This window comes from Bacillus sp. FSL E2-8868, from assembly GCF_038005505.1.
Classification (GTDB): Bacteria; Bacillota; Bacilli; order Bacillales; family Bacillaceae_G; genus Bacillus_A; species Bacillus_A mycoides.
On sequence record NZ_JBBOTI010000004.1, the window covers coordinates 288,358 to 346,028 of the forward strand.

Below are 57,671 nucleotides of genomic sequence, written 5' to 3' on the forward strand. Positions count from 1 at the left end.
TCTAGTATAAATATAGAAGAAAATTATGAGGTGGAAATAGCAGCTAGAGATAAAAAGTTTCCGTAATTCGAGTGGGGGGAAGAATTTGAAAGTGCAAAAGGATTTTATTTTCTTTTGTGGAATGTTATTCATATTTATCTTATTAAAATTTAGAAAGGAGAATATTTATGAAACATTCCTTATTGGAGACAAATACAGATCCAGGAAAGAAAGAATCATTGCTTACACGGTGTGCAAATGTATTTTCGAGATGGTCTCAGAAATATGTCCCGGATGCTTTTGTTATAGCTGTGCTGCTCACTTTATTTACTTTCATTATAGCTTTGCTGATGAATCCCTCAAATCCGTACAAAATCGTAAAATCCTGGGGGGATGGGTTTTGGACTTATTTAACTTTTACAATGCAAATGGTATTGCTAATGGTTACAGGGATGACGTTAGCTTCCGTCCCATTTGTTAATAGAGGCTTGCAGTCAGTTGCTAAGTTAGCCGATACACCTCAAAAGGCTTATACGATGACATTTTTTATCAGTGCAATTGCATACTATATCAATTGGGGACTAGCGGTAGTTGTGGGAGCGATTATTGCGAAGGAAGTAGCGAAAAAGAATCCGAATGCACATTTTCCATTACTTGTCGCAGCTGCTTATGCTCCGACTGCCTTATATAGCGCAGGTCTCTCCAGTTCTATTGGCTTGACAATTGCCACAAAGGATCATTTTCTTGTAGATATGATTGGAATTATTCCTACCTCACAAACAATCTTTAGTTACTCTACTCTAATTATTTTTTTCACTCTATTCATCACGATGCCAATTATTATTGTACTTATGGCTCCAAAAAGCGGGATTATTAGGTATAAAGCACTCGAAACAGATACAAATTCTTTTGTAAAACCTCCTCAAAAGGATTTAACTGCTGCGGAAAAACTGGAATGGACACCGGTTCTAGGAATAGTATTAGGTGCAATCGGCACGTTGTATTGTGTGTATGAATTCATGAACGGTCATAGTTTGGATTTAAATATCATTAATTTGTTTTTCTTGTCACTTGGCTTGCTCCTGCATGGTTCTCTTGGAAACTTTGCACAAGGATTCAAAGAATCTGCGCAATCCATTTCTCCAATTATCCTACAGTTTCCGTTTTATGCGGGGATTATTGCTGTTTTAGGTGGTTCAGGATTGGGAAGCTCAATCATTGAATGGATGGCATCCATTGCGTCAAAGGATACATTTGATATATTTACATATTGGTCAGCGGGATTGGTGAACTTATTGGCGCCATCTGGTGGGGGGCAATGGGCTTTACAAGGGCCACTGCAGGTCCCGGCAGGATTGAAGTTAGGTGTAGATCCGGCTACTATCGCTATGGCGGTAGGCTGGGGGGACGCATGGACAAATTTGATTCAGCCGTTCTGGGCACTACCTCTTTTAGGAGTGCTGGGATTGAAAATTAAAGATATCATGGGTTATTGTTTCATTCTCTGCATTTGGGTCGGGATTGTTACCAGTTTATTAATGTTATTTGTATATTAAATTTCATAGGAATACGCATCACTATCAAGTCAAGAGCTTGAAATACCCTCCTTAAAATGAAAGTAAAACGGATCTAGAAGTACAGACGGAGCATTTATGAACACCCTAGATTTCAGTATCAACTTTCCAGATATCTATGGAATTCCATGTAGGAAAGGCGATTTTTAATTTCAAGGAGGTTATTTAGATGGAATCTAGTAAAGCCATAGTGTGGATTAATGTATTTAATGCCAAACCAGGTAAATTAGATGAATTAGTTGCTATCCAAGCTGAAGAACTACTTAACTTTAAGAGAAAAGGTGCAGCTTCAGAACAGAAGAAATCGTTTATTTGGTAAATAAATTAAAGGCACGTGATTTAATTGAACAATGTAAAATAAAGAGTATCATTCATCCATTATTAGCAGCCCATGTTTTTCGTGAAGCTGATAGATTTCTTGAAATAATTGATATGTTTGATGCTCATCTTACAAATATTAAATCACAATCTAGATAGTAGAAGATAAGGAAAGATACTAGTTTGCCTTAAGTTGAGAAGTTAACAATTTATTGTTAGCTTCTTTTCCTTGTGATGGATTCATACGTTATTTTATTAAATATTCCCAAGGGGATTTTTAACCCCTTTGTTTATAGTCTTTTGAATGTATAATTTCTTTTTATTAATTCTGGATATTAGGAGGATTGACGGGAAGGCAATGGTTTCGGTAATTTGAAAGTAAACTAATAATAAAAACTTTACTCTCATGGATGATAAAGAAGTTTAATTATTTAAGGTTAATTTAAGGGGGATTTTATAGATGTTTCCATAATATATAATATAATCATTATATTAAGTTATATATAATGATTGTGACTTTTGGGATGGATTTAAAGATGGAGTCAGTTCTAAAACTGAAAAAGTAGAAAATCAGAAGAAAAAATAAAACTTTTATTTATGTTTTGAAGAACAAAAGACGACCTATTTATTGTCGTCTTGTTAAGTAATAAAAAAATTGTTTAGTTTACAATAAAGTTGTTTAAAAAATAATAAAGTTGTTAAAAAATGCGGGCCATTTAATGGAGTAAGTTTGTGGAACTAAAGAAACATCATAAAGAAAATTGTGGGATTTTCAAAGGCAATAGGTACATAAAAAGAGAACATATTTATTAATGCTATTTGAATTACTGAAAGGAGAGGGTAGAATGAAAGATAAATTATTGAGGGTTGGACCTATTTATATTCCTGTTACCAATGTAGAACTTTCTTCAAAATGGATTCTTTTTCATTATCGTAAAATATGGGTTTGTGAGGTGTTTTTAATCAAACTTTATTTCAAAGCTACAGAAGTAATCAGAAAAAAGTTAATATCATGCAGGTGAATGAAATGAATAATATATATAACGAAAAGACACACACATCGATTAAACAATTGTTTAACAAGTTTTCACCCAAAGTTCCTGGCTGTGCATATATTGCTAGTTTTGATAGCAGGGTAACTTATAAAGGCGCAGTTGGCTTAGCTTCTATAGAAGAAAGTCTACCCATAACCACAAAAACAATTTTTAATATTGCTTCAGTTTCTAAACAGTTCACTGCATTTTCTATTTTACTCTTAGAGCAAGAGGAAAAATTGAGTTTAGATGATTCAATTGTAAAGTTTGTCCCTTCTATAGGAGCATATGCTGAACCTGTAACATTGAGACACCTAATTCACCACACTGGTGGACTAGTTGATTATATAGAATTGGCTGAAGCAGCAAATATTAAATTTACTGATACATTAACTGTGGAAGAATCGCTAGAACACCTTAGTGGTCATCAAATTGCAAGGTTCCCAGTTGGAACAAAATTTGAGTATAGCAATACAGGATATTTTTTATTATCGCAAGTGATAGAGAAGGTAAGTGGCAAGTGTCAACGTGAGTTTACGAAGGAGCGTATTTTTGAACTTTTAAATATGAGAGACACAACAATTGTGGATTACTATCCAACAACTATATCAATTGCTAGTGGATATTTGAAGAATGAACAAGGAATATATGAAATCTATGAAAGCCCTTGGGAACATACAGGGGATGGGGCAGTTCATACAACTGTTGAAGATCTGGTAAGATGGGGAGAAAATTTAACTACAGGTACCATTGGTGGAAAAGACCTTGTTAAAAGAATGAGCGAAATAGGTCCGAAAATTTCTCCAACTGGAGAGACGATTATTAACAATGAAGATTATGCTTTTGGGCTAAGGGTTGCAGAGGGTTTTAATTGTCGATATTTGGAACATTCAGGAGGCTGGGCAGGTTTTAATTCACACTTCATGCGGTTCCCAGAAGAGCGTTTGTCTGTTGCGGTATTAAGTAACCATGACGAATTTGACTCTAAAAAATATGCTAATGAAATATCGGAAATTGTTTTAGAAAAAGTACAAAACAAGAGAGCGTAGATTTGAATGACACTCTTACATTAGTTGTAAATGCAGTTAATGGCATTGAAGATAGACTACTTCTAGCCACAGTCCAAAACAGAGCTCCATCGGTTGGTATTACTTGTTGGACCCCTTCATGGTAAAAATAAGTCTAAAGTATAGGAAGTGAACATAATGACAAATGTATCAAGTCGAGTAGCAAGTATGCCTTTGTTTTCACAAACGATTGTGGATTTGAAATAAAGTCACGATGTTTGTAAGAAAGACGCGAAGTTTTGAATAAAGTTGCGACGTTTCTAAAAAAGATGCGATGCTTTATCTTTTCAATCAAAGAATTTTAAATGCGTTTTGATCAAACTTTTTTATAAAACTAAATGTTCATTCAAAAAGAAACGAATCCATTTTGATCAATCCCTTTTCAAAATAGATTCGTTTTATTTATCGTACAATATAAGTTTGCAAAGTATTTTTAATCGAACTTTTTTATAAAGCTTCACAACGATTAAATATGATGATAAAAAAATATATTGGAAGACCCTATACATACAGGATATAGAATCTTTTCATTATAAGAATACCTTTAAATTTGTGTATATAGTTTAGGTTGAAGAAAATGAAATTTATGAAATCGGAAAATAGTTCATTTTCCCTAAAATTTGTTCATATTGTATATATTCCTGAGTGGTATTGATTTCTGGACTATTTTTAAAAGTTGTTAAAGCGCTCTCGATTAAAAATTTTCTTGAATCTGCTTTATTATACATAATCTCTTCTTGAATAAAGTACAACAGGTTTAAACATGTTGTCATTTTCTGCTTTTCGAAACCATTTTTTTTCTCAATCACTTTTTTTAAGTGTAGCGTAGCAATTGAAAATTCATTGTTAAAAAAATCATTATAATCTGATTGAGGTAAAAATTCATTTATATATGCGGGTGTAAATAATTGAATGCTCTTTTCACTAATATCTTCCAAAATGATAATTGTCCGATCCATACAATAAGTAACAATTTGCTTTATGGTAATTGTTTGATTCCATGCATTACTGGTATGAAGAATATTCTGCATCATACCTATGAAAATAACCGCACAATCCACTAAATAATTTGATTTATCCTCGGGGAAAATATTTGTAAAGCGTTTATACACCCAACTTAAAAATAAGTATTTAGACTGCTTAATAAATTGTATGAGATCTGGATCGTTTGATACAAGCACATCTTCAATTAATTGCATTAACTTGTTTTTTTTATTAAGTTCCATCATGAGGCTGACTTGTTCTATATAGATAGCAATATCTTTACAATCTTCTCCAATAAGTAATTTGTCTCTTTCCACTTGCATCTCTTCTTGGATAAGTTTAAATACAGCTTTGAATAGTTCGCCTTTGGAAGAAAAATAATTATAAAAAGAACCTTTGGAAATATTGCTATGATTTAAAATATCTTGAATAGATGTCGCGTGATATCCCTTTTCTATAAATAGCTCATGTGCTTTATCTAAAACGTCTCTTTTCTTCTTATTCATATTCTAAGCTCCTTTAGAGGTAATGCTCTTATATTAATAAATATATTGTAACAAAGAAAATACAACTAGTACAATTTTGGACAATCGGTACATTTTTGTTGATAATTAATTGCTAATGAGATATCATTAACCTTGTTGGACTTGAGGTATAAAAATAAACCGATAGTACAGAAGGGGGCATATACATGAAAGAAAAACAAACAAAAGCTTCTTTTAGCTTATTAGCGATTTTAATGATAGGAGCATTTGTAGCGTTATTAAGTAATACATTGCTTAATATAGCTTTACCATCTATCATGAAGGATTTTGATGTGAGTGCTTCAACCGTACAATGGTTATCGACAGGATATATGCTAGTAAATGGAATTTTAATTCCCACTACTGCATTTTTAATAAAAAAATATACGGCTAGACGATTATTTTTAACCTCTATGGGGTTGTTTACAATTGGTACATTAATAGGTGGATTTGCACCAAGTTTTTCAGTCTTACTTTCGGCTCGTATGATTCAAGCTTCAGGAGCGGCTTTAATTATGCCACTACTAATGAATGTTTTATATACAACATTTCCACCTGAAAAACGTGGCTCAGCAATGGGGATTTTTGGTTTAGTAATGATTTTTGCACCTGCTATTGGACCAACATTATCGGGGTGGGTTATCCAACATTATGATTGGCCGGTACTTTTCTTAATGATGGCTCCTATAATGGCTTTAGTCTGGATTTTGGGATACTTTAAATTACATGATCACAAAGAAAAAAGCAATGACAATATTGATGGATTATCTGTTGTCTTATCAGCCTTGGCTTTTGGTGGTATTTTATATGGATTCAGCTCTGCTGGTAACAGTGGATGGAGTGCACCTAATGTTTATTTAACCATTATTATTGGACTAGCATCGTTGGTAGGGTTAATTGTTCGTCAATTTAATCTTGATGAGCCTATGCTCGACTTTAGAGTATATAAATACCCAATGTTTGCTTTATCGTCAATTATTTCAGTGGCTTTAAACATGGCGATGTTCTCTGCCATGCTGTTATTACCGATTTATTTACAAAATATCCGTGGTATTTCCGCAATGGATTCTGGTTTACTAATGTTACCTGGCGCATTAATCATGGGGATTATGATGCCTATTACAGGAAAATTATTCGATAAATATGGTCCGAAATTGTTGGCGTTTATTGGCTTAGCTATTGTAATCGTTACAACATTTTTATTTAGTCAACTAACGGGATCCACTGAGTATACACATTTAGTTGTGTTATATGCAACTCGTATGCTTGGTATCTCAATGGTTATGATGCCGATTATGACGAATGGTTTAAATCAATTACCACCAGAATTCACACCACACGGAACAGCAATGAATAGTACGATTCAACAGGTTTCAGGAGCAATCGGTGGTAGCCTACTCGTTACAATTATGTCTAATCGAACAGCAATACATGTAGAAGAAATGATGTCTAATGCTATAAATAAGCTAGCAAATGCACCTACTGGTGAAGCCTTAGCAAAAATACAGCAGCATATCTCCATGGAAGCAACTATTTCAGGAATCAATGATGCATTTTTAGTATCAGCTGTTATTGCTGGTGTAGCATTTATTCTATCGTTCTTTCTTAAAAGAACAACAGTTCCAATTTCAAATCAAGTAGATGATCGACTTGAGAACATAAATTAGTTGTTTAGAAAATGAAGAATTTCTAGAGTTAAGGCATCTTCTTTCTGTCTATCTGATGAACGTTTTTAATGTGATTGATTCAATTGAACAATACATGTGAAAAGTTGAAATAAGAGGGGGATTAACATGGAAGATGTAAGAAAATGGGGTCAATTTTTACTACCATATAAGTTTGCTTTAGATGAAATGACAACCAAAATTAATATTATAGCTGAAGAAGCAAAGTATTTAAAAAACCATAATCAAATTGAGCATATTAAGACGAGACTTAAATCATTCGAAAGTATTCAACTAAAACTTGATAGAAAAGGAATTTCTCCTACATTGTCAAATTCAAGAGAACAGTTGTATGATATTGCAGGTATGAGAATCATTTGTTCTTTTGTAAATGACATTTATGATATCTATTCACAGCTATCCAAGCGAAATGATATTAAAATTATACAGGTGAAAGACTATATTGAAAATCCAAAATCAAATGGATATCAGAGTTTACATGTAATAGTACAAATCCCTGTAACACTATCCCAAAAAGTAGAGAATGTTTATGTCGAAATACAGCTTCGAACCTTAGCTATGGATTTTTGGGCTAGCTTAGAGCATAAAATTTATTATAAGTATGACAAAAAAATCCCTTTCCATCTTGAGCAAGAACTTATTGAAGCGGCCAAAACTGCAAAATCTTTGGATGAAAAGATGAGGGACATTCATGTAAGAGTGGAAGGTTTGAAAGGTTAAAGAGGCATGTTGAGAATAAATAGGATCGCATGAAACAATTTTTTATAAAAAAGGACGAAAATACTTGATTGAAGCTGAAGAGATAAAGATTCAACACCAATGATTATCAATAATTGAAATGCTAATGATTATAATAAAAAAGAACCTTCAATAGGTTCTTTTTTATAGTTGGTAAATATGTTATCAACAATAGATGGTAATAAAGATAGTAATTTAGACATTTTTTATTAATTGGCTAAGTTTTCTTAGGAAGAAATCTTTTTCTCATGACTGATCGCTAGATATAATAGGATATATCATGTATTGATTTGGGTGGGTGATTTAGCTTTTTGGGTTTACCACGCTAAAATGTAAATTTTGCTTAGGGACAAAATGTTAAAGTTCTACATTCTGAATTAACAGAAAATTCAGGTGGTAAAAATCCCGTTGAATATTTTATCAGGTAGTTCATATTTCTTTGACCATAATTTCATGTTGTTACCGAACGTTTATATGTGTCAAATGGAAAGAAATATTTTCGTGTTACCATCTATTGTTTGATTAAGATGGTAACACGAAAATAAAACGTTTACAACAAAAAGATAAAGAAAAAATATGAAAATTCGACTTTTTTCGACAAAATGATTGAGAGAGAAAAAATCTAAATTAAGTAAATCTTATATGTAGAGAGATTCTTTATCTCATAAATAACAGTTATAACATATGTAAATGTTCTATAAGTAATTAAAACGTCGAAGATAAAATTATATTGTGACAATTATAAACAAAACATACTTAATAATTCATACTTAGACTAACAAATCAATTCATAATAAGTTAAATACGCTATATTTAATAGAGTATAATATGGAATATATAACTATAATATTCCATATTATATATAATTATAAATCATTTAACATATTAGTTGCGGGAAATTTTGACATAAGATATTTTAAATATTAAGCACAGAAACATTTTAAAGAAAAAGAGCTATTTTAAAATGTACCCTAAAAACGTTTTTCCTAAAAAGTAGTAAGAATTTTTAAATTGTTTCTGTGCCTAATTAGATGAAAATAATTTAATAAATTGTTTAAAAAAGATAAAAGCAAGTTACTTTTACGGAGAAATATACATTCCATACCATTAGAATTATGTCAGATCGTAGCATACAAATTACATTCTTCTATCTTACAAACTGCACAACTACCATTATAGGTAACTTGTCTTAGTTTTAACATCACATTCATCATTTTTTTGTCCAATAAGATTAATATGGTTAGAAAAACGTGCCGCCATCTACTATGAAAATATTAGCAATTAGGAAGAATTATTTATAAAGTAATATAGAAATAAAATTATCCGGTTGTTTATAAGTGAATTTTTAATATTTTTGGCGTTTTTCAAAGGGCTTTCACTTATATTTCATATCATGAGGACAATTGTTGTGTTGTTTGAAGGGAAGGGTATAGGTGTTAACAGTTCATTTGTATATAAAAAATAAACAACCTGTTGAGTGTATAATAAAAGATTTTTTAAAATAATTTATGAATACACACAAGTGATGTTGAGTTATTTATTCAAAGTAGAACCTTTAATAATCTATAAATTGTTATATAAAGAAATAAGAATAGAGGTATTCATTATGAAATTCATAAAAGGAATATTCGTTTCTACGATTGCACTTACAGCCTTTACAGGATTAGAGTTAATTAAATTTAATGAAAATCCCAATGTAGTGTATGCAGATTCGAAAGATTCTTCAAAAAATACAAGTCAATTCCAGGGGGATATTAAAGAAGGAGGTAAAATTATTTTAAAGTTTAAAAGTGAAGTGAATTTCCCGTATAAGGATGGACTCGAAATACAAATAAAAGATGAGGGTAGCGATCCGGAATTAGTAAAAATCTTCTCTGAATTTCCGCAGCTAACATTAAAGCGTTTATTTACATCTGTAAATCCGAAAGAAATTGAAAACATTGATAAACATACGAGGGAAACTGAAAATAATGCACCTTCTAAATTACTAGATTATTATATTGTCGAAGTGCCTAATAAAGTAACAGCTGAAGCGTTGATGGACAAGTTTAAGAAATCTTATCTTGTTGAAGAAGTATATATGCAAGAAAAGCCAGCTCTTTTACCAGAAATACAATTACCTACTGTATCGCTTAATCCTTACGACGATCCAAGATTTTCAAACCAGGGATATATTAAGGAAGCACCATATGGGATTAATTCATCTTATGCATGGAGCATTAAAGGTGGAGATGGAAAAGGAACTACTTTTGTAGATATGGAGTATGGATGGTTATTAGACCATGAAGATTTAGTAAATCAAAAAGTTGAGCTAATATCTGGTAGAAATATAGATCAACACGTTGGCCATGGAACCTCTGTTCTTGGGATTGTTTCTGCTGAAGATAATAAGGTTGGTAACATAGGGATTGCACCAAAGGCTAAGGTAAAAGTAGTATCCCAAATAAGAGATGATGGGTCTTATAATACGGCGGATGCTATAATAAATGCTGTACATAATTTACAAGCTGGGGATATTTTATTATTAGAGGCACAAGCTTCTTATGATGGATATGGAGATAAATATTTACCTGTTGAAGTACAGCCAGCTATCTTTGATGCAATACGAGCTGGAACGGATAAAGGAATTATTGTGATAGAAGCCGGGGCAAATGGTTCTAATGACCTTGATCAATTTAGAGATCGTAATGGAAAACAGGTATTAAATCGCAATAGTCCAGATTTTAAAGATTCAGGAGCTATAATGATTGGAGCCGCATCGTCAACTGTTCCTCATAAACGTTTATGGTTTTCAAATTATGGTAGTAGAATTGATGTTTATGGTTGGGGAGAAAATGTAGATACAACTCATGCTGAACCTAATAGAATCACTAAAAATCTCTATACAACTGGCTTTAGTGGTACATCTAGTGCTTCTCCAATTATTGCTGGAGCAGCGACTTCAATACAAGGTGTTGCTAAAGAACATTTAGGACGTCCATATAAACCAGCTGAATTAAGAAATATACTAAGTAATCCAAATACAGGTACCAAATCTCAAAATCCGTTAACAGATAAAATTGGTGTTTTGCCAGATTTAAAGTCAATCTTATCAAATTTGGGATATAGCCCAGATATATCGAACGATGTTAATGTTTTAGAGGGAAATCAATTTGTATGGTCAATGAAAGGAATAGGAGATTTTGAGTTTGCTAAATTAGATTTCAATAAGACAAAAGAAGAAATGCAAATTCAATTAAAAGCAGGTGTGCCACATCATTACTTTGATAGTACATATGCGAGTATAAAAGTCCAAAACCTATCTGGAAAAGTGATATATAATAAAGACATTTATGGAAACAGGCAACAGAATGCGGAAACACAAAAAGTTTCGGTGAAAGTCGGAGACTATATAGAATTTACACATTTAGAGGGTGGAAACCGTGCGACTCTTATAAATGTGGATAAAAATATACAGGAGATTTTTGGTAAGAAGATAGCGTATCAAGTTACAGTAAATGGTCTCAAGAAAGTGGATCAAATTACTATTCCTAATCCTATTCCAGACATAGAAGCTCCTACACAGCCTCAAGGGTTACAAGCAACCAACATCACTGCAGATAGCGTGGAGTTAAAATGGAATCCATCAACAGACAATGTAGGTGTGAAAGAATATCAAGTACTACGTGACGGGAAATTCATTCAAACGGTACAAGGAACCACATTTACTGATGGTAAACTGACTGCTAACATAGAATACAAATATACTGTGAAGGCTATAGATGCGGCTGGAAATCAGTCTATTCAAAGTAGTGTTCTTAGTATAAAAACAAAAGAGCAAAATACCACTTATGAAAAATGGAATCCAAGGAAAGCATATACAAAAGGGGATAGAGTAGAGTATCAAGGGAAAATCTATGAAGCTGTTCAAAGTTATCAAGGAAATGGAGATTCGAATTGGATATTCTCGTTATCCTTATGGAAAACAATTTCAATAAGTTGATGATATCGCCTGATGTAAATATAGTCTATTTGAGAGAATAGTCACTTCATAACTAGTTAAATAATTTTTATGAGCTACATTACACCTCCATAACGAAAATTTTATATCATTGCAGATATTGTTGATTTGAAATAAAGTCGTACCGTTTGTAAAAAAGTTTGATCAAAAATCCTGCTTGAAATGCAGGATTTTTCTTGTTCAATAAACGGGTCATTATATGGAATAAGCAGAATGATCAACCAGAAATAAATGGGCTGAATTTATAATAAGATTAGGTAAGATAGCAGAAATTAAATGTCTTTTTTAAAATATAAAATTGGAGAACTTTTTAAAATACTTTTTTAGAAATGGACTTATTTTGGTTTGAAAGGAAGACGTAAATTTCGATCAAACCAAGTCATCATTCAAAATGGATTCCTATTAAAACACTTATAGTAATTTGAATCTCCAATAATAAATTAGAGCAAAATTATGAAAGACTATAAACTTCGGTTGCTACTTTTAAAAAGGATTGAACTGCCGGGGGTGTGTCCTGTTTTGACATACAAGCTAATGCTATTTTCCTTAAACTTGCTAATTGTAACCTTTTTGTGTAAATATTTGGCTGAGTTTTAAGAAATAGCTCTGAACCAACTGTAACCCCAAGACCTTCATTAACCATGTTTGCAATCGTATTACAATCCTGCACTTCAAAGCGTACATTAGGCTGTACCTTCGCTTTCTTAAAAATTGCCTCTATATATAATTGATACATTCCTTTTGGCATAATCAACGGTTCGTTATTCAAATCCTCAATTTGAATAAAGTCTTTCCCTAAGAATCTTCCGTTATCCGGGAATGCTACAGCTATTGTATCTTCAATAAGTGGAACGGTATCAAATTCACAATCTAAATCTTGTTCAATTATAAATCCGACATCAATTACCCCCGTTTTAAGCCATTCAATAATTTCTTCATAGGATCCTTCAAATAATTTCAATTCAATTTTGGGATATTTCCTATGAAACTTTGAAATAATTTTCGGTAAAAGACATGCTGATGCACTTGTAAAACTTCCAATGCGAATCGTTCCTATTTCTAAATTCGCTTGTAAGGCTATTTCCTGATTAATATGTTCCATTCTGTTTAAAATTTCACGGACCTGAATTAAAATTTTAGTTCCAATTTCAGTAAGAGCTAAATCTTTTCCTTTTTCTCTGATTAAAAGATTAACTGCCCATTCACTTTCAAGACTAGCGATGGCATGGCTGACAGCCGACTGTGTTATGTGCAGGGCTTTGGCTGCTTTCGTAAAACTGCTAAGCTCGACAACTTTAGAAAAAACTTCGAAACGCGCAATTGTCATGAGTTTTTACTCATCTCCTATATTAAAAATATCAATTTTACTCATGATAACATGTGTTTTAAACTAGGGAAAGAAAAAGAAATTAGTGGGAGATGAATTTATGAATAAATTAATGATATATCTTTTAGCGTTAGGGGCATTCTTAACTGGAACCGCAGAATTTGTTGTTTCTGGTATTCTAGAAATTATTGCTAAAGATTTAGATGTTTCAATATCAGCGGCAGGACAATTAATTTCAATATATTCCATTTTCTATGCATTAGGAGCGTTCTTTTTAGTGTTATTAACAGCTAAATGGGATAGAAAAAAGGTCCTTTCAATTTCTTTGTTCATCTTTTTCATTGGAAATCTAATTGCATTTTTAAGTTCCAACTTTATTCTGGCGATGCTATCACGGATTATATTGGCGATGAGTGGCGGATTGTTCACAGTTGTCGCAACAAACTATGCTGCTCACCTAGCATCTCCTGACAAAAAAGGTAAAGCGATGGCCACAGTTACTACAGGTTTTACTATATCACTAGCATTTGGGGTACCTATTGGGACTCTAACTGCTGCGTATATAGACTGGCATTGTATTTATCTCATTATTGGAGGATTAACGCTTATAAATTTGCTCTTGTTAAACAGATTAGTTCCCAAATTAGAAGCAGAAAACTCAATTCCACTGAAAAAACAATTATTGGTAATAAAAGACAAGAAGGTTATAGCAGGACTTTTAACAACTGTATTTTGGATATTGGGATATACCTTGGTCTTTGCATATATTTCGCCAATCTTGAGTCAGGGGGCAAATTTTACAATTGAGTTGATTAGTATATCATTATTTTCATTGGGTATTTTTGCTTTTATAGGTACTCAAGTTGGTGGAGTAATGGCAGACAATTGGGGATCGGTTAAAGTCATTACCTGTAGTTTAATCGTTAATGCCATATCTTTATTTTTAATGAGGCCATTTTTAAACTCAACAATTGCTATTTTGCTTATCATTATAATTTGGGCGTTAGCTACTTGGACAACAACACCTGCAATGCATGTTTATATGATTTCATTGAAACCACAGACCTCAGAAATTTTGTTGAGCTTCAATATAACGGTGATGAATATTGGTATGTCCATAGCAGCTGGTATAGGAGGAATGGTAATTAAATACACATCAACTTTAAATCTAAGCTGGATTGGTGGAGTGATGGTTATAATAGCATTGGCATTATCTTATTATTCGTTTGCAATAGATAAAAAACATCATAAAGAGAAAGAACAAATTTGTATCAATAGTTGACTTGTGAACTACTCGCCACTTAGCAAAGCTTGAAGTGGGAGCTTCTCAGTTCCACGACGAAAGTACCCTTTCGTCTCCCTGAGCGTTACTTCGGGGTGTTCCACCCCTAGATGTCCAACGCTTGGACGCTCTTTTGGTACGGTTGATATTTTACGCAGGAACCGAATGGCTTGGTTTTCGCACTCTATTTTCTTCCTGCAACCTCATATATCAAGTTATCAAAGAACTTCATATAGCTAGTTTATCAAAATTTTTTGGCTATGCCAAACCGAAATTCATCTCCCACCTACCGTTGGGCTACGCCCTTCACACGCTTGAGGAAGGAGAATTCTTTCGGGGAATTAGTTAAATTAAAATCATATTGGCTAACGTAAAGAATACCAATCATTTACTTCTCCTATCAGCACAAGTAAATGATTGGTATTTCTCATTAGTATTGCTAAAACTGAACTACGAGCAGAATACTTTATTTCATTCTTTTTTCCCTTACAGTTTGATCTTGTAATCGCTGTTGTTCTTTTATCAGTCATTCCTACATAAGCGTTGGATATTTTGCAGGTTTGTCCAGACTGAAAAGAGCTTATTAAACCATCCATTATTCACGTTCTTCTTCATATATTTGTACCGCAATTTTTTTTGTATGTGGTTAAAACTAGTTTTTAAGAAGCATATGTTTTAGCAACTGCAGAAATTCTTTATCACTTTTATCATCTTTTATGTAATCCTGTTCGTAGTTAAAAATCATTCGTACTAACATAAAAGCTGTAAGTGGTAATGGTACCTTATGCAAAGCTCCTTGCTGATAACCTTTTTCGAGCAAATTACTTATCATTTTAATTGCTTCTTCTTCAGACTTTTTAAAACAAGCTGTAATTTCAGGTGAATGGTACTCTTTATATTCTTGAAAGAGTGTAGAAACAAACGGATCTTGATGATATTCTAGGCTGATATAATGAAGGATTTTTTGTATTCGAAGTAAAACATCTTTTTCCTCTTTATATAAATCAAATAATTGTGAACGTATAAGCTGAATATGACGCATATAGCAGTCACATAATATTTCAGTTTTATCTGTATAGTAATAATAAATAGTACCTTTACCAACTTTAGCTTTCTTTGCAATTTCATCGACCGTTGTGTTACGGACACCACCCGTAGAGAACAGTATTGTGGCAGATTGAATGATTTTCATTTTTTTATTTTCTTTTTCTAATTTGATCATTGTCTACACCCTATCCTTGAAATATTTAGCGAAGTTTTCTTTCATTACATTCTGTATCAGTCCATTTGTAATTTTTTAACTCCTAATAGAAAGTCCTCTATTTGCTTCTTATAGAATAACATACACCATTCTCATTTCTAGTATATAACTATAATAGAATGCAACTTTATAACTTAGGATAAAAATGAAAGTTTAAGGTAATAACTTTTTAATCGGACGATGAGAATTCAAGTGAAAGGGGACAGTGATTTCTTTCTTGATTGAATTATTTGATTTTTTATTCAATTCGTTTTATTATATAAACATGACTAAAAGATGTTTTTAGTCGGATTTTTTTACGGAAAACCGACTGATATTTAATTTTAGTCGGTTTCTATACTATTTGAGAGAAGGTAGACACTATGTGTGGAATTGCAGGGTGGATAGACTGGTCTAAAGACCTGTCTCATGAACAAGAAACGTTAAAAAAAATGACAGATGCTATCACTCACCGAGGGCCTGATGCAGAGGGGCATTGGCTTTCAAAACGAGCAGCATTAGGTCATCGACGTCTCATCGTCATTGATCCTGAAGGTGGCCTTCAACCTATGCTGTATAAAGATGGAAATGATACGATTGGCCTTACGTTCAATGGAGAAATTTATAACTATCAAGAACTACGTAAAGAACTTGAGGTGAAAGGTCATGAATTTCAGACAAAGTCTGATACAGAGGTATTACTACATGCTTATTTAGAATGGCAAGAAGATTGTGTTCAACACTTAAATGGGATTTTTGCTTTTGGTATTTGGGATGAAAGATTTGGGAAATTGATGCTTGGTCGTGATCATCTAGGTGTGAAGCCTTTATTTTTCGCTCAAAGAGGAAGCGCAATTCTCTTTGGTTCAGAGTTAAAAGTTTTGCTTTCGCATCCGCTTGTAAATGCAGAAGTAGATAAAGAAGGACTTTCTGAGGTATTTTGTCTTGGACCAACACGTACTCCTGGTCATGCGATTTTTAAGGATATACATGAAGTACGTGCGGGTCATTATATGACGTTTACCTCTAATGGTTCAAATACGACACAGTATTGGAAACTTGAAAGTAAAAAACATATAGATGATATTGATATGACAGTGGAGACAATCCGCTCCATTTTACAAGATACGGTTAAACGTCAGTTAATTGCTGATAGACCAGTGGTATCTATGCTTTCCGGAGGTTTAGATTCAAGTGGTCTAACAGGTTTAGCAGGAAACGAATTTGGGAATAAAGGGGAACACCTTCATACATATTCCCTGAATTTCATCAATGATGAAAAAGACTTTGAGCAAGACTTCCTTCGTTTTGATCGTGATGAACCTTGGGTGAAACGTGTGGCTGAATATGTAGGAACAAAGCATCACTCTATAGAGTTGGGATCAGATAGTTTAATAGAGCATTTATTAATTCCGATGCGAGCGCGTGATCTACCTGGAGTTGGAGAACTAGAAACATCACTTTATTTGCTATTTAAGGAAATGAAAAAAGACGCAACAGTTGCACTTTCAGGCGAATCCGCAGATGAAGTGTTCTCAGGATATCCATGGTTCCATCAAGAGAAGTTTTTAGATGCTGAGATATTCCCTTGGAGTGTTAATTTATGGTATAGTACAGAAATTTTATCAGAGGATTTTAAAGAAAAGATTAGCCCTGAAAAATATCAAAAACAAAAATTTGAAGATGCGATTGCTGAGGTTCCTTTTTTAGAAGGTGAAAGTGATCTGCAAATGAAGCAACGTCAAATGTCTTACATGTTTATTACACGTTTCTTGCCATTTATGCTAGAACGAAAAGATCGTACAAGTATGATGAATGGCTTTGAAGTACGAGTTCCATTTTGCGATTACCGGCTTGTAGAATACTTATGGAATGTTCCATTCGAAATGAAAAGCATAGACAATATTGAAAAAGGTATTTTACGTCGAGCTTTTGAAAATGTACTTCCAGAGGATGTACTTTATCGCAAAAAAAGTGCATATCCAAGCACAAAGGATGCCTCTTATCTACAAGGTATTAGTGATTGGATGTTACATGTGTTGAACAATCCTGAATCACCTATTTTGCCATTAATTAATGTAGAAAGAGTTCGTGCGATAGCAGAAGGAAAAGACGAAGTAATTTCAGGTAATGATGCACGAGGTATAATAGATTATTTACTTCAAGTTAATAGTTGGCTTCAGGAATATAATATTAAATTAGTATGGTAGATGTAATTTTCAAATCAAGAGAATAGCTGAAACATCAATGACCTAAGTGAACCGCATTTCCAATGGATTAGATAGTTATCTAATAATTGGAGATGCGGTTTTATTATCTTGATTTGCCATAACGTTAATCAGTTAGTAAATTAGAATCAAATAAAAAACATAGAAAGAAGTAGGGGAATAGTATGAATTGGAGATACCCCGTAAAGGAGAATACGATGAACCTTTTAATTAGAGAGTTAGAAGTAAATGATTTAGACGACTTACCGGAGATTGATGATAGTTTTATAGTAAACTCTCGGTTAATTCTTTCTCTTTCAAAAGTAAATAAGCAAATAGAATATACAGTAGAAGACGTTCCAAGTTATGAGAAAAGTTATTTACAAGATCAATATGATGATGAACTAGCATACACTGAATATATAAATAAGCCTGATCAAGTAATTTACATAGCAATTTTACATGACCAAATTATAGGAGTAATGGTATTGAAAAAGAATTGGAATCACTATGCTTACATAGAAGATATAAAGGTGGATAAAAAATATCGTTCACTTGGAGTAGGTAGGAGGTTAATTGAGCAAGCAAAGCAGTGGGCAAAAGAAAGCAATATGCCAGGTATAATGCTTGAAACAGAAAATAATAATGTAGCAGCATGTAGGTTCTATGAAAAATGTGGGTTTGTAATAGGTGGGTTGGATTTTTTAGTATATAAAGGGATACATGAAGAAAGCGATGAAGTTGCAATGTATTGGTATTTGCATTTCAAATGAAAGTACACCAAAACTCGGATACATAAATCCCTTGCTGTTACATTCGGGACATGCAAATAACTAAAAGAAAAAGGAGGTTCCTTTCTGAGAGTAGGGAGTTTCTTTGCTCTTGCTATAGAGAATGAGACGTTATGTTAACCGAACATGTATGTAGTATACAATTTGTTTTAGTTATTTAATTCAACTTCCTGTATAATGCAAAGTATTTAATAAATAAGGTAGAGAAAATAAATCAAATTAGATACAAAGTATATTGTGTGGGGGTGCTGTTGAAATTACAAATTAACGAGAATTATATAATTTATTCTAAGTTCTTTAATGGTAATACCCAAATCGTTAAATTCCATTTTTTCACCTACTATTTAGCACTGTATTAGTATAAGAGTTTTTTCTAACTTTTAATGTAATGTAAAATTAATATAGTTGCAATTATTATTTGTTTTAAAGGACTTACCGTTTCCATAGGATGGTGAGGCTTTTATTATGTACAAAAAAAAGACACCCTAAGGGGCCTTCTTCCGACTTGAACCACGTTCATTTAATTTAAACTTATCCGTATTATCCCTTTGTTATACGTGTAAATCTATGTTTAAAACGTATAGTATACAATTAAAAGAACTTTTTAAAATTTGAGGAGTTTATCGTGAATGGTAAAGCTCTTCATAAATATATGGGTGAGAAAACTGATGACGATTTCCCTTTTAAAATACATCGTAAAATATATTTTACGATGTATTTTGTTGTATGTTGGAGAGTATAGGAATATTAAATAATTGTTCAGCTTTTGAGATGCCTTGAGGGAATTTAGCACCTTACGCTAGCTTTGCTGCTTTCCTGGCCTCTTTAGCCTCCAGAAGACCTAATCCAGTTATGTATTGGGGAAACGGTGAAGAAATAGAATCTTTAGTTGATAGTGAATTTTTATCTTAATGTGGAAGAAAAACAGTTTTGGAAGGTGCTCAATTATATACAATATTCATTAGCAAGAGAGAGAAAAGAAGTAAAGAATCATGAATGAAAAGGGGGGAATATACTATATTACGACAAATGAAGCCTTTGTATATGTGAAGTAGAAAAAGTAAAAGATCACCTGTAAAGGGCGGTTGAAAATTGGTGTTACTATTTATTTTTTAAAGCTCTTTTTAAGAGTTCAACTATTTGTACTAGCTATTCTATAGGAGTGAGGTTTAAAGCAGGAAAATAAATTTCGGTATTATATGTAATGAATTCTTCTTTTTCATGAACAGATAAACCACTTTGTAGGATAGCTGTAATAATAAAACTACTATTTTATTAAATCTATTTTGACTGGTATTTATGAAACAGGTAGTAATAATAAAGAACAATTAAACGAAAAAATGAGTAATACCTTTATTTTTTGTTTTGTCGCAATAGGTGCTACTACATACAAATATTACTTCCCTGAAGATTTGGTTGGATGGTTAGCAGTAATAGCAAAATTCATTATACTTTTCGTTTTCCTATTTGGTATTCAATATCTTATTACAGTATTTGCATGGAAGAGATCCAATAAAATTTAATAAATATAGACAAAAAGCTTATCCTTTAGCACTTAATGATAAGCTTTTTTATTATTTTTTGTTTTTGTGGTACTTGCTTCTCCTAGGTTGATAACGATGTGGCGGCATCCCATCACTATTGATTTAAAAGAATGACGTCCACTTTTTATACAGAGATTAATTTATTTTGATTGAAAATAGATTAAAAAATTAATATTTAAATATAAATAATTTGAATATTACTATGTTATCATTTAGATGATTCAGATATGTGGTACAAAGTTAATATTTGTAGCTGAGGTCGTTTATACAGATGAAAGAATTAAATTATGAAAAGGCGGTATTTATTATGAAAGCAATTAAATTAGCAGGTTTAACAATTGCAGCAGGTTTATTATTGGCAGCGTGTAGTACTGAAGAAGCGAAAATAGAGCAAGATGTGAAGAAAGAGGAACAAAAAGAAAAAGTTAAAGCATTTCAGGCAGAAAAGCAGCAAGAAGATAGGAAAGTAACTGTGCAACAATCGACGGATAAGTCAAAACAGCATGAAAATGTAGCAAAAGAAACAGTTAAAGAAGAACAAAAAGCGGAGTCAACGCCTGTTGAACAACCGAAAGTCAGCGGGTTAAATGAGGCACAAGCACAAGAAAAAGTGGAACAATCGATGACAGCACAAGGCCAGGGAGCGCGTAATAAAGATGTGAAATTAAGCCAATTAGGCATCCAAACAGCAAAGGATGGAATAAAGGTGGCTGCACAGGCGCAAAACGTCCATATTGAAGCAAAAGACAGTCTAACTCGAATTGTTGTTATCGTTCCAGCTGGAACAACGAAAGAAAGAGCACAACAAGTAGGCGATATAGCAGCGCGCCAAGTGGCAAGTTTTGGGGCTATGGGATTAAATGTAGATTTGAAAGCACCATCAAAAGACTATTTAGGGGAATATTGGGGAAATTTCTCTGGTGATATCGGTATCTATGACAGTAATGAAAAACAATTAGTACGTGGATCTATTTCCAAGTTAAATCCAACAAAAATTAAATGGTAAGAAAAACAAGGTCCCTACACAATGTGTGTGGATTTTTCCATAAAGAAAAAAACCTTAAGGGGTATTCGGACGACTCGAATTATTGTGTAGTAATGCATATTAATCATTAAAATTAACTATACAAATAATTTATTATAATTCCGTGTACTCTAGCTGATATAATGTGTAAGGTAATTATTGGCTAATTAGTAAGGCATATATGTTATATTAGGGGGGATACATAAGTAATGTTAGATGCTATTTTTGCAGTTGTAGAAATACTCTTCGGTTTTTTTGCATTTATAATAGCTTTATTTGCTTATCTCTTTTCAACAGGAGAAGAAAAGCAACAAGCAAAAGAGGAGCTAAAGGAACTTTCTAAAACTGCTCTCATCCCATTTGTGGTGTTTGTAATCGTAATATTATTTTTTGTTATTAAGGTGATTGATCATGATAATAAAGTTGAACAAGAACAACAAAGGCAACATGAAGAGAACTACCAACGGTACCATAATGATAGTAATTCTAATCTTGATAAAAGCCTGGAACAAGATATTAAATAATATAGATAAGAACCTCGCCATTTCCATAAGATGGCGAGGTTCTTACGCATAAAGAAAAGACACTCTAAGGTGCCTTTTCTAATAGTTTTTTAGCAGAAGCAACTGCATCCGATAATGATTAATAGTATAAAGAGTACAACAAGTAAGGCAAAGCCTCCAGCAAAACCGCAGCCTTCGCCGCAACTACCACCATATCCCATAATAATAGTTCCTACTTTAGATAAGAGAATAAAACTAGGGTTCATTCTAAGGATGTTAATGGGTTTACTTTACCTTATGTTTTTACGTATGAATTGAGCAGGTCCTTTTGAAAATAAGGGAAAGATAAATTAATGTGTTTCCCTTAAACGTTGATAAATTACACATTTTCTAAAAACAAACTATTTAATTATATTAATAATATGATTAATTAATATAATGTATTAATCCTAACAGAAGGGAGGATTAGCCATGCAATTAGTTTGTTTTAAAGTAGTAAATGGACAATACTCTTTAGTTGTAGAAGGTATCGAGATTCCTGCGCCAATTCCAGCGTTTGCTGCAGCTTTATTAATTGGTTTAGGAGTAATCCCGCTTTGTTCTTAATTTAAGGAATTCCAAACAGCTCTATCTTTCAATCGATAAACCCTTAAGTATATAAATGCTTGAGGGTTTTTTTATAATAAAAAAAGAAAAGACGCCATAAGGCGTCCCCACAATTAGGTAGATAAGACTTTAGTTTTCCAATCTAAAGAAATTTTGTATCAGTTCTTTGAAAATATATCATAATATCCAGTTGATTTATTATGCATTATTACATATTTCTCTCAAACCTTCTAGTTTTTATTTGATAAAATAGAATCCTAATTTTACTAAAAATCAAATAAATATTTCTAAAAACCCTAAATATTTATAAGGGTAATAAAAGTGATACATTTAAGGTGCAAATTATAAAAAATATTAAAGGGGGATAAAGAAGTATTAAAAAAACTTTTATAAGCGGTGGGCATTTATACAGGTTATATGAACCTGAATTTTGTTAAAAAGATACTCATTTAAGTGTAATTTTTCTGACTTAGACTAACGTAATTTTAATAATATGAATGTTGGAGGCAGATCCCAATAGGGGCATAATGAAACGAAATACCAATAGCGCTTTAGGTATCCTATCATGCAGTAAAATCTTATTATTTAAATTAATTGTTTTACTGGATTCAAAGGATTGAAAAACGTATTTAAAATTGTAATACCTTTGCAGAGATAATAAAGGTATTTAATTAAAGCACCTGTTGGTTAAAGTGAGTTTTTCAACAGATTACTATTTTAGGGTGAACTCTGTAATGTAATGATACCGGGGCATTTGTCTATTGGGTTTTCAGAAGGATTTAAAATCGTATATCTAAAAAATATAAACATATATATTTTAAGAGAACTGAGCTTGAAAGTATAACGATAAATGTGCTGGATTTACTGATACATTTATAACCGGAAAAACAAAATATTTAAGACCGGTGCTATCAGATACTACAATTCTACTGATCACGTTAATTATTTCTCACTTGTAATAGGGGGGAATGTAGTGTTTTGAAATGTATCTGTTTTTGTTTCCTTATATGAACTATTGTATCATCGGGCTCCTTACTGAAATAATGAAGAATCATCATTTGTTTATTCTGATTTCTGGAAAAGTTTTAATAGATTCATGCTGAACAAATATACTTTTTAGGAAGAGGAGAGATTATTGATGGATAATCAATTACTATATCAACAGCAAAAAAGAGAAAAGGCACTCGTGATTGGAGCTGGTATTGCAGGTTTGCTTACTGCACGCGTGCTTTCCAGTTATTTTGAGACAGTGATAGTTGTTGAAAAAGATGAGTTACCTCAAAAACCATCTGAACGTCCAGGTACACCCCAAGACTTTCATCCTCATCGTGTATTACCACGCGGAGAAATAATTATGAACCGTTTCTTTCCTGGATATGTTGATGATTTATTAAATCTAGGGGCCCATAATGTCAAGAATGATAAAATGATTCGATTTTCTCCTTATGGGGCACTTGAACTAGTTATAGAACGAAAAGGTGCAGCGAGCAGTCGAGCGTTGTTAGAATGGACAATCCGCCAACGTGTACAAGAAATTCCTAATGTACATTTTCATTCAAAGCAAGCGGTGACAGGTCTTCTAACTTCGTCTGATCACAAGCGCGTTATTGGGATCAATATTCAAGAACGAGATGAATTAAAAACAAAGCGAACTGTGTTAACTGATTTGGTAATTGACACATGTGGTCGTCAATCTAAACTCAATAAATGGCTTACATCTATGGGATATGATGTTCCAGAACCAGAACGTTTAAAGGTGAATTTTGGATATAGCACGAGATATTATAAAGTACCTCCACATATCAAAGAGAAATTGAGTGCAATTTCTGAAGGAGATCCTGCTAAAAACGTTGGAGCTGTAGGGCTATTATATATTGAAGATAACATAGCTCAAGCGCTACTATTTGTTGCTGGAGGTACGCACTATCCGCCAACCAATTCAAAAGAATATGAAAAAGAACTGGATTCATTAGTTACCCCTATGATGAGGGAGTTAATCAAAGAGTTAGATCCAATTAGTGTCCCAAGAGGATTTAGAGCGCATGAATCAACTCGTCAACATTTTGAACAAATGGAAAATTGGCCATCTGGATTATTAGTGTTAGGTGATGCTTTTTGTAACTTTGATCCCATTTATGGACAAGGGATGACCGTAGCCGCCATTGAAGCTGAAATGTTAGATACTTGTTTAAAAGAACATTCTACTCATAAATCCGGATTCGAACGCAAAGTGCTGCAACGTATGCAACAGGCTATTGAGCCGGCATGGTGGCTGAGTTCAATTGCGGATTTACGTTGGGAAGGTGTTGAACATGTAGGAGCAGTTCCACTAAAAGGTGTGAAATTTACACAGAAATATTTTGATTTATATCTTAAACAAGCTTTAAAGCAAGCAAGGGATGGTAATTCTACCATGCTCCAAAAATATATAATGATGAATGGGCTAGTTTATTCGCCTCATGAAATCATTAACTCAGATATGTTAAGCATGTTAATCACTGATGATGAGACTTTGGAAGGGAATGAACTTTTGAACGAACTTGGAGAAGTAGATAAGAGATCACTGCAAGAAAGAATACATGAACTAATCCCTTCCTTTACATTAGCTTTTGAGAATAGCATTCCAAATCTATTCTCTTCCATTTCAATTTCTAATGCCAAATGAGGAAAAGGTAGTACAAATCAATGAATATTTGTATTAGATATACTCTAATTTTTTATATCTTACACACTATATCAAAGAAGAAACATAACCTCTTATTTTCTGCAGGTATATGTTTCTTTTTATCATTTTAGCCAAGAAGACTCCTTCCTCAAGGAGCGTGAAGGGTCACAGCCCAGTGAGTAGGTGGGAAAGGAGGAATCATCTAATATATATTGGATGATACTTTTTTGTTTTGTGAACAAAAAGGATATTGAAAGGGTCCTGATATGAATATCAAACCCTTTTCAATATGTATAATTATTTCACTGCCTCTTTTAATTCTTTTCCAGCTTTAAAAGCAGGTGCTTTTGAAGCCGCGATTTGCATTTCTTGACCTGTTTGTGGGTTACGTCCTGTACGTGCAGATCTTTCACGTACTTCAAATGTACCAAAACCAAGAATCTGTACTTTATCTCCATTTGCTAACGCATTTGTTATTGTATCTAATAACGCTTGTGTTGCTGCAGCAGCATCTTTTTGTGTAAGTTCAGCTTTTTCTGCTACTACTTTTGTTAATTCTGTTTTATTCATTTTCTGCACCTCTTCATATGTAATTAGGTGACTATTATAACGTGTGATTACTCATGATGCAATTATACATAGGAAAAGCCATAGCAAGAGATAGAAGAAAATTTCTGTGTAAAAGGCATAAGAAGGATATGAATTATCGTACTAAACTCTGTTCATATTTCTTTACATCTTCCATGGTTTTAAATATTAACACATCAAAAATTCCTTTTTCATTCCCACATACGACAACAAAACCATCTGTTGCTTCCAAAACTCTACCGACGCCACCATCTGTAAGTGTAATACTGGTGAGATGTTTTACGTTCAGTTTTTCTTCTTTTCGAATGTAAGTAGTTATGGGTGTTCCTACAGGAAATGTGTCTGTGAGCTCTTTTGTTGTATATGTGCCATCATCTACTGATTGAGTTTTAGTTGTAATAGAATCAGTTTGAGTGGCACATCCTGTTGAACATATTAAAAGAATGCCAGTAATCATACTTACACATGCTGTTTTTACCATTCACAAAACCCTCCTATAACTGTTCGTATTGTCAACCCATTTAGGGTAACAAATTATATATACGAAGTTTGTTGGTTTATGTGAGGCGTAAATCAACAAAGATAAAGGTATTTTGCCAGAATGTGTTTCAAACAAAAGAAAAGACACCCAAAGGTGCCTTACTGGGACTGGAACCATCGTAATATGGTATTGGGTGCCAACCCGAGTATTATTTTGTCACATTAAGTAATTTTGGTTGTTGAGAAATATAATTCAAATCTATATGTTGTTTACTTTTGCTTCGGTAGCTTTTTTGTAGTGGATTCTTCAACCTGTTCAGATTTAATTTTAATTTCAGGGGTTATTGCTATCTTGCTACCCGGGTGCACACAATAACAGTATTTGTTGCACCAGAACCAAAAAAGTTAAAAGTCGAAACGTATGTTATTATTATATTGAGAATTATAAATTAAAGGTGGCATCTGGAAGGGAATAGTTATAAATGAAAACAATGAAGGGGAAGTTATCTTTTAGCATTGATATTATTGGTTGTATCCTTTGCATTATAATGCTTATTATAAGTCTTGTTAATTTTAGAACATGGGTCCCTCCTTGTTTATTCCTTATCTGCGGTCTAATTTTCTTCATTAATATAGTAAATACGCGTAAGGGAAAAGGGCGTAATTCAAATTAAAATAAAATTGTATCCGAATAACCAAAAAACGCTATTCTTTTTGTAGAAATATACAGAGAGGGTGGCATTTTTTATAAATTTTTTGTTTCAAGATGAACTCCAATGATTTGCTGAGGGATTATATCAATATTTTCCTCCTTCACTTTTAGAACAGCTTGCTAGAGGGGGGATCTTTTTTAAAGAAAGGGAGCTTTTGCGATGTTACCTGATTATATAAAGATAGCTCATGAGATAGCTAAAAAAGCCCATGTTGGACAAGTAGATAAAGCAGGAATGGACTATATCAAACACCCTGAGACAGTTGCTAGCTTTGTAAATACGATCGAAGAGAAAGCTACTGCTTATTTGCATGATGTTCTTGAAGATACTGAGATAACAGCTGCTGATTTATTAAATGCTGGTATACCTTATAACGTAGTGGAGGCAGTGCAGGTACTAACAAAAGAGAAATACACGCCTTATTTTGAGTATCTGAGCAAAGTGAAAGAAAATTCTCTTGCCCGTACTGTCAAACTTGCAGACTTAAAACATAATTCTGACCGCTCACGACTTGCTAGAATAACAGATAAAGACCTAAAACGATTGGAGAAGTATCGCACAGCGATTAAGTTTTTAGGGGAATAAAAGAAACAGCAACTTCTTTAGTTGCAATTTCCTAGAATACTAATTGTTTAAAGAAACTCGTTCTTTCAAAAGTTTTAAGGCATGTAAGAACAATTTTTTGGTTGCTGTAAAATAAAAAAATAAGAGACGATATTCTAAAGGAGTCTAGAATATCGTCTCTTATTATAAGCCTTAAAGCGTCAATTCAGGAATATGTAAATGATTTTTTAACAATTTGGATAGCTAGTTAAAATAAAGATGCTGGTTTAAGGTTTGCTATTGATACAAAAATAGGAAAGGCTTATAAAAGCAGAACACTCATAAGGTTCTGCTTTTATTTGGTGTAATTAATTGTCTATATCTAGTGTAAATCCCCATATAGGTTTTTTTTCTTCAATTAACTCAACATCTGTCCTATTTACTTCCATGTGAAATTCTCCACGACCTGGTACAGACATATTTAGTTCGTGTCCTACCTGTGGATTATTTGTAGCAATAACTACTTTTAATTCGCTTGCAGTTAGTACTCCGAAATTATGTCCTTTATATTTTGCGTATGTTGTAATTTCATAAGCGGTATCCAAGTCTTCTTTTTTTATTTTTTTAAAGAAAATATTTTCATCCCAATCATCTCGAATAAAACCATTTAATAGTTCAGCTGGATCATTCGATATAATTTCTAAATCATCTTTCTTTCCAGCTAACATGTATTCTTGTCCATTATATAATCCATATTTTCCATCTCTAATCATTGAGGCACCTACTCTACTGTTTTTCGGTTGCCGGTATAAAACGTTGTTTTCTGTCGTGGTATACGGCTACCAATTTTTCTTCTTGATTAATTACTGAATATATTTCTGATCCTGGCTGAGGTTTCATAAAATCTCCCCAAGACGTTTCATATTCAGGAACAATTCGACCATTCTCTGCAGCTGTAAAACCATTACCGGTTTGCGGGAAATGGATATATTCATTTGGTTTCATATTTGTTGAATCCTCAAATGATTGGGCATAAGGTATTTTCATTTTTTCTACATCATCAGTTTTAAATCTAATAACTGCATAATCACTAGTTGTAGTGTAAGGGGTTCCTTCATAATCTAGGCGTAGCGATTCATATACATCCTTAGGAGAGTGAATTGGTTTCACATCTTCCATTTTAGCTACACAACCTCCAATGGAATTGAAGTATTCAGTCTCTTTCAGATAATTATCGACGCTATCTAAACTAATAACTTTTTGTAATAATGTATCTTGATTTGGCGCTGGAACAGAATCTCGTATTTTTTTCATAATTTGCATTTCTTCAGCATTCAATTCAGTGTAATGTTTCACTTTAAGATTATGGAATTGTTCGTTTGATATATTTGCCTCTTTTAAAACATTATCTATTTGCGAAGCAAATCCCTCTCCTATATGTTCCGACAAATTTTCACGGTTAAAACTTGGAGTAACCTCTACAGCTTTTGGAGTAGTACCTATATTACCTTCACCCTTGGCAAACTGGTAGGTTGAAAGTTTTTCTTCGGTTTGTCTAAAAGTAGCACTATCAAATACAGAGCTACTACCATTACCGCCTGCGAAAGCCAAATTATCACCTTTATTAAATAATTGTCCAGCTTTTGAGATACCTTGAGAGAATTTAGCACCTTGTGCTAGCTTTGCAGCTTTACTGACCCCTTTATCTCCAAGAAGACCTAATCCAATTTGTGTTAAAGCATACGATCCCCATCTTGCACGTGTTTCTGCATCCCCATTTATCACATCTTTATTAAAAGAGTCGGATAACGCATCCCACATAGCAGGTAAAGCTTCATCTAAATGGGTGACAGTGTAGCCCATGCCTTTCCAAGTTTCCCAATCACCTAATGCTTTTATACCGTCGATTGTATCTCCAACAGCATCTCCCGCACCATCTACTATACCATCCCAAACTTTTCCTAAGAAGGATTTTTCAGATGATTTACTAGGTGTAGTTTCTTTTTGAGTCGTTACACCTTCATTATCTGCAACGCGGAATTTTTCAGCAATTCTCTTTAATTCTTCTTCAACATGCACAAGTGCATTGATAGCTGTGAATGCGGATGGTCTGGCATCGTTGAACATTTGAACGAAGTTTTGATTCGATGCACCAGTCCATTGGAAACACATGTAATCAATTTGATTGCATAAATTATTATGTATGGATTCTAGCGCGTGTTTTGTATCATTAGCCCGTTTGGCAACTTGTTCCAATTCTTCGGGTGTTACTTTTATTTGAACCATTTTTTTCCTCCCTTTCCCGATTAAAATTATGAAGTAAGGAAGGGGAAATGTAAATACTTAATATTAAGAAAAATTAGCTAAAGCATATAAAATAATTATGGGCGAATCCAATGTAAATGTGAAGTGAATATAGAGTTTTTATGAACATGAAAAAGTTGCAGTTTCAATTGAAACTACAACTTTTAATTCATCTTTGACATTATTGGGGAGGGGAGATGAAGTGAGCTGAAATAAAGTTGTTTTAGTGCATTTGCTTTATTTTAAAAGTAGTTTGAACGAAGGGGATAATTTGCTAAATACACTATGTTGTTCATTTCCTTCTTGCATCATACTTGCTCGATAAGATGAAAATCCTTTATACGTTTTTCTTTTCCATTGCCATAAGCCATTATTTTGATCGAATTCACCATAGTATTGATTGTAATCTACTTTGTTTCCGGTGTTTTTATTAAAATTATTGCTAATAAAAATACGGCTATTACTTGCATAGATTTGGTTATCGGTAATCACATTATTGCGGATATCGTAATTTAATTCGATTTGGCCACTCTCTTGATCTTTTGTATCATTTTTATAAATCACATTGTTTGTAATCGTGTTATTTTCAGCATATCCTTGCTGACTATCATACCCACCAATTGCAATGCCACTCATGATATTATTGGATATCGTATTGTCTCTAACGGTAATTTGGCTTGCACTTTTTCCTGCATGTTCGCTAGCTACTTCAATACCGAGATCATTTTCATAGCTTTGATTTTGCTCAATGATAATTCCCTTCCCACCATCCACGTAAATACCATCAGCTGAATATTCATTATAACTAGTATTATTGATGGATGAATTGTGATGGACAATGTTATTACGAACAACTCCATTCCGAGCTTGATCTAAAGCAGCTACTGGAGATACGCCTTCATGTCCAATCAGAACAATTCCGATGTTGTTGTTATCATGTACTTTGTTATTGGTAACTTCAAAGGAATCTACATTCCCATTGATAGCAATTGCTTCACTCAATCCTAATTTCAAATTTGCTACTTCGTTATTATCGATGACAATATGATTTAAATTATTTTGTGCACTAGATGAAGTACCGTAGACAGCAATGCCATGTGCATTTCCATTCTTTACATTTGCTTCAATGTGGTGAATATAATTATTTCTAATATCAATGTAACTTCCTGTTCCAGTGATATAAATACCAATAGGGGTTTCGCTAACTTTCGTTGATTTTAAATTGCGAAATTCTAATCCTATTACTTGAATATAGTTTTTGTCTTCTATTGTAAATAACCCATCATCTTCTAACTTGACTTTAGAACCATCGAGAATGGCTTTTTCATCTTGGTAATTTTGAAAAGTAATGGGTGCTCCTGAGGCACCAGAATGAGTGACACGAACCTTTTGGTTATAAACTCCCCCTCTTATGTAGATTGTACTTCCTTCTTTAGCAACGTTAGCAGCTTTTTGAATGGTAGCGAAAGGTTGATCTAATGTACCGGGATTGAGGTCGTTTCCTGTTGGAGATACATAGTAATTTGTAACAGGATTTGCATTGTTATTGGATTGTGCAAAGGTAGAGGCAGGGAGTGTGAAAATTAACATACTGAAAGAAAGGATAAAGATAAAAAGCGATTTTTTTAATGAGGGAAATATTTTTTGATATTTCATCATGATCCTCCTTCTTTTTTTAGCATTCCTTCTCAACTATATAGTTAAAACTGACGATTTATATCTTGTTTCAATAAAAATATATAATATGTAGTAGAAGATACCCATTATCTTAACTTAAGTATAGTGTTTGTATTTATTGTGTATATTCACTTTTGCATTAGTTTTTAGTATACTTCCAGAGTATTTTGCAATAATACTATTTATATTTATATGGATCAGTTTTGGTGGTTCAATATAATTAGGGGCAAGATGGTATACCAAGGTAATTTATAGATTGAATAGTATACGAATAAGTAAAAGGGTTGAAAAAACTAATCATAAATTGACGAATCTAATACTGCGGAGAAACAATTAGTAGGTTTGAGAATTATCTCTCTAATTATAGAGCGGATAATTATAAAGATTGCGTGAATTCATTTGAAGAAGAAGAAGACATCAGTGAAAGAAAAATAGATAATATTTAATTGTAAATACCTCAAAGTAGATAAAAGGATATTTGTTGCTGATCCATTAATTAGTTTAGCATACATAAAAATTGAAGTAATGACGAACAATGAGCTTGATTAGACTAATGCTTGGCTGGACGTGTAATTATTATGATACGAAAAATGATAAAAGGAATGAGGCAACTCATTCCTTTTTTTATAGATGGACGGGGATTATTTTAATATTCAATAATTAATTACATATTTTTGTTTGCATATAAAAAGTAGTTCTCTTATTTTAAGGAACTCTCTGAAAAACTTTTTTGAATTCCAGTTTAAATACATTACATTATTGATTCAATAAACTTTTTAGGGTGTCTTCAAACTTGTGAAGTGAGGTTATGATAACTCCTTTTTTATCGATAGGAGAATTAATAACGATATTATGGGTCTTAAATACAAGAATATGAGAAAAAGAAGTTTGAAAAGCTATTGATGTTTTTCTGAAATGAAGACAGAAAAGATTATTCAAAGTGTTATCACTATTGGAGAATTTATATAATTATAGGCACTCATAAAAGGGGGCTTTTTCTTTTGAAGGGAATGGATATTCATCCGAATATAATGATTTGTGTAGTGGGCTAAGTAGTAACTCTAATGCCTCTGCAGTCAGAGTTAAAAACATTATTATATAAATAAAAGAAAAAAGTGTACTAGACACATTTTTAGAGTGTGAATTATTGTATAGAAAAAGCGATATGGGGTTGTGTATTTTTTTAGGACATCCTATTAATATATTTAACAGTATATTGAAAAAGAGTGAACAAAATGTTCGCTCTTTTTGTTTATAAACTATTAATTGGACTATGTTTATTATGTTGAAATACAATATCCTTGTTTGTCATATTAATATATTTTCTAACCATCTCAATTGATGAATGCTCTAATATCTTTTGGAGGGTCATCACATCACCATTATTAAGTAAATAGTACTTTGCAAATGTATGTCTAAAAGTGTGAGGAGAGACTCTTACTCCTTTAATTCCTGCATTATTACCATATGTTTTTAATCTCTGTCTAAATCGTGCAGGATCAACGTTATTTCCATAAACAGTAGCAAATATATGCAGGGTATCAAATTCTTCAATTTCAACTAGTAATTCACGCAGTAGCTTACTAGTCTTTTGGGAAATAGGTACATATCGAGTTTTACGGTTTTTTGTGCTAGTACCTTTTAATTCAATCACATTCGTTTTGAAATCAATATCCTCTTGTTGAAGGTTTAAAGCCTCACTAATTCGCATACCTGTATCGGTAAGCAACATCATTAATACATAGTCTCTAAATCCCGCGTATGTTCGTTGATTTGGCTGTTTAAGTAAACTTTTTAATTGATCAACGGATAATGCTTCTATATTATCTTGTGCTTCTTTTAATGATTTGATTTTTGTAAAAGGATTAGATTGTACATATTCCTCTTCAATGAGGAAGTTATAGAATGCTCTCATATGTTTCATGATGGTATTTATATAAGAAACTGAAACACCAACAGATTTATATTTCTCCTTAACGCAATGGTTATTTTTATGCTTAGTGTGGTCATTCTTCAAGTAATGTAAAAACTCTCTAATGGTATTTGTATTAAGAGTATTAGGTGTTACGTCTTTATGATGTTCTTCTAAATATCGATGAAATACTAAGAAATACACCTTCTTATTTTCAAGTGTTCTTCTTGCAAGCCCTTCTGCTTCCTTTGCAAACATATAAATGTTAAATAACTCTTGGAACGTGTAAGTTTCAATCTGTGTAACCTCAATACTTGTACGACCTAACTTTGCTTTACCTCTTTTACCTGTTCTAGCCAAAATAAAACGCCTCCCTATATCGGTAATTTGGTTTACCGTATAAGAAGACGTGAATGACTTGCACACTAAAAAGTAAATGACCGCAACACTAGAATGATTTTTAGTGTGTAAAGGATAAATCCTTAACACCTATAAACCTTTGTAGAGTACGGTCTCTTATAAACTATGACCCCGGAGAGGCTCGAACTCACGACCTCCACCCTGTCAAGGTGGAGGTCTTTTATATTTATTGTTCTTCTCTTTGTACTATAAATTCCCAAAATCTTTTTAATTCCTCACGTTTTTGGGGAGGTGCATTCTTTATATCTTTAAACCATTGATGAAGCTCAGGATCTTGTACGTCTGTAATTTGTCTTATTTCAGTTGTACCGAGGAGGTAATCAATAGATACTTCAAAGAAAGTGGCTAATTTTATCAATGTATTATAATCAGGTTCTCGATTACCTTGTTCATACATTGCATATGTAGTTCGTGCAATTCCTAGTTGTTTTGCCATATCTTCTTGACGCAGTTTTCGTTCTTTTCGAAGAGTGTGTAATCTTGTGCCAAACATATACTACCTCCTTTCAGTTGTTTTCTATATCAATTATAACGTCACAATATGTAACATTTAATAAAGTACACGAAATGTGTAAAAAATATTGATGTTGTACTTGTTTTCATATAGAATGATTATTAGATACGCATTTTGTGACATCGGGGGAGGGGAATAATGAGATTGTGGTTATTGGAAAAACGTAAACATATAGAGAAAACACAGGATTATATTGCATGTGAGGCAAGAATATCTAGAAGTATGTATGCAATGATTGAAAGTGGTGAAAGAAATCCAAGTGTTCCTGTTGCAAAAAATATAGCTAAGGTACTAAATTTTGATTGGACTCTTTTTTTTGAAGAGTAATGTCACGTTTTGTGTAATTTTAGAGCTGAGAAGTTCAGTTCTTTATTGTTCTCTAAAACAAAATAATTTATTAAGTACTTTTAAACAAATATTAAATAAGGAAGTGTTTAAATATGAACATGAAAACATTTGAAATGCGTGAAAAACGATTAGCGGAATTACTAGGTGCAAAAGTACTATGGGAATTTATCAGTGCTGTAACAGAGGAAATTGAAAAGCAAGAATTGGAGTCTACACCAGGATTGTTAGAAGATCTATTCATACATGTGAAAGAAACCATTCAAATTCAAAATACGAACAAGAGCATAACAAAAGCCCCTGTAAAAACAGAGGCTGGTAGTATAGATAAAGATATATTATTTATGGAAGCGTATGTAGAATTAATCAATCATAAATTTGTTATTTCTGAATTAGTTGTAGAGCTTTCATCTGTTCTAAAAGAATTAAATTGTTTTGTTCAATCATCTTTGCCACTGCTTCAAAATAAGCTTGATTCTCAAGAATCTCAATCTGCTTCTCTTTAGGGAACGTTTGAAGGATTTCCTTCATTTCTTTACACTCGTATATATTATTGTCTGCTTCTTCGATTAATTTATTGCGACGATTTGTGTATTCAAGTGCACCTAAAGTCGCTAATGTGCGTGTATCTAGTCCTAGGATTTCCATGCATTCATCTCCTTTCCCTCTACAATAATTCGATAGGGGAAAGGAGATTCCTTTAATGATTTGGTAGAGTTTTTATATAGTTATATAACATGCTATTTATTAGCAGGAATGTAATAGAGTTGGACTTAAAATAGGGAAAAGTATTTAAGTTACTTGTATAGATGAAATAATGGAGCGTATTTATTAAAACATGATGAAACATGTTTTAATAAATAGAAGGGGATCTTTAGGTAGGTTAAGCAGAGAAGTAAGGCATGCTGAGAAAGTAGCTATTGAATTCGAAGAAGTTAAAGTGTGAAAGGTGTCACTTATGTTAGAATATCTATTACTAATTTACTCTATATAAAAAAGCAGCTGCACAAAAGTACAGCTAGCCTTCTTCACAAATTTATATGGCCTTGATGACGAATTGGGATTGAGGTATATATAGTAATTGAGCTGCTAAGGAAGTTGTTGTGTTAGCAAAAGGATATGTTTCTTTATAAGGAAATTTACTATACACTATTTCATTAACTTCAAAAGTTGTATACAGCTTTTTTAAGATTTTTCGAGAAATTTTATTTGTACAAGCAGCAATAAAATCAAAGTCTCTTTTACTTATTTCTTGAATAGCATGTGAAAGAAGAGTAGTGACTACCCCACTTCCCATCCAATCTGGATGACAAGCGCCCATATCTAGATAGACCAATTTTTCTTTATCTAAATGAGAAAACTCAATAGATTCTGTCTCTAATGTATCTAAAAGTTGAAAAATAGGATCCATTTGTGGGCATAGTTCAGTCGCCTTATCTTTATCTATTAGTGGTTGGGTTACTTTTCTTGTTAAAAGAACCCCAACAATTTGAAAATTTTCAATTGCTACAAATGACATAGCTTGAGATACAGCTTGTTTTATCATTTCTTCGCACATTTTGTGAAAAGGAGCAAAAGGAATTTGTAAACTGCTTACAAGAGGTTCGTTATTCACAAAAGAATGTGCAAGTAAATGTGCTGCATCTTTTACGTGGTGTATATCTAGTAGCTCTATATTCATATGTTTTTCCTCTTTTCCTGATATAGTTAATAGTGATTAAAAGAATAAAAAGTTTTATTTAATTTAGTTAAATTTAATTATTAAAGCGCTAACAAATATGGTTATTAAACATATGAATAAATCTGTTTAGTAGCAATCGAAATATTCTCATAAAGAAATGCTACGATCTCATCTAAACATTCAACAGTTGTATATGGAGAGATAGAAAAGAATTTTAATGTGGAAATCGGATTTCTATCATAACTGTTTAATACATCTACTACACAAGAACGAGTTGTATCACCAAAAAATACTTGATCGCGATTTTTTCCTAGATAATTGAATAGTTCTATATTTAATCGGTTTGTATCCTCAATCTCTTCTTTTGTTGCAAGACCTATTCGTTCTTTTTTCCAATTTTCTTGGCCATCTCCATTCATATAGAAACGGAAGGTTGTAATTGGTCCATATGTAAAATCATTTGTGATTGCGACTTGAGGTAGAGCCTCACGCAACTTCTCTCTAAATAATAGATTTACACGAACATAATTTGCTAGTAATTTTTGATATCCTTCAACACCAAAGGCTAAAAGATTGATATACATCGGAATAGCACTACCAGCTCGTGAACATTCTAAGGTATAGCCAGTATGATAACTTCCATATGACCTATTGCCTAGATATGGTGTGTCATCTTGTTCAATATCCATCAGTTGTAAATCAGTATGATTTTTTACGATTAATATACTTGAAGCATAAGGTGTTTGTCCTAATTTATGAAAATCAAAACATACACTATCAGCAAGTGCCATGTATTGCATTTTATCTTGTACGTATTGTAAAGCATTTTTTAAGCTAGGTTCAAATGAAAGTGGATTTTCTTCGAAACTATAATTATTAAAGAAACTATAGAATCCGCCCATTGCAGAATCAGCATGGATATAAATAGGTTTTAATTTATATTCTTTCTGTATTGCCTCAGCGCTCTCTTTAATTTTTTTTATATCATCAATGGTAAATGTATCTGTTGACCCCATAGTAGCTAGAATATAAAGGGGGATACCTCCATTTTTAATAACTTGTATCATTTTAGCCTCTAAATCATCTATATCCATAGAATTCGTATAGGGATCAGTTTTCACTTTTATTAAGTGATTCGACCCTATGCCAGTTGCTTCAGCTGACTTTAATAAACTATAATGTGCATTTTCAGAAGCAAAGCAATAAACATTTTGTGGAGCACCATGTTCTTTTGCTAATGGGAATTGTTTAGAAATTGCTAAACGTAAGCTCGAAAATACACAACCTTGTCCACCCCATGTTGTATAACCACCGCTATTATGTGGATTATAACCAATCAGTTTTGAAAGCATGGATACAACTTTTACTTCTGCTTCTGCTGCCCCTGGACCATATACATCCCAAACACCATTACCATTTAAAAGGGCCATGGTTAGTACACCTAATAGTGAAGGAATACTTGGTAGTGGTACAGCGTTAGACAAGTAATATTTATTTGGATAAGGATGTCCATTCATAAATTGGTTTAGCTCTTCTATAACCTCAGACATAGTGATTCCAGCTAGTGGAATATGACTTTGGTGAATTAAGCCATTGTAGTATCCTTCTGATTTTTCCTCACATTTACCTAAAGTAGCTCGCTCTTCATTTTTTAATTGGTCAAGATTTTTAATTATTTTCTGCATAGATTCTAATAAAAGTTGTTGTTTTTCTTCATTTCCGTCAACGCTCGGAAATAGTTTTAAAATATCTTGCATGCAGTCACTTCTCCTTGTAAAAAACTGGATTTTTATTTTACTTGGTTAAACATAAGGGTATAATAATTTGTAATTGCCCTTTTGAATACTTAGAAATGAAGAGTTATTTAGAAAAAAATGTAATTCCATAGAAAATTATATGAACTATGGAATTCAAAGTAAAGAAAAATTTTTTGATTTATTTTAAAAAAAGTAATTGTGAGATAATGGAGTTTCTAAAAAAATATCTGAATTAATTGTTTATTTAATTTATATGTTGTCCTAACATGTATTCAACTAGTGTAGTAGATATTTTAATATAATGTAGAACTATTATAAGGTAGTTGAATATAAGGGCTCAACTACCTTATAAACAGTAGATATTGTTGGGAAAAGATAAAAAAATAAGGTGGAAGTGTTAAAGATATGTTCTAGTGGAGAAGAAGTAGTAGTATGGATTTGGTAGTAAAATCAGCATAATTTTTTTGGAAGAATAATTATTCGATTAAAGTTTTTTAATGAATTCAATTTCATTATCTAATAATAATGGGCGAGTTAAATGTGAAGAGTTTTCTTCAACCTGATTAGAATTTTTTGCACCAGGAATAGCAACTGAAACGGCAGGGTGACTTAAAACATACCGCAAGACAATTTGCGTGAGACTTCGATTTGATCGTACAAGTGAACGTAATTTTTCTACTTTGTTTAAGCTATCTTTAAACCACTTTTCTTTTGGCCAATCTTTTCTTAAATCATCGTCTGGAAATTGAGTTTCATGATTAAATTTCCCAGTTAAAATTCCCATCTTAAGTGGACCTCTTATCACAGCACCTAAATTATGTTTTTCAATATAAGGAAGGATGTCTTTTTCAGGTTCTTTATTCAAAATACTATAATCGAATTGCACAATATCTAAATCATCATTCTGATTAAAATGTTTAATATAATCTAAATCATTAGTAGAAACGCCAACAGCTCTCACTTTGCCAGATTTTTTTTAGGTTTGGAAAGCTTGTAGAAAGGCTTGTGTTTCTTCAGGTTTATCCCACCAAATATGATAAAAGTACACATCTATATAATCAGTTTTAAGCCGCAGTAAACTAGCATCAATAATCTTTTGAGGATCTCCAAAAACTGCTGGTTGATTTTGGTCATAATGATGACCGATTAATCCACCCTTTGTAGAAAGAATGATATCCTGCCTACGTTTATTTATGGCTTTTGCAACGAGTGTTTCACTATGACCTAGTCCATAAACATCAGCAGTGTCAATTAAATTAACTCCTAGGTCAATTGCTTTATTGATTGCATCAATGGATTCATTATCTTTTACTGCGCCCCATTCATCTCCACCAATCGCCCAAGAACCAAATCCTATCTCTGAAACTATTAATCCCGTGTTACCTAATAATCTATATTCCATTATGTACGGACTCCTCCTATTCAGTTTATATTATTAGAAATATATATAGCGACCAGTTGGGATATTCTTGAATTTATTTTCGGGATATAAATTAGAGTATATATTTTAATAAATATATATGAGATTACTTTATAAAAATTAATTAGAATTATTAGTAAAATGATTTTTTATGCTTAAATTGAATAAAAGTATGAATTTTCACGGTATAAATATGAATTTTATTCATCATTTTAATAACTATGCAATAAGTGAAATAAATGTTGAATTTAGTCGGAAAAAATACATTTACAAATCGTAGAATATGTACATATAGTTGTAACTGTAAATATTATCCGTTTTGAAATATTTATAAAAGGAGAAATTCATATGAAGGAAATACAAAAGCAATATGAAATTGTAGAAGAATTGGATGCAACAGTAGGGCAAGAAGCATTATGGATAGCTCATCAAATGGAATTAGAAAATGGAATGAACAATGAAGCTACCATAATAAAGCTAAAAGGAAATCTTCAAATAGACACTTTTAAGAAAGCGCTTACTTTAATAGTGCAATCTCATCCGGCGCTACGTACACTATTTATTAAGAGGGACGAAAAAATTAAACAATTCATTCAAAAGAGTATAGATTTTGATATACCAATTAAGAATTTAACCGCTTTTAAAAACACAGAACAAAAATTTATTTTAAAAAAATTCTTAGACTCTATAGTGAATGAGAAATTTAATTTAGAAGAAGGGCCTTTGTTTAAATTCCACATCATTAAATTGTGTGAAGATGAATTTATTTTACATATGATTTTTCATCGCATTATTTATGATGGATGTAGTTTAGGAATTTTTATCCAACAATTGTCTCATACGTATTGTGAATTACTTCAAGAAAATACGGGTTTAGTATTAGAATCTCCTTATAAGAGCCTTGTAGAATTTGAGGAAGGTTTTATTGACAGTGCAATATATAGAGAAGGATCATCCTATTGGAAAGATTATTTACAAGGTGAATTACCTCCTATAGAGTTTCCTGCTACTATTAATAAAATGAATGAACCGATATATACGAACAAAAATATAAGCAAGAATATTGATGCCGATCTATTTTATCAAATACAATGTTTTGCTAAAAGAAATAACTTAAGTGTCTATCGGGTTATGTTAAGTACTTATTGTGCCTTACTTCATCAAATGACAAACGCTGAAGAAATTATTGTAGGTATTCCAATTAATACTAGACCACACACGGAAGAAGGGAATGCTTTTGGTTATTTTGTTAATACATTACCTATACGTATAACAATAGAAAAGGGGGATACATTTAAGGGAATACTTAACAAGGTGAATAAATCTGTTCATTTGGTTATTAAGTATAAACATAATCCATATTCACATATAGTAAAAGATTTAAATCTAAATAATAATACACATCATAATATGATATATTCAACAGCATTTAATACGGTAAGGATACCTCAATTGAAAATTCCTGATATTGAGTCCACAGTTTTAACAGATTGTAAAAGAGTAAATCCTTTTAACATGACCTGGAGAATAATGAGATATGAAGGGGAAACAGAGAATAAAATTGAGGTTGACTATAATTCAGCGTTATATAAACCAGATAGTATAAATGATTTAGTTGAAAGATATATATATTTGTTACAAAAACTAATGAAGAATGTGAATGAACCTATTCATTCATTGGATTTACTTTTAAAAAAGGATCATCGTTTATACAAAGATATAAACTCAAATACTCTTGTATATCCTAATTCAAAAACACTAGATCAATTAATCGATCTACAAGCATTAAAATCGCCAAATCAAATAGCGATTTCAATGGGGAATAAATCAATTACCTATTATGACTTGCAGCAAAGGTCAAATCAAATAGCGAATTATTTACGTGAAAATGAAATAAAAAAGGGACAGCGTGTAAGTATTACTATGGTGAGAGAGATCGATACAATTGTGTGGATTCTAGGCATACTAAAATCAGGTGGAGTTTATGTACCAATTGATCCAAAGTTTCCTGAAAAAAGAATAGAATATATATTAAAAGATAGCCAAAGTCAAATGATTATTACAAAGAAAGAATTCAGGGGATCAATTGAAAGTTTTGCGATTCATACAATTTATCTAGAGGATTTTCATTACACTAATTCTATAGAAAATATTGCGTCTACACATACCATAGAAGATGCAGCTTATATTATCTACACGTCAGGTTCAACAGGTTTACCAAAAGGAGTAGTTGTACCACATAGAGGAGTAATTAATTTATCATATTCATTAATGAATCAATTTAATTTAGACAAAAATGATGTGTTTTTACAATTTGCAACAATGATTTTTGATGCCTCCATTATGGAGATGTTTCCTATTTTGTTATGCGGAGGAAGAATGCATTTAATTTCTGAAATGGAAAAACGTTCTGCAGAAGAATTTATAAATGTAATTAACAAGAATGGTATTACATTTGTTCTTTTACCAACTGCATTTTTTAAATTAATAGCTGATATGCCAAAAGAAATGTTGCTTAAATTAAATTGCTTAAAATGTGTATTTGTGGGAGGGGAAACCATACCTGCTGAATCAGTTCGTAAATGGCAAAGTAAAGTAGGGTTAAAGATTCCAGTTCTTAACGCATATGGTCCTACTGAAGCTACTGTATGTACAACCATTTATGAAGTAAATCATGAGATAAAAGAAGAAACTTCTAATATCCCAATAGGTAAACCAATTGCTAATAGTAAAGTTTTCGTGGTCAGTCCGTTCAACACGTTATGTCCGTCAGGAGTAGTAGGTGAGTTATTCATTGGTGGTGATGGGGTTGCCAAAGGATATATAAATCAAAAGGAAAAAACAGAAGAGGCATTTATTTCTTTCGAAGAATCCTATAATCGCGATAAAAAAATGTATCGTACTGGGGATTTAGTACGTCTTTTACCAAGTGGGAACTTAGAATTTATCGGAAGGAAAGATAATCAAGTAAAACTACGTGGGTATCGAATTGAGCTTGATGAAATTGAAAGAGCATTATTTAAACACCCAGAGGTAAAAGATGCAGTAGTAGTAACTTATCAAAATGACAAAATCGCTAGCTTTTATGTATCAAAAGACAATACAGAGATAAAACAAGAGGACTTAAAAACATTCTTAAGTGAAAGTTTACCAGATTTTATGACTCCAAATTATGTATTTCACCTTAAAACATTTCCATTATCACCAAGTGGTAAGATTGATAGAAAAAAATTAGAATTACAAATCCCATCTTTACTTGAAAATATGAAGAATCAATATGTAACACCAATAAGTGAAACAGAAAAAAGGTTGGTAAAAACATGGTCAGAGATTTTAAATTTAGGGAAATATAGAATCAGCAGAGATGATGACTTTTTTAAACTTGGGGGACATTCATTAATTGCTGTGCAAGTGTTAAATCAAATTCAAAAAGAGTTTCATTTGAAAATAGAAATTAGAGATATTTTTGAGCATACAACAATTGCTAGTCTATCTGCTTACATTGATAAATTAATGGAAGTAAATACGGATAGAGAAGAACATGATATGCAAGTATTAAAGGTTGCAGATAAGGAATGTTATAAGTTATCCAGTGCTCAAAAAAGAATCTGGTTTTTAAATAAGTATAACGCTATTAATAGAGTATATGATACACAACTACACATAAATATTGAGCCAAGTTTAAAAAAGAATATTTTACAAGACGCCATAAGATTTTTAGTTGAACGACACGAGATGCTACGAACAGTGTTTATTGAAAAAAACGGGGAGCCTAGACAGGTCATATTAAAATCAATATCTATTGACCTTATTCACGATGATATTGAACACATAACTAAAAAGGAACAACAAGAATATATACGTAGAACAATAAATCAAACGGATCATACACCATTTGATTTGGAAAATGGACCACTTTTCCGGATTAGAATTTTTAATCTTGATAAGAAAAGATCCTATTTATATATCAATTTACACCATATTATTACCGATGAGTGGAGTGTAAGGAATTTATTAGATGAATTAATGAAGGTATATAATGCCTTTGCTAATCGAAGAAATCCCGAGTTACCAACTATTCCTAATCGATATGTGGATTATGTTGAGTGGGAACAGAAGCAGCTAAAATTAGGCCGGTGGGATACAGAAAAATATTATTGGATGACCGAGCTTGCAGCGCCTCTTCCCCTACTAAATCTTCCGTTAGATTTTAGTAGGGATCGTCAAAGTACAAATAAAGGTAAAGTCTTTGAAATGAAGTTAGATAATAAAATGAAAGAGTCTTTGAAACAAGTATGTGAACAAGAGAATGTGTCTATGTATATGCTATTTTTGGCAGCATATATACAATTGTTACACTATCTAACGGATCAAAAAGATATTATTGTAGGTACACCGGTTGCTGGAAGGAATTATCAGGAATTTGAACAAATACAAGGATTTTTTGTAAATACTTTAGCTATTAGAACACAATTAAATGATGTGAAAAATTTAAAACAACTAGTACAAGTCGTTAAAGAAAAATGTTTGAATTCTTTCCAAAACCAATCGTACCCATTTGATAAAGTAATTGAGCAAATAAATCCTGATAGAAGTTTTGGAAATAACCCTATCTTTTCTACAATGTTTAGCTATCAGAAAGATATTTTGCAACAGCATGATGCGTACAAGCTTCAATTGTTACCTAATAAACAAGATGTTAGTAAGTTTGACATTTCTTTAGCTATTGAAGAAGGATCGGATTATATAGAGATTTCATTTGAGTATAATATTAATCTTTTCAAGGAAGCGTCAATTAATAGGTTTACTCAAAATTTACTTAATATACTGGACGCATTTATTCATCAAAGAACAGTGGCATATGAGAATCTTTCATTCCTATCACTGGAAGAGGAATCTCTATATAGAAAGGTAAATCATACAGAAAGACCGTATCCTTATTTTCAAAATATACAGGAGCAATTCTATAAGCAAGTAGAAAGACAATCAAATAGGATTGCTATAGCGACTGAAACAGAGTCTTTAACATATAGACAATTAAATATGAATTCTAATCAAGTAGCTCAACATTTACTCGAAAAAGGTATAAAAATAGGTGACAAAGTAGCCATATTTTTAGATAGAAGTATCAATAGTATTGTCTCTATGATTGGAATATTAAAAGCTGGCGCTGCCTATATACCAATCGATGTAAAATACCCCGAGGATAGAATTAATTATATAGTAAGTGACAGCGAGGCATGTAGAATTATAACGAATTACAAATACAAAAATCATTTGAATTCACGTAATTATAACGTTTCAATAATAGAGGATATATATCGTACGACAATAAATGATGATGTTAAAATTTTAAATAAACCAGATGACTTGGCATATGTAATTTATACTTCAGGGTCAACAGGCAAACCAAAAGGTACATTATTAACTCATAAAGGAGTATTAAATTTAGCTGAATGGAGAAATGAAGTATTTCATATTTCCCCAAATGATAAAGTAACACAGTTTTATTCCCATAGTTTTGATTCTTCTGTATCGGAAATTTTTTCTACCTTGTTAAATGGGGCGGAACTATATTTATTAAGTGATGAACAGCGCTATTCAACTGTCGCATATGCTCAAGCTATCCAAGAAATACAAGTAACTATTTCTGACGTGCCAACAGTATTTTTTAATGAATTATCGACTTCATTAACTAAATTGGATAGTGATAAGATACGTTCTTTAAGATTTATGATAATGGGAGGGGAAGCTGCATCAACAAATGCTATTAGAAGTTGGCAAAATACTTTTAAAAATCAAATACAACTGGTAAATGAGTATGGGCCTACTGAAGCAACTGTTTCAGCAATGTATTACTTCATACCAGTCTTAGAAGGCGAAAATAATCTTTTAGGAAGTATACCGATTGGTATTCCAATTTCTAATACAAAGGTGCATATATTGAACTCATTTATGCAACATTGTCCGGTAGGGGGCATGGGTGAATTATATATTGAGAGTTTAGGATTGGCCCAAGGGTATTGGAAGCAGGAAGAGAAAACAAAACAGGCATTTATTTCAAATCCATTTTCAGAAGATAATAGTAAAAGGTTATATCGAACAGGTGATTTAGCAAAGTGGTTACCAAATGGAACTATAGAATTTATGGGGAGAAAAGATAAGCAGGTTAAAATTAGAGGGCATAGAATTGAATTAGGAGAAATAGAAGATGCAATATTCCGATTTGAGGGGATAAGTCAGGCTGTTGTAACACAAACAAAAGATGGAATGCTATTGCAAGCTTACTATAAAACAGTGGACGGTATAGAAATAGAGAAAAATAAGTTAGCAATACATTTATCAAATGTATTGCCAGAATATATGATTCCTAAATATTACTCTCATGTGTTAGAAATACCAATAACGGCTAATGGGAAAATTGATTTCGAAAAACTGCCAGAAATAGAGTTTGATAATGAGAAAAAGGATGATTGTATACTTAAGCCCCAAACTAAAGTGCAAAAAAACATTGCAAAAGTATGGTCTGAAGTTTTAAACATAAAATCTATTGGCTTAAAAGATGATTTCTTTAATTTAGGTGGGCATTCTTTAAAAGTTATGCCGGCATTAGTTAAATTAAAACCGTTATATCCTAACTTGAAAATTCAAGACTTCTTTAAGTATAGAACAATAGAAAAATTAGCCTCTCATATTGAAGAGATGGAAAATATGTCGTTAAAGAAAGAGAAAAATTTTAATGTAGCATGTATTGAAAATGAAACGAAAACGAATCCGGTTTATAAAAGAACTAAATTAGAAGAATGTGAGTTAGATATGGTGAATTATCCAAAAGCAGTTTTCCTTACAGGAGCAACAGGATATTTAGGCGCACATATTTTAGAACAATTATTACAGTTGTCATCTACGACTATTTACTGTTTAGTAAGAAAAAATGAGAATCAAGTAATTGATGAAAAGTTAAAAGAAAGAATGAGATTTTATTTTGGTAAAGAAATTCTTCAAAAGTTGGAGGAGAGAGTAGAATTAATTGAAGGAGATTTATCTTTGATAAATCTAGGTCTTGATCCAAAGAAAGTGGATCATTTAAAGAGTAACGTAGAGTCAATAATACATTGTGGTGGAGAAGTTAGACACTATGGAGAACGTGAGCATTTTCAAAAGGTAAATGTTCAGTCTACAAAATACTTATTGGAATTAGCTAAGAATACAAATGCACGCTTTCATTATATATCGACTTTAAGTGTGGTAGGACAGGCTGAAAGCGATCCAAAAGAATTTAAATTCTTTGAGTCTAATTTTGATAGAGGGCAAAATTTAGATAATGTATACTTAGAAAGTAAGTTTCAAGGCGAGAAAATGGTCAGAGAGGCAATGGAAAAAGGAGTTCGTGCTACTATATACCGTGTGGGAAATTTAGTGGGTAACTCTAAAACGGGTAAATTTCAATTCAATATTAATGAAAACGCTTTTTATAGATTATTGAAAGGTATATGCTTATCTAACATAGCACCTGAAATCAATACGTATGTAGATTTAACGCCTGTGGACTATGGAAGTTTAGCCATTACTGAACTATCTTATAAGGCCAACACAGTAAATAAAACCATGCATATTTGTAATCCAACTCAGCTTAAATGGGACCAATTTATTAATAGTTTACAAGTTTTTGGATACGATTTAATGTTAATGAGGCAAGAAAAGTATATAGGGAAGTTTTTTAATACTAGTCTAACTACTGATGAACAGAAAGCTTTAGAGCTCATAATGCCTTTATTAGAATCTGTAGAAGAGCTATCAGTAGCTATACCATCTTGTTTGTATACGCAAGGATATTTGAAGAATGTACATTGTTTAAAACCAAATCAAGAGTATATCAATTTGTTATTAAATTATGCCATGAGTATAGAGTATTTACCATTAATTAAAGAACCAAAGCTGTTATAGCATATACTATCGATTTTGAACAGATTGGTCTATAAATATGAAGTTTTGAATGTTCGTTTACTTCTCCTTAACGTTTGGAAAATTAAAAAGAACTTGTAGTTTTATCTACAAGTTCTTTTCGATTAAAAGGTTTATACATTTAGTTGGTTGGATAATATTTCAATTCTTCATATTACTAACAGAAGAAATTAACTAAAACAAATAATTCTTTTCAATAATAGAAAAAATACAGTTTTATATTAAGACCAAACCCATTGATCATCAGTTAATGTTTGAGAATCATTAACTTTTTCCGGTGGCCATTTTTACGTAGATTGATATTAATGCTCAGGATAAATTCTTCTACATGCCATGCGACCTAATTCTGGAGAAGAAGCAATCATTGCGGCAGAAGCCACGGCAGTCATCCCAGAACTTCCAACAGCAGCAGAGGCTCCAATGGTTGCAATAGTAATTAAATATATCAAATTAATTTTGTATTAAACTTTTTTGGTGAAACCTTAGAAAACAAAGGAAATCGAGTTAATAAATCCCTTTTTATGGTGAAATTAACTTGAATGATATCTTCTGTAAATCTGATTATACGAAAATCGATACTTAATTTCATGTGGGGATGAGAGAGAGGGACAAAATGAAATTAGCAATTCAAACTAAAAATTTAACAAAGTCTTTTGCAAATCAATCCATTGTAAGGGATATAAACTTATCTGTTCCAGAAGGAAGTTTATATGCTTTTATTGGACCAAATGGTGCAGGGAAAACAACAACAATGCGAATGTTATTAGGATTAATTCCATCAGATGAGGGAACGATATTGTTTGATAATAAAGATATAAAAGAATGGAAAGAAGAATTATTTGAAAATGTGGGTTGTTTTATTGATTCACCTACCTATTATCCTAATCTAACAGCATATGAAAATTTAGCCTATGTACAAAAAATGATTAATAAATCTTTAGATGAAATAGATAGAGTATTAAAAACTACAGGAATATATAAAGCAAAAGATAAAAAAGTTAAAGATTTTTCTTTAGGAATGAAACAAAGGCTAGGTATTTCCTTTGCTATTCTTAATAACCCTAAAATACTAATTCTTGACGAGCCAACAAATGGATTAGATCCAGAGGGAGTACATGAGATAAGGCGTTTATTACTTCATTTGGTAAAAAATGAGGGGAAGACTATATTTATTTCTAGTCATAATTTAGCTGAAATTGAAATGATAGCAGATCACATAGCATTACTACATAAGGGTAGCTTACTCTATGAAGGGAAATTAGACAGTATTATTACTTCTGGAGAATATATCATTCATGTTAATACTACTACTTCTACAGAAAGAATTTTAAGTAATGAAGGTATACCTTATAATATTGAAAAAGAAGGGGTATTCAGAATAACAATAGATCAAGATAGTGTTCCTAGTTTAACCAGAATATTAATTAGAAATGATATAGATATTTTTGAAGTTAGCCCTAAAAAGCCAACATTAGAGGAAGTTTTTTTTTCTTTCACTAAACAAAAGGAGTTATTATAATAATGCAATTTATCTTTAAAAGTGTAAATAGTGAGATGAGGAAAATTGGTGGGAGAAAATTATTATTAATCTCTTTGTTTTTTTCGTTATTATCAAGCTTTTTGTGTATAAGTTATTTTATTTTTAATAAGAATCATCCCGACATGTTTCAATCTACAAATCTTATAGCAATTACAGTAAATTTTAATACACTAACGTTAAGTATTTTTTCTGCTTGTATGTGGTATTTTATCATTTCTTCGGAAAATAAATATGGTACTTGGGCCATTATTTATACACAGCCCATTTCGAAACTTAAATTATTGGTAACTAAAAATTTAATGTTTATACTGTTCTATTTGGTCTTTAATATTTTGAATTTTTTGGTTATGGGTATCTATACTTTTATAAATGGATATGAAATATCAATACTTTATTTTTTAAAAATGTTGATACTTTGTACGATTTTATCTCTAGCAATACCATATTCTCAATTGCTTTTTCATTTAATTATAAAAAAGGGAATTCTTGCGGCATCCTTGTCAGTTGTTTGGCTTTTTTTCTTTATAACATATGGATTATTCCCTTTAATATTTACAAAGACATTTCCAATCTTTTATTCATTGAATATAGTAAGTGACGTAGCGTTTAAAGAAACAATTATTTTATTATATCTTGCAATTTCTTCAATATATATTTTAGGAATTATGTTATTGTCTGTGAGTTTTAAATATTATACATATGAATAATAAAGGGTGAAACAAGTGGGTATTTTAGGTGAATATAAAAAAAGTCTTCATAATGGATTGTATATCCTGTTACTAGTATTTCTGTTGATTCCAATTAGTTTTCAAGTTTTACTAACTGTATCGTCTCAATTAAAAGATGGCGTTTTCATGCATATAGCGATTCTGAGCCTTTTTTGTAGGTTATTTTTACCTATTTCGATAGGTCTATTAGTGTCATTTTCTTTTGTAAACGAATTCAGAAGAAAAGGATATATGTCTGCTATTTATCACGGGATCACTTTAAAAACTATATTAAGTAATAAGTTTTTATTTTGCTTAATAATTACTTTTGGTTATTTACTATGTGCTTTAATCATAACGAGTATACCTATAGTATTAACGGTTGATAATCTCGGGACTGTTTATCAAAGTTTAAGTTTTTCTATACTTTTTATGGTAATTAGCTCTTTAATTATTGTGAATCTACATTTTTTAATAAATATAATATTTTATAAAATCCCGTTACTTTCATTATTAGTAGGGGTTATAGGTGGACTTGGTAGCTTTTTTATCTCTCATACAAACTATTGGATACTATTCCCTTGGTCATATCCAATTATGAGTCTTTATATTGATAGCATTGAAACAAAACAATTGTATATTATTCTCTTTGTATATCTATTATCATTACTAAGTTGTATATTGATGTTGTCTACTTTATATAATAAAAAATCAATGAGATGGAATTAAGGTTACAATGAGGAGTGTAGCATTAGTAATAATAAAACATGTTGTAGTTACTACAATATGAATCTCGATACGTTAAGCCAATTAATAAGACATGCGGATCAAATGTTATTGAATTCGAAGAAGCTAAAGTATGATAGATGTCACTTATGGTCACTCGAATATCTATTACTAATTTACTCTATTTAAAAAAAGTAGCTGCACAAAAGCGCAGCTACTTTTTTTCATACAAACATTATTATGCAAATAAAAACCTTAACGTAAACTTGCGCTTAATGGTACTTGAGAATAAACTTTGAAATTACTACCATAAGTACCGTGTTGAGAAAATGAGGAAGAAATTGAGCTGTTCCAACTTTTGTAGGTAGATCCAGATGTATCTGCTCTTAGAAGTACGTTTGAAAAGCTAGCTTGGCTAAAAGAATTACTTCCAGTATCTTCAACGCCCTGAACCATTTTTACTGGTTCATATTGAGAAAACGTACCATATACAGGTTGATTTACATATTTAGGACTTCCATTTACATACATAGTAACCGTACCATTTCCGTTATTAACTAGTTTAAGGTTTACTCGATCACCATCTTTAATTGATGTATCATACTGTGTGTTCCAATACTTACTGTTTTGACCTGATTCATTATATCCTGAATTAAGAAATACTTTATATCCACTTGATGTTTTTGAAATACCACCCTCAACTTTAGAGGCTCCAATACCTAAATACCAATTCACATATCCATCCTTAACAACAACTGATTTTGGTAGATTTATATCAGCTGCAATCCCGGTATAGTTACTATTTGTAACACTTTTTACAGCACCTTCTGTAGCTGCAAAACTTGTAGTTGCAAACATTGATAGAGCAATTAGAAGTGAACCAACTAGATATATCATTTTTCTCTTACTTTTCCTTAATACTTGTTTCATTTTAGGTCCCCCTTAATTTTTATTATTAAATTGCATGGAAAGTTGGTCAACTAACTACGACTTACAGATCAAAGATACATTAGGTTTCATTTAATGTATATATTTTCCTGTTATAAGTCATTGAAATGTCAAACAAATTGAATATTTCATATTTATCAATATAGGGGGAGTTGACAGAATAAAATAGTCCTTCTATTTGAATTTAGGAAGGTTTTGTAATTAATATTATTAAAATCTATAAACTGGTTGGGTATAATACGCAATACCATTCATTTGTGAGAGATAGAAATGGAATTAATGCAGGGGATTTTCAAAAGGGGATATCAGAAATTTTTAGAAATGGAATAACAACAAATGAAATAAATTAAAGGCTGTTGTAAAGGCATCTATGTATGAGAAGGTGGTAGGAATGAGAAGTAAACTTTGTAGTTACTTTGCCTTGGATGAAAGAAGATTTAATAATTGTTTAATAGGGTTCGTTTCCTAGTTAATACGTAGTTCCTGGGGGGAGGGGAGAATGCCTAAAATAGAGAATAGATTTGTTTTAACCAATCCTTTTCAAAATAAAAATAGTAACGCGAATAGTCCGAAACACATTTGTTTCGGACTAGGGATTCACAATTTCTCTCATTTTGATTAAACAATTTTGCGGATTAAAAGTTGAATATTTTGACTATTTAAGCAGGACAAATGATATTACGTTAATCAATAGATACTTCAACAGAGACACTCGGTATTGTGGGTGATGGTGTATCTCCACCATTAAAGGAAGAAGGTTGTGATACATGTAAACTAATCATGCTACATGCTAATGCACTTACTACTACCATACTTAATACAATTTTTTTTATTTTTTTCATTACTTTAACGCTCCTTTTCTCAAATGATTCTTATTGGCATTATTGCTAATGTAGAAATATTTGCTCGCCTTAACATGATTATCTGCCTGGTAAAATTGGAGTGCTAAAATCTCTGCATGTTCTTTTACACAATCCCACATGCCCTCTTTTTCAAAATAAGAAATTGCATCAGTAACTACTTTTTCTAGTTTAATTCTAGGCAGTTCTGTGATTAGTTCATTTAAAACTGCGAAACGGTGCTTATATTCCTCATTTCCGGATTCATTTGTATATTTCATTCCCTGCTCGATATATGATTTTGCTGTTTCAACGCCTTCTAATTTATAATATGCTCTTGCTAAGACAAATAATGCTTTAAAATGGTTCGGTATTTTATTTATAATTTCAGAACTCTGTCGGATCGCCAATGGATATAAATCTTGAATATTATATAACCAGCCCAAATTGTAACGTACTCTTAATAATAAATGTTCTTTATCATACTTCTTAAAAACATCAATAACCGTATTGAGACATTCTTCAGCTCTTTCAAACTCTCTTAGATCTATACAAGATAAACCATATACATTGTCGCATAAAGCAATATTGATTTCATATCCTACATGATTCAGGTATATTTCTTTCGCTTTTACTACATGTTGAATCGCTTCAAATGGTTGATAAGACTGATAAAAGTAAGTTGAAATTCTATACTTAAACTCGGCTTTTTCTACTTCATCAGGTATATCAATTAAAAGTTCTTCCGCCTTTTCAAAATGTGTTCTCGCTTCAGTATAATTTGCTATAATTGTAGAGTGGATTGCCTTAAAGAAATGATAGTAGTAAGCTAAAAATGAAAATTCATCTTTGATATTAGGGAGCTCTTCTATTTTATTAAAAGAATCTTTAGTAATACTCATTCCATCTACCAAGACCTTATATCTAAAATTCAGTAGTGAATAATAGAATGATAAATATTGGTCTGTTTCTATTCCTTTTAAATTTTCTTGTACTTTTAGATATGTTTGTTTTGCTTCTTTTACATGATATGAACGGATTTCTTCATACCATTCATTTAATATTTTCATCAATTGCTCATTGCTTTTTTCTTGAACAGTCATAATATCCCCCTTTTCTCCGTATAGGCTTATTCTGATAATAACAGGAATTAGATACTTTAAATTTCACTATGAGTTTTTTTCATAAATATACAGAATATTCTGAATGAATTGAGTGTCCATACTTTATTTAATGCGACAAAATATAAGAAAGTATGAGTTTCGTCGATGGATTTTTTAGATGTTTAAACCGTTCCTACTGAATTTTTCTTATAGGAGGTGGCGTAGAATTATGACAGAAACGGAGATGGTATACACCGCTAGTGTATTGAGAAATATATAGCGATATTAAACTTCAAGGGATTCCACGAAGATAAATAGAAGTATAACTATATCTATTTATAATGAAAAAGGGGCGTTGGTTAGTATGATAAGTTTTGGGATTAATTTACGCACTATCATTAGTTATACACAAGAGAGTAGGAATCGTAATAATATAAAGATTATAAGTCAGTTAGGAATAAAGTTGTTTGATATATACGGAGAACCGTTACCAGTATCAGATGTTAATCGAGAGTTAGTGACAGCTTTAAAACGTCAAGACATAAATAAGCAACGATATATAATAAGTCATTTAGAAGGATAGAAAAACTGATATTATGGGGCGTTTCTTTACAGGAGGCGTTTTTATTTTGCGTAGAAATGAGGATGTAGCCTTTGCTTCAAATAGAAAAATGATAAAATACTGCAAAAATAGTAAAGGAGAAGGATGGCGAATGAAAGGAATCGTTATTTTAGGCAAGGAGAGGGGGACTTAATACTATTTGTTTGACAGAAAAAGATTCATTTACAGGAAAGCACCGACAAGTGAAGAGAAGAGGCATCATAATTCATTGTAGGTCCTTTTTTCTGGTTTGAAATATATTATTTGTGACAATTAAATCGTACATTGATATTGCAATTTTTATGTGGACAGGCATTACCTGACCTCAATTGTCGTACTAAATGCGAGTACGTACACGTATGTTGAACAAAACTTAACATGTACAGAGATAATAAGGTGTGTTTAATATACTATCAACTAACGTTTTTACTTATAAATCTAAGGACGGAAAAACAGTAACAATTAGAGAAGCTAAAGAACAGGATGCAGAAAGAATGTTAAATTCTGCTTCAAGAGCTTTAATAAACGCTCCATACATGCTAAGTACGGTTGAGGATGTAAAGCAGATGAGTGTTGATGCTATTCAAAAAACGTTAAAAGCTTATTATGAAAATCCAAATTTTGTACAGTTTATTGCTGAAGTGGATGGTAAGTTAGTCGGTGCAATAGATTTTAAGAACGGAAACAAAGAAAAAATTAGTCATCAAGGGTTTTTTGCGATGACCATACTACCTGAATATCGAAATTATGGTATTGGAAGAGCTCTTCTAGAAACGTTAATCAATTGGGCTAAAAATAACTGTAAGATTGAAAAAGTTTGTCTTGAGGTAATGGAAGATAATTTAGGTGCAATCAAGTTATATAAGAATCAAGGCTTTTTTGAAGAGGGTAGAAAAGCAAAGGGTGTAAAATTGGATGGAGGCTATCAAGATTTAATATTAATGGCTTTATTCGTTTGAAATTGAACATTATTCAAGAACAGGGTGCTATTTTTGCACCAGAACCGTATCACGTGTATGGAATCATTAATATCAAAAAAGCCATCACGCAATGATGATTGCATGATGGCTTTTGTTGTTTTCTTATTTCTTTGTCTCATTGACCCATGTAGCGATGTCCTTGATGACATACGCAGGAACATTGGAAGGGACTTCGTATTCACTAGGGTGACTTAATTCCCCGTCGCCCTCCGTGAAGAAGTGATTCAATTTCGGATATTCTTTGAAATGAACATTACTGCGGCTTGAAAGCCCTTCTTGCCATTTCGTAAACTCGTCTTTTACTGTTACTTGATAATCACGTGCGCCTTGCAGAATCAGTAATGGTTCTTTTCGTGATTTCGCTTCCTCAACTGGACGCCAACGAGTCACATCATACATGAAATGTGGAGAAAGATAATTATAACCCGCTGGTGGGTGATCTGGATCAAAAGTAGGGTCCTCAATGTAAGCGAATTGTTTTTTTATTTCATCAATATATTCCTTAGGTGCTCCGAGGTACTGATACTGATCAAGGAGCATGTCAGTAAACGGACGTGCAGGTGGTGCCATTAAAATACTTCCTCTTACAAGTGATGAAGGTGCTTTGCTTAGTATGCGCGGCATGGTGCCAGCACCTTGGCTATGTCCGAGAATGAAAATGTTATCTGGGTCAATGCCTTCCTGCTGCGCTGCTGATTTTGCTGCATATATGGCATCATCTGTAGTATCTCGGTCTAACGTTACAGGTTCTGCACTCATTTTAAAACCGTGTTCTAAGGAACGTTTCTCGTAACGTAACACTGCGATACCGCTTGATGAAAGACCAGCTGCAAGGTCTCTAAAGATTTTAGCTCCCATAAATGTACTGTCACGATCTTGCGGACCAGAACCGTGAACAAGAACAACAACAGGTACTTTTTCGCCAGGTTTATGTTTTGGAACCGTTAATGTGGCTGGTAACGGGTATGTAGCATTTCCAATGACGATTTCTCGTTCTTGGTAGGAATCAGGTTGGTCATAGCTAGGATGCGGGATGGTATAAGATTTCTCTGGCGCCGTCCTTACGTCAACCTCATCAACTTTGCCGCCAGGCGTGAATTTAAGGAGTAGTGGAATAGTAGTTCCTTCGATAGCTCCTGGAATTTCAACCGTTTGATGGACCAAGTTTCGTTCTTTTATAACAGGTGTTCCCATGCTTGTAATTCTGCTCCCGCCACTTTGTGTCCACCAGCTTTGTAATATGTTTGCCGTAAACTTGGATTGAAAAGCTACAGACGTCAACTGGAGTGCCTCTGCATATTTACCTTGTTGGAGATATGCAAAAAATAAAGACGTACGCTCCGTTAATGAGACTTGTTTCTTTTCTGCAGTTTGTGTCCCTTGTGTATCCCCATGAATAGCTGTTGTAAGCGGAAAAGAAGAAACACCTAAAGAAAAGAGTAGGGTAAAAGAAAGTGCTGATTTTTGTAACTTCTTTTTTTTCATCCTGGTTAACCCCCAAAATGTAATGGTATGAAATGGGTATGGTAATTGGTGGAATGTTTCCCTATTGGGGTTTCGTTACATGTAAGGGGGAATCCTGCATACATATCATAAAAAGCCCGTTTGAAAGAGTGGAGGAGTTAAGCAATGGATTTATACATAAATCGTTGCTAAATTATAGAAATCGATCGTTTTTCCAACAATGATTCCAATCCCGTTATGATGTAGGGGAAGAAAAACAAGAAGAGAGGGAGGCATACGATGAAGAAATTTTTATGGTTCATTTCTACATTGTGCATGTTTGATTGGTAACAGGGCGTAGTAGCAAAGATGACACTGGAATTTCCATTACCCCATACCGAAAAAAAAGGGTATAGGTATACTTTCCTGTTTAAAATGTTGTTCGTATAGGAAGCGAATAAGCTTCCTATACGAACAACATTACATATTAATAATTTAGAGGGTTTTAAAAATAAAGAGGTGGTTTTTAAATGTATAATGATTCAATATATTTTCCTTATATAAATTATGATCAATGCTTCGATCGTCAATTCCCTGGTCCTCAGATTCCAGGTATACCTGGAATGCCAGGTTTTCCGGGTGTACCAAGTTTTCCAGGACAGCAAAGTTCACAAGCTCCAACATCTCCTCCCCCATCATTTATTCCTCAACAATCAACTGCTTCACCATTTGCTGTTGATCCAGGAGCAATTTCATTATGTTTATTTCGAAATACTTATATATGGCTTAGTAATGGTGAACAGTTTTGGTATTTCCCGATTTTTGTAGGACCAAGGTCTGTTGCTGGTTTTAGATGGAACGGTAGGTTTTGGGTTATTTTTGGAATTGATACGAGAAGGATTATTTCATTTACATGTTTTTAAAAATTATAGAGTAACGATAGGGGTTTAATTATATAAACAAAAGAGGTATTTGAATGAAAAAATTTCAATCATTTGATGGTACAATAACTATGATTAACGATTTTGTAACAGGGTCAAACGAAGATATAGGATGTAATAAATTAATGTCCGTAGATAATGGTTATGGGAATCTAATAAATTTTGTAGTGAAACCAAATACGTATTTTATCGACTATGCAACGGTAGTAGTAGGAGATAAAGTAACTGGGTTTTACGATGCCAACGCTCCTGCTCCTCTTATTTTCCCACCACAATTTCAAGCGATTGTTATGGCAAAATATACACCGCATCAAAATGTAAAAGTAGACTATTTTAATGAACAGTTGGAGAGTAGTGATGGAAAATTAAAATTAAATATTTCTCCTTCTACTCAAATTTTATTAACAAATGGTCAATTCTTTACAGGTAATC

41 protein-coding genes and 6 pseudogenes (1 of these 47 running past the window's edge) are annotated in these 57,671 nt (G+C 32.3%); 27 read left to right on the plus strand and 20 right to left on the minus strand.

Annotated elements, in window-relative coordinates:
• Positions 1–167 precede the first annotated feature (167 nt).
• The 5 genes and pseudogenes from NSS74_RS26480 to NSS74_RS26500 all read left to right on the plus strand — a co-directional run bounded on the left by NSS74_RS26480 (position 168) and on the right by NSS74_RS26500 (position 3,954).
• On the plus strand, positions 168–1,535 hold the full coding sequence (locus NSS74_RS26480) for a short-chain fatty acid transporter (RefSeq protein WP_340814633.1): 1,368 nt from the start codon (positions 168–170) through the stop codon (positions 1,533–1,535).
• Between the two features lie 187 nt (positions 1,536–1,722).
• Positions 1,723–1,872 carry a hypothetical protein gene (locus NSS74_RS26485; protein ID WP_187770562.1) on the plus strand — a complete coding sequence of 50 codons (150 nt, stop codon included), beginning with the start codon at positions 1,723–1,725 and terminating at the stop codon, positions 1,870–1,872.
• A 2-nt stretch (positions 1,873–1,874) separates the two neighbouring features.
• A pseudogene (locus tag NSS74_RS26490) lies at positions 1,875–2,030 on the plus strand (DUF2935 domain-containing protein); the annotation flags it as partial.
• 686 nt (positions 2,031–2,716) lie between these two features.
• Positions 2,717–2,788: pseudogene (locus tag NSS74_RS26495) on the plus strand (VOC family protein); the annotation flags it as partial.
• Positions 2,789–2,898: 110 nt separating this feature from the next.
• On the plus strand, positions 2,899–3,954 hold the full coding sequence (locus NSS74_RS26500; RefSeq protein ID WP_340814635.1) for a serine hydrolase domain-containing protein: 1,056 nt from the start codon (positions 2,899–2,901) through the stop codon (positions 3,952–3,954).
• A gap of 602 nt (positions 3,955–4,556) precedes the next feature.
• Here NSS74_RS26500 and NSS74_RS26505 read toward each other — a convergent pair.
• Complete coding sequence (locus NSS74_RS26505; RefSeq protein ID WP_340814637.1) at positions 4,557–5,462, minus strand: TetR/AcrR family transcriptional regulator; 906 nt, start codon at positions 5,460–5,462, stop codon at positions 4,557–4,559.
• Between the two features lie 185 nt (positions 5,463–5,647).
• Between NSS74_RS26505 and NSS74_RS26510 the strand changes: the two genes are divergently transcribed.
• The 3 genes from NSS74_RS26510 (at position 5,648) to NSS74_RS26520 (ending at position 11,885) form a co-directional block, all read left to right on the plus strand.
• The gene (locus tag NSS74_RS26510) at positions 5,648–7,147 is read left to right on the plus strand and encodes a DHA2 family efflux MFS transporter permease subunit (protein ID WP_340814638.1); all 1,500 of its coding nucleotides are present in this window, start codon (positions 5,648–5,650) and stop codon (positions 7,145–7,147) included.
• A gap of 126 nt (positions 7,148–7,273) precedes the next feature.
• Positions 7,274–7,885 (plus strand): GTP pyrophosphokinase, encoded by a 612-nt coding sequence (locus tag NSS74_RS26515; RefSeq protein WP_340814640.1) that lies wholly within the window; start codon positions 7,274–7,276, stop codon positions 7,883–7,885.
• Positions 7,886–9,509: 1,624 nt separating this feature from the next.
• Positions 9,510–11,885: a putative mucin/carbohydrate-binding domain-containing protein gene (locus NSS74_RS26520; protein ID WP_340814642.1), complete on the plus strand. Its 2,376-nt coding sequence runs from the start codon at positions 9,510–9,512 to the stop codon at positions 11,883–11,885.
• Between the two features lie 469 nt (positions 11,886–12,354).
• Here NSS74_RS26520 and NSS74_RS26525 read toward each other — a convergent pair whose 3' ends face one another.
• A complete protein-coding gene (locus NSS74_RS26525; RefSeq protein WP_085313080.1) occupies positions 12,355–13,230 on the minus strand; it encodes a LysR family transcriptional regulator in 876 nt (291 codons plus the stop codon).
• 100 nt (positions 13,231–13,330) lie between these two features.
• Here NSS74_RS26525 and NSS74_RS26530 point away from each other — a divergent pair, with 100 nt between their 5' ends.
• Positions 13,331–14,512: an MFS transporter gene (locus NSS74_RS26530; RefSeq protein ID WP_340814644.1), complete on the plus strand. Its 1,182-nt coding sequence runs from the start codon at positions 13,331–13,333 to the stop codon at positions 14,510–14,512.
• 368 nt (positions 14,513–14,880) lie between these two features.
• Here the strand turns inward: NSS74_RS26530 and NSS74_RS26535 are convergent.
• Together NSS74_RS26535 and NSS74_RS26540 are read right to left on the minus strand one after the other, a co-directional pair.
• Positions 14,881–15,108, minus strand: a pseudogene (locus NSS74_RS26535) (IS4 family transposase); the annotation flags it as partial.
• Positions 15,109–15,164: 56 nt separating this feature from the next.
• Positions 15,165–15,734 (minus strand): TetR/AcrR family transcriptional regulator, encoded by a 570-nt coding sequence (locus tag NSS74_RS26540; protein ID WP_215559743.1) that lies wholly within the window; start codon positions 15,732–15,734, stop codon positions 15,165–15,167.
• A gap of 401 nt (positions 15,735–16,135) precedes the next feature.
• Here NSS74_RS26540 and asnB point away from each other — a divergent pair, with 401 nt between their 5' ends.
• Positions 16,136–17,962: an asparagine synthase (glutamine-hydrolyzing) gene (asnB, locus tag NSS74_RS26545; RefSeq protein WP_159146547.1), complete on the plus strand. Its 1,827-nt coding sequence runs from the start codon at positions 16,136–16,138 to the stop codon at positions 17,960–17,962.
• Between the two features lie 215 nt (positions 17,963–18,177).
• Positions 18,178–18,732 (plus strand): streptothricin N-acetyltransferase SatA, encoded by a 555-nt coding sequence (gene satA / locus NSS74_RS26550; RefSeq protein ID WP_340814645.1) that lies wholly within the window; start codon positions 18,178–18,180, stop codon positions 18,730–18,732.
• Between the two features lie 1,167 nt (positions 18,733–19,899).
• Here the strand turns inward: satA and NSS74_RS28035 are convergent.
• A pseudogene (locus tag NSS74_RS28035) lies at positions 19,900–20,007 on the minus strand (contact-dependent growth inhibition system immunity protein); the annotation flags it as partial.
• 8 nt (positions 20,008–20,015) lie between these two features.
• Between NSS74_RS28035 and NSS74_RS26555 the strand changes: the two are divergent.
• From NSS74_RS26555 to NSS74_RS26565, 3 genes and pseudogenes are all read left to right on the plus strand, one after another.
• Positions 20,016–20,273 (plus strand): annotated as a pseudogene (locus tag NSS74_RS26555) (DUF6773 family protein); the annotation flags it as partial.
• Between the two features lie 292 nt (positions 20,274–20,565).
• Positions 20,566–21,300, plus strand: coding sequence for a DUF874 family protein (locus tag NSS74_RS26560; RefSeq protein WP_340814646.1), 735 nt, complete (start codon positions 20,566–20,568; stop codon positions 21,298–21,300).
• Between the two features lie 227 nt (positions 21,301–21,527).
• Positions 21,528–21,842, plus strand: coding sequence for a hypothetical protein (locus NSS74_RS26565; protein ID WP_002016778.1), 315 nt, complete (start codon positions 21,528–21,530; stop codon positions 21,840–21,842).
• Positions 21,843–21,931: 89 nt separating this feature from the next.
• Here NSS74_RS26565 and NSS74_RS26570 read toward each other — a convergent pair whose 3' ends face one another.
• Complete coding sequence (locus NSS74_RS26570) at positions 21,932–22,042, minus strand: YjcZ family sporulation protein (protein ID WP_000540371.1); 111 nt, start codon at positions 22,040–22,042, stop codon at positions 21,932–21,934.
• A 250-nt stretch (positions 22,043–22,292) separates the two neighbouring features.
• Here NSS74_RS26570 and NSS74_RS26575 point away from each other — a divergent pair, with 250 nt between their 5' ends.
• On the plus strand, positions 22,293–22,427 hold the full coding sequence (locus tag NSS74_RS26575; protein ID WP_265184995.1) for a hypothetical protein: 135 nt from the start codon (positions 22,293–22,295) through the stop codon (positions 22,425–22,427).
• A gap of 1,138 nt (positions 22,428–23,565) precedes the next feature.
• Positions 23,566–25,092, plus strand: coding sequence for an FAD-dependent oxidoreductase (locus NSS74_RS26580; protein WP_016093830.1), 1,527 nt, complete (start codon positions 23,566–23,568; stop codon positions 25,090–25,092).
• Between the two features lie 297 nt (positions 25,093–25,389).
• Here NSS74_RS26580 and NSS74_RS26585 read toward each other — a convergent pair whose 3' ends face one another.
• Together NSS74_RS26585 and NSS74_RS26590 are read right to left on the minus strand one after the other, a co-directional pair.
• A complete protein-coding gene (locus NSS74_RS26585) occupies positions 25,390–25,662 on the minus strand; it encodes an HU family DNA-binding protein (RefSeq protein WP_340814649.1) in 273 nt (90 codons plus the stop codon).
• A 133-nt stretch (positions 25,663–25,795) separates the two neighbouring features.
• The gene (locus tag NSS74_RS26590) at positions 25,796–26,161 is read right to left on the minus strand and encodes a hypothetical protein (protein ID WP_159146549.1); all 366 of its coding nucleotides are present in this window, start codon (positions 26,159–26,161) and stop codon (positions 25,796–25,798) included.
• A gap of 871 nt (positions 26,162–27,032) precedes the next feature.
• Here NSS74_RS26590 and NSS74_RS26595 point away from each other — a divergent pair.
• Positions 27,033–27,458: an HD domain-containing protein gene (locus NSS74_RS26595; RefSeq protein ID WP_159146550.1), complete on the plus strand. Its 426-nt coding sequence runs from the start codon at positions 27,033–27,035 to the stop codon at positions 27,456–27,458.
• 326 nt (positions 27,459–27,784) lie between these two features.
• On the opposite strand, the gene NSS74_RS26600 is transcribed toward NSS74_RS26595, so the two are convergent.
• From NSS74_RS26600 to NSS74_RS26620, 5 genes are all read right to left on the minus strand, one after another.
• Entirely contained in the window at positions 27,785–28,189 is a 405-nt protein-coding gene (locus NSS74_RS26600) for a hypothetical protein (RefSeq protein WP_340814651.1), read from the minus strand.
• 13 nt (positions 28,190–28,202) lie between these two features.
• The gene (locus NSS74_RS26605) at positions 28,203–29,702 is read right to left on the minus strand and encodes a WXG100 family type VII secretion target (RefSeq protein ID WP_159146552.1); all 1,500 of its coding nucleotides are present in this window, start codon (positions 29,700–29,702) and stop codon (positions 28,203–28,205) included.
• 255 nt (positions 29,703–29,957) lie between these two features.
• Positions 29,958–31,376: a right-handed parallel beta-helix repeat-containing protein gene (locus tag NSS74_RS26610; protein WP_159146553.1), complete on the minus strand. Its 1,419-nt coding sequence runs from the start codon at positions 31,374–31,376 to the stop codon at positions 29,958–29,960.
• A 1,273-nt stretch (positions 31,377–32,649) separates the two neighbouring features.
• A complete protein-coding gene (locus NSS74_RS26615; RefSeq protein WP_340814653.1) occupies positions 32,650–33,669 on the minus strand; it encodes a tyrosine-type recombinase/integrase in 1,020 nt (339 codons plus the stop codon).
• Between the two features lie 226 nt (positions 33,670–33,895).
• Entirely contained in the window at positions 33,896–34,222 is a 327-nt protein-coding gene (locus NSS74_RS26620; protein ID WP_159146565.1) for a helix-turn-helix domain-containing protein, read from the minus strand.
• A gap of 159 nt (positions 34,223–34,381) precedes the next feature.
• Here NSS74_RS26620 and NSS74_RS26625 point away from each other — a divergent pair, with 159 nt between their 5' ends.
• Positions 34,382–34,570, plus strand: a complete 189-nt coding sequence (locus NSS74_RS26625; RefSeq protein WP_159146566.1) for a helix-turn-helix transcriptional regulator — start codon at positions 34,382–34,384, stop codon at positions 34,568–34,570.
• 113 nt (positions 34,571–34,683) lie between these two features.
• Positions 34,684–35,094, plus strand: coding sequence for a hypothetical protein (locus tag NSS74_RS26630; protein WP_159146567.1), 411 nt, complete (start codon positions 34,684–34,686; stop codon positions 35,092–35,094).
• Between the two features lie 530 nt (positions 35,095–35,624).
• Here the strand turns inward: NSS74_RS26630 and NSS74_RS26635 are convergent.
• The 3 genes and pseudogenes from NSS74_RS26635 to NSS74_RS26645 all read right to left on the minus strand — a co-directional run bounded on the left by NSS74_RS26635 (position 35,625) and on the right by NSS74_RS26645 (position 39,428).
• Positions 35,625–36,269, minus strand: coding sequence for a hypothetical protein (locus NSS74_RS26635; protein ID WP_113937327.1), 645 nt, complete (start codon positions 36,267–36,269; stop codon positions 35,625–35,627).
• A 104-nt stretch (positions 36,270–36,373) separates the two neighbouring features.
• On the minus strand, positions 36,374–38,026 hold the full coding sequence (locus tag NSS74_RS26640; RefSeq protein WP_340814656.1) for a pyridoxal phosphate-dependent decarboxylase family protein: 1,653 nt from the start codon (positions 38,024–38,026) through the stop codon (positions 36,374–36,376).
• 484 nt (positions 38,027–38,510) lie between these two features.
• Positions 38,511–39,428: pseudogene (locus NSS74_RS26645) on the minus strand (aldo/keto reductase).
• 366 nt (positions 39,429–39,794) lie between these two features.
• On the opposite strand from NSS74_RS26645, the gene NSS74_RS26650 reads away from it, so the two are divergent.
• The 4 genes from NSS74_RS26650 to NSS74_RS26665 all read left to right on the plus strand — a co-directional run bounded on the left by NSS74_RS26650 (position 39,795) and on the right by NSS74_RS26665 (position 50,387).
• Positions 39,795–47,393, plus strand: coding sequence for a non-ribosomal peptide synthetase (locus tag NSS74_RS26650; RefSeq protein ID WP_340814657.1), 7,599 nt, complete (start codon positions 39,795–39,797; stop codon positions 47,391–47,393).
• Between the two features lie 631 nt (positions 47,394–48,024).
• Positions 48,025–48,930, plus strand: a complete 906-nt coding sequence (locus tag NSS74_RS26655) for an ABC transporter ATP-binding protein (protein ID WP_340814658.1) — start codon at positions 48,025–48,027, stop codon at positions 48,928–48,930.
• A 2-nt stretch (positions 48,931–48,932) separates the two neighbouring features.
• On the plus strand, positions 48,933–49,658 hold the full coding sequence (locus NSS74_RS26660) for an ABC transporter permease (RefSeq protein ID WP_012259819.1): 726 nt from the start codon (positions 48,933–48,935) through the stop codon (positions 49,656–49,658).
• A 15-nt stretch (positions 49,659–49,673) separates the two neighbouring features.
• The gene (locus tag NSS74_RS26665; protein ID WP_340814659.1) at positions 49,674–50,387 is read left to right on the plus strand and encodes an ABC transporter permease; all 714 of its coding nucleotides are present in this window, start codon (positions 49,674–49,676) and stop codon (positions 50,385–50,387) included.
• Positions 50,388–50,639: 252 nt separating this feature from the next.
• On the opposite strand, the gene NSS74_RS26670 is transcribed toward NSS74_RS26665, so the two are convergent.
• From NSS74_RS26670 to NSS74_RS26680, 3 genes are all read right to left on the minus strand, one after another.
• Positions 50,640–51,314: a hypothetical protein gene (locus NSS74_RS26670; protein WP_012259820.1), complete on the minus strand. Its 675-nt coding sequence runs from the start codon at positions 51,312–51,314 to the stop codon at positions 50,640–50,642.
• Positions 51,315–52,015: 701 nt separating this feature from the next.
• Complete coding sequence (locus NSS74_RS26675) at positions 52,016–52,174, minus strand: Phr family secreted Rap phosphatase inhibitor (RefSeq protein ID WP_002144187.1); 159 nt, start codon at positions 52,172–52,174, stop codon at positions 52,016–52,018.
• On the minus strand, positions 52,174–53,274 hold the full coding sequence (locus NSS74_RS26680) for a response regulator aspartate phosphatase (protein WP_002144184.1): 1,101 nt from the start codon (positions 53,272–53,274) through the stop codon (positions 52,174–52,176). Before NSS74_RS26680 ends, NSS74_RS26675 begins: the two co-directional genes overlap by 1 nt.
• A 364-nt stretch (positions 53,275–53,638) precedes the next feature.
• Between NSS74_RS26680 and NSS74_RS26685 the strand changes: the two genes are divergently transcribed.
• Positions 53,639–53,857 (plus strand): hypothetical protein, encoded by a 219-nt coding sequence (locus NSS74_RS26685; protein ID WP_002144183.1) that lies wholly within the window; start codon positions 53,639–53,641, stop codon positions 53,855–53,857.
• A gap of 416 nt (positions 53,858–54,273) precedes the next feature.
• Positions 54,274–54,834: a GNAT family N-acetyltransferase gene (locus tag NSS74_RS26690; RefSeq protein WP_240381152.1), complete on the plus strand. Its 561-nt coding sequence runs from the start codon at positions 54,274–54,276 to the stop codon at positions 54,832–54,834.
• 123 nt (positions 54,835–54,957) lie between these two features.
• Here the strand turns inward: NSS74_RS26690 and NSS74_RS26695 are convergent, their stop codons facing one another.
• Positions 54,958–56,340: an alpha/beta hydrolase family protein gene (locus NSS74_RS26695; protein WP_340814663.1), complete on the minus strand. Its 1,383-nt coding sequence runs from the start codon at positions 56,338–56,340 to the stop codon at positions 54,958–54,960.
• Between the two features lie 488 nt (positions 56,341–56,828).
• Here NSS74_RS26695 and NSS74_RS26700 point away from each other — a divergent pair, with 488 nt between their 5' ends.
• Together NSS74_RS26700 and NSS74_RS26705 are read left to right on the plus strand one after the other, a co-directional pair.
• Positions 56,829–57,221: a transporter gene (locus NSS74_RS26700; RefSeq protein WP_002187379.1), complete on the plus strand. Its 393-nt coding sequence runs from the start codon at positions 56,829–56,831 to the stop codon at positions 57,219–57,221.
• Positions 57,222–57,274: 53 nt separating this feature from the next.
• On the plus strand, positions 57,275–57,671 hold the 5' portion of the coding sequence (locus NSS74_RS26705) for a hypothetical protein (RefSeq protein WP_002013693.1). The gene runs 98 nt beyond the window's last position; only the first 397 of its 495 coding nucleotides appear in the window; it begins with the start codon at positions 57,275–57,277; the stop codon falls past the right edge of the window.

Excerpts from the sequence above, each read along its gene's own strand:
- NSS74_RS26480 (WP_340814633.1), top strand. The coding sequence starts at position 168 with ATGAAACATTCCTTATTGGAGACAAATACAGATCCAGGAAAGAAAGAA.
- NSS74_RS26485 (WP_187770562.1), top strand. The coding sequence starts at position 1,723 with ATGGAATCTAGTAAAGCCATAGTGTGGATTAATGTATTTAATGCCAAA.
- NSS74_RS26500 (WP_340814635.1), top strand. The coding sequence starts at position 2,899 with ATGAATAATATATATAACGAAAAGACACACACATCGATTAAACAATTG.
- NSS74_RS26505 (WP_340814637.1), bottom strand. The coding sequence starts at position 5,462 with ATGAATAAGAAGAAAAGAGACGTTTTAGATAAAGCACATGAGCTATTT.
- NSS74_RS26510 (WP_340814638.1), top strand. The coding sequence starts at position 5,648 with ATGAAAGAAAAACAAACAAAAGCTTCTTTTAGCTTATTAGCGATTTTA.
- NSS74_RS26515 (WP_340814640.1), top strand. The coding sequence starts at position 7,274 with ATGGAAGATGTAAGAAAATGGGGTCAATTTTTACTACCATATAAGTTT.
- NSS74_RS26520 (WP_340814642.1), top strand. The coding sequence starts at position 9,510 with ATGAAATTCATAAAAGGAATATTCGTTTCTACGATTGCACTTACAGCC.
- NSS74_RS26525 (WP_085313080.1), bottom strand. The coding sequence starts at position 13,230 with ATGACAATTGCGCGTTTCGAAGTTTTTTCTAAAGTTGTCGAGCTTAGC.
- NSS74_RS26530 (WP_340814644.1), top strand. The coding sequence starts at position 13,331 with ATGAATAAATTAATGATATATCTTTTAGCGTTAGGGGCATTCTTAACT.
- NSS74_RS26540 (WP_215559743.1), bottom strand. The coding sequence starts at position 15,734 with ATGATCAAATTAGAAAAAGAAAATAAAAAAATGAAAATCATTCAATCT.
- asnB (WP_159146547.1), top strand. The coding sequence starts at position 16,136 with ATGTGTGGAATTGCAGGGTGGATAGACTGGTCTAAAGACCTGTCTCAT.
- satA (WP_340814645.1), top strand. The coding sequence starts at position 18,178 with ATGAACCTTTTAATTAGAGAGTTAGAAGTAAATGATTTAGACGACTTA.
- NSS74_RS26560 (WP_340814646.1), top strand. The coding sequence starts at position 20,566 with ATGAAAGAATTAAATTATGAAAAGGCGGTATTTATTATGAAAGCAATT.
- NSS74_RS26565 (WP_002016778.1), top strand. The coding sequence starts at position 21,528 with ATGTTAGATGCTATTTTTGCAGTTGTAGAAATACTCTTCGGTTTTTTT.
- NSS74_RS26570 (WP_000540371.1), bottom strand. The coding sequence starts at position 22,042 with ATGGGATATGGTGGTAGTTGCGGCGAAGGCTGCGGTTTTGCTGGAGGC.
- NSS74_RS26575 (WP_265184995.1), top strand. The coding sequence starts at position 22,293 with ATGCAATTAGTTTGTTTTAAAGTAGTAAATGGACAATACTCTTTAGTT.
- NSS74_RS26580 (WP_016093830.1), top strand. The coding sequence starts at position 23,566 with ATGGATAATCAATTACTATATCAACAGCAAAAAAGAGAAAAGGCACTC.
- NSS74_RS26585 (WP_340814649.1), bottom strand. The coding sequence starts at position 25,662 with ATGAATAAAACAGAATTAACAAAAGTAGTAGCAGAAAAAGCTGAACTT.
- NSS74_RS26590 (WP_159146549.1), bottom strand. The coding sequence starts at position 26,161 with ATGGTAAAAACAGCATGTGTAAGTATGATTACTGGCATTCTTTTAATA.
- NSS74_RS26595 (WP_159146550.1), top strand. The coding sequence starts at position 27,033 with ATGTTACCTGATTATATAAAGATAGCTCATGAGATAGCTAAAAAAGCC.
- NSS74_RS26600 (WP_340814651.1), bottom strand. The coding sequence starts at position 28,189 with ATGATTAGAGATGGAAAATATGGATTATATAATGGACAAGAATACATG.
- NSS74_RS26605 (WP_159146552.1), bottom strand. The coding sequence starts at position 29,702 with ATGGTTCAAATAAAAGTAACACCCGAAGAATTGGAACAAGTTGCCAAA.
- NSS74_RS26610 (WP_159146553.1), bottom strand. The coding sequence starts at position 31,376 with ATGAAATATCAAAAAATATTTCCCTCATTAAAAAAATCGCTTTTTATC.
- NSS74_RS26620 (WP_159146565.1), bottom strand. The coding sequence starts at position 34,222 with ATGTTTGGCACAAGATTACACACTCTTCGAAAAGAACGAAAACTGCGT.
- NSS74_RS26625 (WP_159146566.1), top strand. The coding sequence starts at position 34,382 with ATGAGATTGTGGTTATTGGAAAAACGTAAACATATAGAGAAAACACAG.
- NSS74_RS26630 (WP_159146567.1), top strand. The coding sequence starts at position 34,684 with ATGAACATGAAAACATTTGAAATGCGTGAAAAACGATTAGCGGAATTA.
- NSS74_RS26635 (WP_113937327.1), bottom strand. The coding sequence starts at position 36,269 with ATGAATATAGAGCTACTAGATATACACCACGTAAAAGATGCAGCACAT.
- NSS74_RS26640 (WP_340814656.1), bottom strand. The coding sequence starts at position 38,026 with ATGCAAGATATTTTAAAACTATTTCCGAGCGTTGACGGAAATGAAGAA.
- NSS74_RS26650 (WP_340814657.1), top strand. The coding sequence starts at position 39,795 with ATGAAGGAAATACAAAAGCAATATGAAATTGTAGAAGAATTGGATGCA.
- NSS74_RS26655 (WP_340814658.1), top strand. The coding sequence starts at position 48,025 with ATGAAATTAGCAATTCAAACTAAAAATTTAACAAAGTCTTTTGCAAAT.
- NSS74_RS26660 (WP_012259819.1), top strand. The coding sequence starts at position 48,933 with ATGCAATTTATCTTTAAAAGTGTAAATAGTGAGATGAGGAAAATTGGT.
- NSS74_RS26670 (WP_012259820.1), bottom strand. The coding sequence starts at position 51,314 with ATGAAACAAGTATTAAGGAAAAGTAAGAGAAAAATGATATATCTAGTT.
- NSS74_RS26675 (WP_002144187.1), bottom strand. The coding sequence starts at position 52,174 with ATGAAAAAAATAAAAAAAATTGTATTAAGTATGGTAGTAGTAAGTGCA.
- NSS74_RS26680 (WP_002144184.1), bottom strand. The coding sequence starts at position 53,274 with ATGACTGTTCAAGAAAAAAGCAATGAGCAATTGATGAAAATATTAAAT.
- NSS74_RS26685 (WP_002144183.1), top strand. The coding sequence starts at position 53,639 with ATGATAAGTTTTGGGATTAATTTACGCACTATCATTAGTTATACACAA.
- NSS74_RS26695 (WP_340814663.1), bottom strand. The coding sequence starts at position 56,340 with ATGAAAAAAAAGAAGTTACAAAAATCAGCACTTTCTTTTACCCTACTC.
- NSS74_RS26700 (WP_002187379.1), top strand. The coding sequence starts at position 56,829 with ATGTATAATGATTCAATATATTTTCCTTATATAAATTATGATCAATGC.